The sequence below is a fragment of the Rhizobium oryzihabitans genome (assembly GCF_010669145.1).
In the GTDB taxonomy this organism is placed as follows: Bacteria; Pseudomonadota; Alphaproteobacteria; order Rhizobiales; family Rhizobiaceae; genus Agrobacterium; species Agrobacterium oryzihabitans.
The window spans coordinates 2,074,530-2,129,461 of the sequence record NZ_CP048632.1 but is presented as its reverse complement, the minus strand read 5'-3'; the positions used below and the strand labels follow the sequence as shown (position 1 = coordinate 2,129,461).

Genomic DNA, 54,932 nt, shown 5'->3' with positions numbered 1-54,932 from the left:
CAAATGGCAATCTACGGTTAATGCGTCTGCACGCATATGTTGCGAGCCGAGCGCCATCGCCGCCCGTGGCTGCGGATCGGATGTCATCAAGCCTTTGGAAAGGGTGAGTGGCCAGCCGGCGGTGAGATCATCGATACCGCTCGCCGTCCCAGGAAATCGGTCTGCCGGTGACCTGAAAAGTGGTCAGTTCCCCATCAATATATCAAGCAGGGTCGTCTGCTTCGGCCCGGATGTGGTAGGTGCCTGACCGCCGATATCGGCTGGCGGTACGGGTCCGTTTCCGGCCGAGAAGCCGGGTTCCATGTCGCGTGAGGGAATGTTTGTTGGCGGCATGGGCGCACCCGGCTGACCGGCGTTTGGCGAAACGGGTGCCTCGGGATAGGCGCGGCTATTTGTGGAGCCTCCGCCAAGCGCATTGGAAATGATGTCGCCGATAGAGGAGGGTGTATTTTCAGGTGCCGGCTGCTGCATTTCCCCAAGGGATGGTACATTGCCAGCACCAAGTCCGAAGAGGGGCGACGGAGAGAGCCCGGAATGGGCGGCGGTCATGAAATCCTTCCAGGCCTTTGCCGGCAACCCGCCGCCGGTGACCTTTTTCATCGACGTGCCATCGTCATTGCCGAACCAGACGCCCGTGGTCAGGTTGCTTGTATAACCGACAAAAAGTGCGTCGCGGAAAGACTGCGTCGTGCCGGATTTTCCGGCCGCCTGCCAGCCTTGCAGACGTGCGGCCTTTCCGGTTCCCTCGGTGATGACGCGCGACAACATGCCATTCATGGTCGCGGCGATCTCTTCGCTCAGTACGCGCGGCGGATTGTCGTATTTGTTTTCGTAGAGCACCTTGCCGTCTGCGTCGGTGACGCGCTTGACGATATGCGGCGTTGCCTTGTAGCCGCCATTCATAAAGGGGGCGTAGGAGGCCGTCAGCTCCATCAGCGACACTTCCGAAGTGCCGAGCGCGATGGAAGCATTGTTCTGCAGCTCCGATTCGATGCCCATGCGATGCGCCACCTGGGTCACCCGATCGGGGCCGACTTCCATCACCAGCTGCGCGGCAATGGTGTTCAGCGAATTGGCGAGTGCCGTGGCAAGCGTGACTTCGCCACGATATTTCTTCTCGTAGTTTTCCGGTGTCCAGTTTCCGATGCGGACCGGGCCGTCATTGCGAATGGTGTAAGGTGTAAGCCCCGATTCGAGCGCGGCGACGTAAACGAAAGGCTTGAATGCCGAGCCGGGTTGCCGTTTCGCCTTGGCGGCGCGGTTGAACTGGCTTTCGGCATAATCCGCCCCGCCCACAACGGCCCGGATCGCGCCGGTACCATCGATGGAAACGAGAGCCGCCTGCGAGGCGCCCTGCTTCTTGCCATCGCCCTGCAGAACATGGCTCAACGCTTTTTCCGCGTCGCGTTCGAGATTGGGGTCGATGGTCGTGTCGACGACGATGTCCTGCTTGACGTCGCCAATCAGGCCGCGAACTTCCTCCAGCACCATATCGGCGGCATAATGCTCGGCGCCGGACCAGAAACGTTTGGCCTTGGTCGGCGGCTGCGACATGGCGGTCTTGATCTCGTCATCGGTGATGAAGCCGACATCGCGCATGGATTGCAGCACGACCTGCGCCCGCTGTTCCGCTGCCTGCGGGTCACGCGCCGGTGAAAGGCGCGAGGGTGCTTTGAGAAGCCCGGCAAGTGTTGCGGCTTCACCAAGATTAACGTCGCGTGCGGATTTGTTGAAGTAGCGCCGGGAGGCGGCTTCAACACCATAGGCGTTGGATCCGAAATAGACGCGATTGAGATACATCGCGAGAATCTGATCCTTGGTGTATTTATGCTCCAGCCAGAAGGACAAAAGCACTTCCTGAACCTTGCGCTCCAGCGTCCGGTCCGGCGAAAGGAAGATGTTCTTCGCCAGCTGCTGCGTCAGCGTTGAGCCGCCCTGCACGGTTCGCCCCGTCAGCACATTGGTGACGATAGCGCGCCCCAGACCAAGGGGATCGACCCCGAAATGCGAATAAAACCGGCGGTCCTCGATCGCCATCACCGCTTGCGGAATGTAAGGCGACATGTCTTCGAGCGCGAGGGCCTCGCCACCCGTGGTGCCGCGATTGGCGAGCACGCTACCGTTCACCGACACGATCTTCACATTCGGCGGACGTTCAGGAATCGACCAGCTGCTGGCGCTCGGCATGCGCGCGCCATAATAAAAGACCAGACCGGCAATGCCGATCCCACCCCAGATACCAAGCACGATGCACCAGTAAACCAGGGAACGGATCATGCCCGTCGGGCCACGGCCGGAACTGCGGCTGCGCTTTTCCCTTTTTTGTGGTTTGGCACGGCCGCTCGCGGCCTTTGATTTCTTGGCGGGCTGCTTTGCTGTTCCGCTGATGCGCTCGCTGGCATCGAGGCGCAGGTCATCGCCGGACTCGTGGAAATCCCCGAAGGAAGGTTCTACCCGTTCGCGTGATTTGCCCTTGCCTGCCATCCAGCCGAAATCGCTCCTTATTCGCGAAACCGCGCGCATCCCACCATGGATTTGAGGCTTCTATGCCTGCGCGATCCTTAATCCAGGATGAAGAGTTTAAATGCGGCAATTTAAGGCGGGGTTAAGTCCTGGATGGATCAAATCGGCGTCATTGGCAGACGTCGACCCATTCCGCTCCCGTCAGTTGCGCCATCATAACAGGCGAAATCCGCACCGCCGCATTGGTGGCGCCCGCTGCCGGAACTACCTCGTCATAGTTTTTAAGAGATATGTCGCAAAATACCGGAAGCGGCGCGGGCAGTCCGAAGGGGCAAACGCCGCCGATGGGATGGCTGGTCACGACAACCACCTCTTCCGGTCCCAGCATGCGCGGCTTGGCCCCGAAATGATCGCGGAATTTGCGGTTATCAAGCCGTTTCGTGCCGGCGGCGACAACGAGAAGAATGGTGTCACCCGCTTTCAGGCAGATCGTCTTGGCGATCTGGTCGGGATCGACACCATGTGCTTCCGCAGCCAATGCAACCGTCGCCGAACTCGCTTCGGTTTCGATCACGGCCACTTCGGGCGAATTCTCGGTGAAAAAGGCTCTGACGGATTCTATGGTCATGCGTATTTATTAGGCGGTAAGCGGAGAGGCTTCAAGATGCCACCAGATAGCTATGCATTTTGTGCAATGCTGCGCTGCGATGAAGCGTCTGTTTTTTAAGCTGGTATCCTGTATGTTCAAAACATCGAAGCGACGCACTCCTCCTCCCAGCGTCGCCCGATTGGACTGACAATACTCCTCCTCCCAATTGTCAGTCAGTTTCAAGAACCCGGCGCACCTCCTCCCGCGCCGGGTTTTTGCTGTTTAAGGCCTTGTTTCCTGCAGCTTTTGTTTCCCGGCGGTTCACAAAGATCGCCCGTCTTTTTCAAAGAAACTTGACTTTTCGCCCTTGCCAACCTAGGTGTTCGCCCATCGATATTTGTTTGACGACCAGAGCTTCGGTACCTTTTTGAGGTGCGCACGACGATCTTTCCTTCAAATTCGACCCAAGACCGCACTGCGCGCAGTGCAAATACAATTGCCAACGGAAGGAAATCGTTATGGCGACTGGTACAGTAAAGTGGTTCAACGCAACCAAGGGCTACGGCTTCATTCAGCCTGACGACGGTTCGCAGGACGTATTCGTGCACATCTCTGCAGTTGAGCGCGCCGGTCTGACCGCCCTCAACGACGGTCAGAAGCTCTCCTACGAGCTGATGCAGGATCGCCGCTCGGGCAAGATGTCCGCAGGCAACCTCGTCGCTGCCTGATTAAGCGATCTGGCCTACGGGTCATTGATACCAAATGAAAAGGCCGGATTTTTTCCGGCCTTTTCATTTGGCGCGACGTCCATCGACCGGCCGGTCTTGAAAAACGCGGATCGCATACCAATATAGGGTTCAACGGTGCTCCGGACAGGAACCGTCAGGCTGGCATGTTTAAAAGTGCCGCTGTTGTTGCGTTAACCAAAGATTAACCGAAGCAGCCGATCCTGATGGTGAAAGCAGCGTCGATATCATCGACGCGCTCAGGAACATCAGACCGTTTGAACGCTTTGACCACGGATGTACTGGCACTGACGAAAAAACGGATGGAAAGGTCGGGCTTGCCCGGCCTTTTTGTTTTTGGCGATCAAAAACCGAAAAGAAGAGAGGCGTCGGGCAACCGGCGCCTCCTTTCTTTTGACTACTTCGTTGCGAGCGCGTCGAGAATACGAACCCACGAGCGGATGCCCTTGTGGAAGGACTGCAGGTCGTATTTTTCATTCGGCGAATGAATGCGGTCATCGGTCAAGCCGAAGCCGACGAGCAGCGAATCCATGCCCAGCATCTTCTGGAAATCGCCGACGATCGGGATCGAGCCACCCATGCCGATCACAACGGCGGGCTTGGGCCACTCTTCCGAAAGCGCATTCTTGGCCTTCGTCAGGACAGGTGAATCATAGGAAAGCTGGATGGCCGGCGATGCGCCGTGCTCATGAAATTCCACCGAGCAATCCGCCGGGATTTTCGAGCGGACATAGGCCCGGAAGCTCTCGCGGATGGCTGCCGGGTTCTGTTCTCCAACAAGGCGGAAGGAAACCTTGGCAGACGCCTTGGCGGCAATCACAGTCTTGAAGCCGTCGCCGGTATAGCCGCCGATAATGCCGTTGACTTCGGCGGTCGGCCGCGCCCAGGTCTGCTCCAGCACGGAGCGGCCCTTTTCGCCCGAAGGAACAGAAAGCCCGACCTCACCGAGGAAGGCCTCCGCACTGCGGCCCAGCGTTTCCCAGGAAGCCTTGATATTGGCGGGCGTTTCCTCGACGCCGTCGTAAAAGCCGGCAAGTGTCACGCGGCCGGTCTCGTCATGCAGACCGGCGAGAATATCGGTCAGGATGTGAATGGGATTTGCGGCAGCACCACCGAAAAGCCCGGAATGCAGATCGCGGTCGGCTGCGGTGATGACGATCTCCTCGCCGACCAGGCCACGGAGGGCAGCAGCGATGGCGGGCGTATCGCGGTCCCACATGCCCGTGTCGCATACCAGCGCATAATCGGCCTTCAGCTCATCGGCATTGGCTTCGAGGAACGGCTTCAGCGACGGCGAGCCGGATTCTTCTTCGCCTTCGAAAAGAATGGTAACGCGCACCGGCAGGCCGCCATTGACCGCCTTGTAGGCCCGGCAGGCTTCCACGAAGGTCATCAGCTGGCCCTTGTCATCAGCCGTTCCACGCCCGGTGATCACCTGCCTGCCTGCGCCGATATCTTTTACCGCAGGCTCAAACGGATCGTTTTCCCAAAGATTGAGCGGATCGACCGGCTGCACATCGTAGTGGCCATAAAAAAGCACATGCGGTGCGTCTTTCGTGGCTGCATCGTGATGCGCCACCACCATCGGATGGCCGGCCGTGTCGCGAACGGAGGCTTCAAAGCCCAGTGAGGAAAGTGTCCTGACCAGCCATTCCGCCGCCTTGCGGCACTCCGCCTTGTAGGCGGGGTCCGTGGAAATAGAGGGGATGCGAACAAGTTCGAACAGCCGCTCGAGGCTGGAGGTAAGGTTGTCGTCGGCCGTGGAAAGAATGGGGGAAACGTCTGTCATCGCTGATCCTGTCATGTCTGTCGTGACCCGGCGATGGGACGAAATATCCGGGCATCGCGCATCGCGTGGGAACAAGGGGCTGACGTGTCGTTGAATCGGCAACCGCGCAGCCGCGCGAACGATAGAGCAGTTCAGGAAAACTGCGAAGCGGTTTTCCACCCGAAACCGCGCAGAAACAAAAACTTGAGACGCTTTCGGCAATGAAGGGCGCCATAGCGAAGACAGAGCGGTTTAGAAAGGCAAAAGCTATTTGGCCTTTTTTGCGCTCTCGATTGCCCGGCGCATATATTCCAGCAGCAGCTGCCTTTCGAAACGCCGGAAATCCTTGAGCAGCGTGTCCTCGGTGGCCTCGGAAGCGGCAATCGCATTCGCCTCCAGATCCCGGCCGCGTTGCGTCAATTCGATGATCTGCGCGCGGCGGTCGCTTGGATGGGATTTGCGCAGGATCAGCCCGTCACGCTCCATGCGCGCAAGCGTGTTGGCAAGGGTTGCCTGTTCGATGTCAATTCTATCGAGCAATTGCCGCTGCGTCAGGCCTTCCTCATGCCAAAGCTCGATGAGAATCGGGAATTGCCCGGGAGAGAAACCCAGCGCGGCGGCTCGCTTCTGGAGCGCCATGGTGAATTCCCTTGCCATTCTCGCAGCGAGATAGATCGCCGATTCGTCCCGGGAAAACCCCATTCGTCCGTCCGTAAACTTCGTAGCCGGCGCATTCCGCGCGATTTCGATAGTGCGATATATATCGCATGATATGTTTAAGCCAGCCCGGAAAATGGCACAAAATAAAACCGCCATGGCCGGGAGGGGTCGGCCATGGCGGTCGTATTGGAGGACAAAGGCCCGGAGAGGGGGAAAGGCCTTTGTCCGGTCTGATGCGGCGGGGGACGAGCCTACAATCAGACTACGGCGTGATCAGGCGCCGTCCTCTATGAAATGTGTCTGCAAATGCGGCTTTTCAAGGGAAAATCCATTACAAATCGGTAACGTTCAGGTGAATTTAACGGGCCTTTCCAGACGCTTCGCTTCAAGCGCTTTGCGGTGCGTTGTGCGAAGTTTCTATGGACGTCAAAACAGCCCCGCGCTATCCATATCGCCATGAAAAAAGGCGATCATCTCTTCCTCGTTGACGGTTCCGGTTTCATTTTCCGGGCGTTCCATGCCATTCCGCCGCTGAACCGCAAGTCGGACGGGCTGCCGGTCAACGCCGTTTCCGGCTTCTGCAACATGTTGTGGAAGCTGTTGAGGGATGCGCGCAATACCGATGTCGGCGTCACGCCCACGCATTTCGCCGTGATTTTTGACTATTCGTCGAAAACCTTCCGCAATGAGCTTTACGATCTCTACAAGGCCAACCGCACCGCGCCGCCGGAAGATCTGGTTCCGCAATTCGGCCTGATCCGTGAGGCAACACGCGCCTTCAATCTTCCCTGTATCGAGACGGAAGGCTTCGAGGCGGACGATATCATCGCCACCTACGCCCGACAGGCGGAGGCGATCGGCGCCGACGTCACCATCATTTCTTCCGACAAGGATCTGATGCAGCTCGTCACGGCCAATGTGCATATGTACGACGCCATGAAGGACAAGCAGATCGGCGTTCCCGATGTCGTCGAGAAGTGGGGCGTCGGCCCCGAAAAGATGATCGACCTGCAGGCGATGACCGGCGATTCCACCGACAATGTTCCGGGCATTCCCGGCATCGGCCCGAAGACGGCCGCGCAATTGCTGGAGGAATACGGCGATCTCGATACTCTTCTGGCGCGCGCAGATGAAATCAAGCAGCAGAAGCGCCGGGAAAATATCATCGCCAATGCGGAGCTTGCCCGCCTTTCCAGGCAGCTCGTGGCGCTCAGAACCGATGTACCTTTGGACCAGTCCCTTGAGGCGCTGGTGCTCGAACCGCAGAACGGCCCGAAACTCATCGCCTTCCTGAAGGCGATGGAGTTTACGACGCTGACGCGCCGGGTTGCAGAAGCGACCGAAACCGACGCTTCTGCCATCGACCCCGCCAATGTGCCGGTGCAATGGGGGCTGATGCGCATGGTCCCGATCTCGATGCGCCGGCCGCCGCCGTGACGTCTGGTGAAACGGCCGCTGATGCGAGTTCACAGGCTTCACCGGCAGCGCCTGCAAGGCAGGCGACAGGGGAGGGCAGCGCGCCTGCCGATCTCGCCACGGCACGGCAGACGGTTTTCGCCGCCGCCAAGATCGACACGGCCGCCTATGTGACGATCAGGGATATGGCGGAGCTGGACCGTTGGGTTGCGGCGGCCCGCGAAACGGGCGTCGTCGCCTTCGATACGGAAACGACCTCGCTCGACCCCATGCAGGCCGAGCTCGTCGGTTTTTCGCTGGCGATTGCCGATAATGGCAAGGATGCCTCGGGCACCGATATCCGCGCCGCCTATGTTCCCTTGACGCACAAGACCGGCTCGGGTGGCGATCTTTTCAGCGATGGCATCAAGCTCGCCGAAGGGCAGGTGCCGTTTAGTGAGGCGCTGGAGCGTCTGAAGAGCCTTCTTGAGGACCCGGCCGTTCTGAAAATCGCCCAGAACCTCAAATATGATTACCTGCTGATGAAACGCCACGGCGTCGTCATGCAGAGTTTCGACGATACCATGCTGATTTCCTATGTTCTGGAGGCCGGCAAGGCCACGCATGGCATGGATTCGCTGTCCGAACGCTGGCTCGGTCACAAGCCGATCGCCTATAAGGACGTGACGGGATCGGGCAGGTCGAGCGTCACCTTCGATTTCGTCGATATCGACAAGGCGACGGCTTACGCGGCGGAAGATGCGGATGTCACTTTGCGCCTCTGGATGGTGCTGAAGCCCCGGCTTGCCGCCGAGCGCCTGACCAAGGTCTATGAGCGGCTGGAACGCCCCCTCGTGCCGGTTCTGGCGCATATGGAGGAGCGCGGCATCACCGTGGACCGGCAGATCCTGTCGCGTCTCTCCGGCGAGCTGGCCCAGAAGGCGGCTGCCTTCGAAGAGGAAGTTTATCAGCTGGCGGGCGAGCGTTTCAATATCGGATCGCCAAAGCAGCTCGGCGATATCCTGTTTGGCCGGATGGGCCTGCCGGGCGGCTCGAAAACAAAGACCGGTCAATGGTCGACATCGGCGCAGGTGCTGGAAGATCTGGCGGCGGAAGGTGCCGAACTGCCGCGCAAGATCGTCGACTGGCGGCAGCTGACCAAGCTGAAATCGACCTATACGGATGCGCTGCCCGGCTATATTCACCCGGAGACGAAGCGGGTGCATACGTCCTACGCGCTTGCCTCCACCACGACGGGGCGCCTGTCATCTTCGGAGCCGAACCTCCAGAACATCCCGGTGCGCACCGCCGAAGGCCGCAAGATCCGCACGGCCTTCATCTCCACGCCCGGCCACAAGCTGCTGTCGGCCGATTACAGCCAGATCGAATTGCGCGTGCTTGCCCATGTCGCGGATATTCCCCAACTTCGCAACGCTTTTGAAAATGGCATCGACATTCATGCGATGACCGCATCGGAAATGTTCGGTGTGCCGGTGGAAGGCATGCCGTCGGAGGTGCGCCGCCGCGCCAAGGCCATCAACTTCGGCATCATCTATGGCATTTCCGCTTTCGGGCTGGCCAACCAGCTCAGCATTGCCCGCTCTGAAGCGGGGGAATATATCAAGAAATATTTCGAGCGCTTTCCCGGCATTCGCGACTACATGGAAGCGACCAAGGCTTTCGCCCGCGAGAACGGTTATGTCGAAACGATTTTCGGCCGCCGCGCCCATTATCCGGATATCCGCTCGTCCAACCCTTCCGTGAAGGCCTTCAACGAACGCGCGGCCATCAATGCGCCGATCCAGGGCTCCGCTGCCGATATCATCCGCCGCGCGATGGTCCGTATCGAGGCGGCGCTGGAGGCGGAGAAGCTTTCCGCCCGCATGCTGCTGCAGGTGCACGACGAACTCATCTTCGAGGTCGAGGAAGCGGAAATCGAAAAGACCCTGCCCGTTGTCGTCTCCGTGATGGAAAATGCGGCCATGCCGGCGATTTCCATGAGGGTGCCGTTGCAGGTGGATGCGCGCGCCGCCGACAACTGGGATGAGGCACACTGACAAGGCCGTGCGACCCCGTGAAATCGACCGGTCGATGTCATTGATCTGTTGCGTATCGGGATTAGGGGAAACCTCTCAAAAGGAGTTTCCCCATGCACGCCCCGCTCGTCTCGAAAGACCTTGAATATATTTCCGCTGCCAACCACGATCACCCGCCGCGCCATCTCGGCAGCCGTTTTAACGCCGAGCGCGAATTCCTGCCCGAGCCGGGTAACACGGTCGTCTGCCACCTCGTTGAAGGCTCGCAGACCGAGAGCGCGATCATCAGGACACGCCAGCGCTTTCTGGACATGCCCGAGGCATCGCTGCTCGCCTTCACGCCGGTTTCCAGCCTGCACATGACGGTGTTTCAGGGCATCATCGAGTTCCGGCGCATGGCGCCCTATTGGCCCGAGGAAATGCCGCTCGATACGCCGATCGACACGATGACGGAATATTATCGTGACCGTCTTTCGGCCTTTCCGGTTCTGCCGGGCTTCAACATGCAGGTGACGGGTCTTACACCGACGGGACTGGTGATGAAGGGGGCGACCGCTGAGGACGACCGGATCGTCGCTCTGTGGCGCGATGCATTTGCCGAGGCCTTCGGTTATCGCCATCCCGATCATGAAAGCTATGAGTTTCATATCACGCTGTCCTACATCACGCGCTGGTTTGATCCCGAGAGCCTGCCGCGGTGGCAGACAATGCTGGACGAGGAGCTGGAAAAACTGCGCGCAGCAGCGCCGATCATCGAGATGCGCCCGCCTGCTTTCTGTGAATTCATGGATATGAACCACTTCAAGGAACTCATCGTTTTTGATAGAAGTGAGACCTGATTTGCGTGCACCGCCAGCCTGCTCGTCGTCCCTGTTCCGCTGAATCGGAAAAAATGCGCGTCAGGGCTGGTCAAAGCCCGTTTGGGCATGTATAAGCGCGCCAAATTTCCGATATCGAGACACCCGACATTCGGCCTTTGGTTCTGGCCGGTTCCGTTGTTTCGCCGCTAAAGTGGAGTAACAAAAATGGCTGTACCAAAAAGAAAAACAAGCCCGTCCAAGCGTGGCATGCGCCGCTCGGCTGACGGTCTCAAGTCTGCAACCTATGTTGAAGACAAGAACTCCGGCGAACTGCGCCGTCCGCACCATATCGATTTGAAGACCGGTATGTATCGCGGCCGTCAGGTTCTGACGCCGAAGGAAAGCGCATAAGCGTTTCCGACATTGTATGTGCAAAAAACCGGCCCTCGTGGCCGGTTTTTTGTTTTCAGGACCGTTTGGCTGTCTTTTCCACTCACTTGGAAAATTCAGCCACTCCTCCTACACTCTGCTCGGGAGAGCAGTTTGGCGCGCGTTAGGGGGAGTTTCGGTGAAATATCGCTGGATTTTGTTGATGCTTCTCAGCCTCGGTCTCGGCTACGGCGCCGTGACGAAGGGTGGCGGCATCATCGCGGAAAGCTATTTCGGCGAAGTATCCGATCAGGGCCGCACCACCCTCAGGCTGGCCGTCTCTGCCCTCGGCGGGCTTTTGAGCCGTTACGAACCGCTGCCGGCTCTGATAGCCGATCACGACGACATAGAGGAGCTTGTCGCGCATCCGAAGGATGAGGCGCTGCGCCAGCGCGCCAATGTCTATCTCAAATCCATCAACACCCTCTTGGAATCCTCCGATATTTACATCATCACGCTGGACGGAGAGACGATCGCCGCCAGCAATTACGATGGACCGACGAGCTTCGTCGGCGAGAATTTCAGCTACCGACCCTATTTTCAGGATGCCGCAAAGGGCTTCAAGTCACGTTTCTTCGCGCTTGGCACGACCTCTCACAAACGTGGCTATTATTTCTCCGCCCCCATCCTTTTCAACGAGGAGATCAAGGGCGTCATCGTCTTCAAGGTCGATATTGAAGGCATAGAGGCATCCTTCGGTGATGGCGAGAACCGCATCCTCGTCTCCGATCCGGAAGGTATCATCTTCATGACGGGAACGCCGCAATGGCTTTATTCCGGCCTGATGCCGCTGACACCCGAAAGGCTTGCGCGCACGGAGGCATCCCGCCGTTACGCGAACGCCACCCTGAAGGAACTGCCGCTGAAAAACGGCAGTTTCGGCTCCCATCAATTGATGACGATCACCCAGGATGACGGTGAGAGGGAATATCTCGTCCTGTCGCAGCCGATGCCGGATGCGGGCTGGACCGTCAGCGTGCTGATGGATACGGGCTCGCTCAGAACACAGGTCAAGACGGCGATGATTGCGATCATCCTGTGCCTGTGTCTTGCCGCCGCCTTGATCGCGGCCATGCTGCAAAGACGGCGGCGTCTGCGTGAGCGACTGACCCACCAGGCGGAGGCGCAGGCGGAACTGGAACGTCGGGTGGAGGAGCGCACCGCCGATCTCGCGCGGGTGAATCAGGAGATCGAGCACGAAATCGCCGAGCGCCGTCAGACGGAGAAACAATTGCGCAGAATGCAGAACGATCTGGTGCAGGCGGGCAAGCTTGCGGCACTTGGCCAGATGTCGGCGGCGCTGTCACATGAATTCAACCAGCCGCTTGCCGCCGCCAAGAACTATGCCGAAAACGCCTCGCTTCTGGTGGAGCGGGGGCGGCTGGAAGAGGTGACGGAGAACCTCAGGCGTATTTCAGGCCTCATCGACCGCATGGCGTCCATCAGCAAGCACCTCAGGAATTTCGCCCGCAAGCCCAACGAAAAAATGGCTGCGGTCAGTCTGGATACCGTGCTTCGTGACACGCTCGAAATCGTCGGCGCGCGGCTGAAGGCCGCCGATGCGGTGCTGGATGTTGATCTCGGTCCGGTACCGCTTGCGGTGAAAGCCGGGCCGGTGCGGCTGCAGCAGGTGCTGGTCAACATCATCTCCAATGCCGCCGATGCGGTGGAAGGGCGCGAAGACCGCAGCATTGCTCTAAAGGCTGTGCTGAACGGTCAGACGGTGTCGATTTTCATCCGCGACCGTGGCCCCGGTGTACCTCCGGCAATTTCGGAGCGCATCTTCGATCCCTTCTTCACCACAAAAGGCGTGGGGCGTGGCCTCGGTCTCGGCCTTTCCATCACCTATAACATCATCAAGGACTTTGGCGGCCAGCTGCGTGTCAGAAACCATGAAGACGGCGGGGCGGAATTCGAGATCGAATTGCCGGCAGCCGCCTATCGTATGGAGGCGGCGGCGGAATGACCATGTCGCGGGTTCTGTTGATCGATGACGAGGAGGAGCTGCGCTTTTCCACCGCGCAGGCGCTGGAGCTTTCCGGTTTTGCGGTGACCATGCTGGCGAGTGCCGAACATGCGCTCGAACTCATCGGCTACAGCTTCGATGGCGTCGTGGTCAGCGATATCAGGATGCCCGGCATGGATGGCATGACGCTGCTGCAGAAGGTGCGGGAGCTCGATCCGGAAATACCTGTCATCCTGATGACGGGTCATGGCGATGTGCAGCTGGCTGTCAACGCCATGCGCAACGGCGCCTATGACTTCATCGAAAAGCCCTTCACTCCGCAATATCTCGCCGGCATCATCAAAAGGGCCAATGACCGGCGGGCGCTGGTGCTGGAAAACCGCCGCCTGAAGGCGGTGGCGGGCAAGCATGACGATCTAGAGACGCGCCTGCCCGGCCGAACCCAGATCATGGTCGATCTGCGTTACCGCATCCGCGCCATCGGTGCGACGGATGCCGATACCCTCATCGTCGGCGATACCGGTGCCGGCAAGGAGGTGGTGGCACGGGCGCTTCACGATATCAGCGCCAGAGCCAACCGGCCCTTCGTGGCGATCAATTGTGCGGCCCTGCCGCAAACGCTGATCGAAAGCGAGCTGTTCGGACATGAGGCAGGCGCTTTTCCGGGTGCGCTGCGCCCACGCTACGGCAAGTTCGAGCATGCCCGTGGCGGCACCATCCTGCTGGACGAGATCGGCTCCATGCCCTTCGAACTGCAGGGCCGGTTCCTGCGTGTGTTGCAGGAAAGGGTTATTACCCGTCTTGGCTCCAATGAAACCGTCGAACTCGATGTCCGCTTCATCGCCACCAGCAAGGTGGATCTGGAGCAGGAGGTCGCAGCCGGCCGTTTCCGTGCAGACCTTCTCTATCGCCTGAACGTGGCGACGCTTCTCGTGCCGTCCCTGTCACAACGCAGCGCCGACATACCGCTGCTCTTCCTGCATCTGGTGCGGGAGGCCGCCGCCCGCTACGGGCGGGAAGACATGGAGGTTCCGCAACATCTGCTTTCGGTGATTTCCCTGCGTGAGTGGCCGGGCAATGTGCGGGAATTGCGCAATGCCGCGGACCGCTTCGTGCTCGGTCTGGAAAGCGATGTTTCCGAAACGTCACTGCCGTTTTCGGACGATGGCAGGGCAGCACTTGCCGCAAAGGTCGCCGCGTATGAAAAGAGCCTGATTGCGCGCGCGATCGCCGTCCATGGCGGCAATCTGAAATCCGTCTATGAAAGCCTCGGTATCTCGCGCAAAACGCTCTACGAAAAAATGCAGAAATACGAACTGCACCGGCATATGACCGAGGTGTAATGGGTGGAAATCCACCCATGGATGAGGCTTCATGGGTGGAAATCCACCCATTGCCATCAGTGATAGCGATAAAACAGGGCCTCAGTGCAAGACCGCCATTGCTGAACGCTGATCCCGGATCGCAAATAGCTCACCCCGGCCGCCATAGAGGAGTATGCGCGGCTGAAGTGGCGAACATTTTCATCCGGGAGGAATCGATGAAAATACTGAAGACAGTTACCGGCCTTGCTGCCGCCGCTGCCGTTTCCCTTTTTGCGCTTTCCGCATCCGCTCAGAACTATCCCGAGCGCAACATCACCATGGTCGTGCCCTTTGCCGCCGGTGGCCCGACGGATACGGTTGCGCGTCTTGTCGCTGAATCCATGTCGAAGGATCTCGGCCAGCAGATCATCGTTGAAAATGTCGGCGGCGCTGGCGGCACGCTGGGCGCCGGCCGCGTGGCGGCGGCGGATCCGGACGGCTACACCGTTCTCCTGCACCATATCGGCATGGCGACGAGCGCCACGCTCTATCGCAAGCTCGCTTACGATACGCTGAACGCATTCGAATATGTCGGTCTCGTCACGGAAGTGCCGATGACCATCCTGTCGCGCAAGAACCTCGAGACCAAGGATCTCAAGGGTCTGATTGAATATGCCAAGGCAAACAAGGACAAGGTCACCGTCGCCAATGCCGGCATCGGCGCCGCCTCGCACCTTTGCGGCATGCTGTTCATGAGCGCGATCGAGACACCGCTCGTCACCGTTCCCTATAAGGGCACCGGTCCGGCCATGACGGATCTGCTCGGTGGCCAGGTCGATATCATGTGCGACCAGACCACCAACACGACCAAGCAGATCCAGGGCGGAACCGTGAAAGCTTATGCCGTCACTTCGGCCAAGCGGCTCGATGTGTTGCCGAACGTACCCACGGTCGCCGAAGAGGGCCTGCCAAAGCTCGAGGTGGGTATCTGGCACGGTATCTACACGCCGAAGGGCACGCCTGCCGAAATCAATGAAAAGCTCTCCAAGTCGCTGCAGATCGCGCTGAAGGACAAGAACGTCGCGGCCCGCTTTGCCGAACTTGGCACCACGCCTTCCTCTGAAAGCGATGCGACGCCCGCCGCTCTGAAAGCCAAGCTTGAAAGCGAAATCGCGCGCTGGAAGCCGGTTATCGAGTCCGCTGGCCAATATGCCGACTGATGGTCAAGGAATGGCCGGCGGCACTCTGCCGCCGGCTTTTTGCCATCGATTTAAAGCGCGGATCGGTGTGTCACCGGCCGCAGTGGAGGGGCATCTTTCATGAAGTCGTTTTTCATTGACCCTGCCGAAGCAGCCTGCGGGGCAATTTTCATCGGTCTCGGCGTTTTTTTCGCCCTGCAGTCTTACGGGCTGGAGATCGGGACCGCCTTTCGCATGGGGCCGGGTTATTTTCCGCTTGTTCTGGCAATCGTGCTGATCCTGCTTGGCGGCGTCATCTTCCTGCGATCCACGCGCGTTCAGGGCGACGCCATCGGTGGCATCGCCTGGCGGGGGATCTTTTTCATCCTGCCCGCGCCGATCTTTTTCGGCTTCACGGTTCGCGGGCTCGGTTTCGTTCCGGCGCTGTTTTTCAGCGCGCTTATCGCGGCCTTTGCCTCGCACAAGATGAGCCCGGTCATGGCGGTCCTGCTCTCCGCAGCCATCACTGTCTTTTCAGTGGCGGTTTTCGAATATGGTCTCGGTCTACCGTTCCAGCAGTTCGGTCCCTGGCTTAAATTTTGAGGTCTTGCGATGGATTTGTTCAATAATCTCGCACTCGGTTTTGCCACGGCATCGTCCCTGGAAAACCTGTTCTTCTGCCTGATCGGCGTGCTGCTCGGGACATTGATTGGCGTGCTGCCGGGCATCGGCGCAACGGCGACCATCGCCATGCTCTTGCCGATTACCTTTCAGCTTGAGCCCGTCTCGTCGCTCATCATGCTCGCCGGCATTTATTACGGCGCGCAATATGGCGGCTCCACCACGGCGATCCTGATCAACATGCCGGGTGAATCCTCTTCTGCCGTCACCGCTATCGACGGTTACCAGATGGCCCGCAAGGGCAAGGCAGGAGCAGCACTTGCGATTGCGGCCATCGGCTCGTTTTTCGCCGGTACGGTTTCCACCTTCCTCGTGGCGATCTTTGCGCCGCCTTTGACGGCGATTGCGCTTGAATTCGGCGCGGCGGAATATTTCTCGCTGATGGTCGTCGGCCTCGTCTCCTCCATCGCGCTTGCCCACGGCTCCATCGTCAAGGCGCTTGCCATGGTGGTGCTCGGCCTGCTGCTCGGCCTGGTCGGCACGGATATCTATAGCGGCACACCCCGCTTCACCCTCGGTATCCGTGAATATGCCGATGGCCTGAACTTCGTGGCGGTGGCCGTCGGCGTATTCGGCATCGCCGAAATCCTGCGTAACCTCGAAAATGAGCGCACGCGCTCGGTGCTGATCGCCAAGGTCAGCGGCCTGATGCCGACGAAAGAGGATTTCAAGGCGATGATCGGGCCGGTACTGCGCGGCACGGCCATTGGTTCGGCGCTGGGCATCCTGCCGGGCGGCGGGGCAATTCTTGCTGCCTTCGCATCCTACACCGTGGAAAAACGCGTCTCCAAGAACCCGGAAGAATTCGGGCACGGCGCGGTTGCCGGTGTTGCCGGTCCGGAATCCGCCAACAATGCGGGTGCACAGACCTCCTTCATCCCGCTTCTGACGCTCGGCATTCCGGCCAACCCGGTCATGGCGCTGATGATCGGTGCGATGATCATTCAGGGCATCGTGCCGGGTCCGAACGTTGCAACCGAGCAGCCGGCGCTGTTCTGGGGCATCATCGCCTCCATGTGGATCGGCAATCTGATGCTCGTCATCCTCAACCTGCCGCTCATCGGTCTGTGGGTGAAGCTGCTGACGGTGCCCTATTACGTGCTTTTCCCCATCATCATGGCCTTCTGTGCCATAGGGGTCTACAGCGTCAATTCCAACGTCTATGATCTCTATGCCGTCGCCTTCTTCGGCTTCATCGGATACGTGCTGGTCAAATTGCGCTGCGAGCCGGCGCCTCTGTTGCTGGGCTTTGTTCTCGGTCCGCTGCTGGAGGAAAACCTGCGGCGCGCCATGATCCTGTCGCGTGGCGATCCAATGACTTTCGTCACCCGACCGATCAGCGCCACGCTGCTCTTCATTGCTCTGGCCGTACTGATCGTCGTCTTCCTGCCAAGCGTGAAGAAGAAACGCGAAGAGGTCTTCGTCGAAGAGGACTGAGAAAAATCAAGAAAAATTCAGACGCCGGTGATGGAAACGTCGCCGGCGTTTTTCGTTGAATGGATCATCGTGACGAATCCGCTTCACGAAAGCGGCGTATGGTTGACTTGGGAGCTTTTAGGGCCAAGGAAGGGCGGGAAAGAGAGGTCGATATGACGTCGGAAACCGAAAAACGGATCATCGCGCTTGAGGAAACGATCGCGCATCAGGCGAAGGCCATTGAGGAACTGTCCGATCAGCTGGCGGAACAGTGGAAGGTGGTGGAACAGACCCGCGCCAAGCTCGACCGCCTGACGGAAAGGTTCTTGAGCCTTGAGGAGCAATCGCTGGAAGCGCCATCCATCACCAGGCCGCCGCATTACTGACAGGGAAGACCCGATGAAAAAAGACACAGATGCACTTTCCACCGAAATCGTGGATTTCTGGAAGAAGGCCGGACCGGACAAATGGTTCGACAAGGACGCTGCCTTCGATAGCCACTTCCATGACCGCTTCCGCGATGCCCATTTCGCTGCCGCAAGGCGCGAACTGGATGACTGGCTGGAGAGCGCGGAAAGCAGCCTCGCGCTGATGCTTCTGCTGGATCAGTTCCCGCGCAACTGCTTTCGCGACACAGCGCATATGTATGCGACCGATCCGCTGGCACGGCTCTTCGCCGATGAGGCGATCCGCCGTGGCCATGATCAGGCGGTGGGTGAGGATTTGCGCGTTTTCTTCTATCTACCCTTTTCGCATGCGGAAGACCTCAGGGATCAAGAGCGTGCCTGCACCCTCAACCAGCCGCTTGGCGGGCTTTATCTCCACCATGCCGAAGAGCACCGCGATATCGTCAAGCGCTTCGGCCGTTTTCCCCATCGCAACGACATATTGCTGCGGGAAACGACGCCGGAGGAACGGCAATATCTTGAAGAGGGCGGTTTTTCCGGCTGATCTCCAAACAAAAAAACGCCGCCTGTCCAGAAAGACGGCGGCGTTTTCACAATGCGTAATGGCGGCGATCAGCCGTCGAAGAATTCCTTCATCCGGGCAAAGAAGCCGGTCGATTCCGGATTGTTCTCCTTGGAGGAGAGCTGCTCGAACTCCTGCAACAGCTCACGTTGACGCTTGCTGAGCTTCTGCGGCGTTTCGATCTGAATCTGGATATAAAGGTCGCCCGTCTGCGCCGAACGCAGCACCGGCATGCCCTTGCCCTTCAGGCGGAACTGCTTGCCCGGCTGGGTACCTTCCGGAACCGTGACGCGCGACTTCGTGCCGTCGAGCGTGGTCACATCGAAGGTGCCGCCGAGTGCCGCCGTCGTCATGGAGATCGGCACGGTGCAATAAAGATCAGCACCGTCACGCTGGAAGAACTCATGCGGACGCACGGACAGGAAGATGTAAAGATCGCCCGCCGGACCACCACGCATGCCGGCTTCGCCTTCGCCCTGCAGGCGAATGCGGGTGCCGTCCTCGATGCCCGAGGGAATGTTGACGGAGAGCGAACGCTCTTCCGTCACACGACCCTGACCGTGGCACTTGCCGCAGGGATCGGAAATCGTCTGGCCGCGACCATGGCAGGTCGGGCAGGTGCGCTCCACCGAGAAGAAACCCTGCGCGGCGCGCACGCGGCCGGAACCCTGACAGGTGGCGCAGGTCTTGGGTTGCGTGCCGGGTTTTGCGCCCGAGCCGGAACAGACGTCGCAGGTGATCGAGGTCGGAACCCTGATCTGCGCTGTCTTGCCGGTGAAGGCCTCTTCCAGCGTGATTTCCATGTTGTAGCGAAGGTCGGCACCGCGTTCACGCCCGCCCGAAGAGCGGCGTGCGCGTCCGCCGCCCATCATCTCGCCGAAGATGTCCTCGAAGATATCGGAGAAGCCGCCATTAGCGAAACCGCCGCCGCCAAAGCCACCACCGCCGCCGCCCATGCCGCCGTTTTCAAACGCGGCGTGGCCGAAACGGTCATAGGCCGCGCGCTTCTGCGGGTCCTTCAGCGTTTCATAGGCTTCGTTGATTTCTTTGAATTTCCGTTCGGAATCGGCATCATCAGGGTTTTTGTCCGGATGGTATTTCATCGCGAGTTTGCGGAAGGCGCTTTTCAGCTCTTTTTCGTCCGCGGTCTTGCTGACGCCAAGTGTTTCGTAAAAGTCTGCTTTCGCCATTAAGATAACAAGCCCCGCAAATGGATTTCCGGCTGCACGTCGGCAGCCGGATGTCTTGCATATATAAAGAAGAGACCGGAAGTCACGCGATTACGCGGACTTCTTGTCGTCCTTGATTTCCTCATAGTCGGCGTCAACGACGTCGTCCTTGCCGCCTTCTGCGGAAGCGTCGCCGGCCTCGGCCTGCTGCGCTTCGTAGATGGCCTGACCGAGCTTCATGGAAACTTCCATGAGGGTCTGGGTCTTCGCCTGAATGTCGTCTGCATCCGGTTCGGAAGCTTCAACGGCGGTCTTCAGGCTGGCAATGGCGTCTTCGATGGCCTTGCGGTCCGTCTCGGAAACCTTGTCGCCATATTCCTTCACCGACTTCTCGGTGGAGTGAATGAGGCTTTCGGCCTGGTTCTTCGCCTCGACACCGGCGCGACGCTTCTTGTCGGCCTCGGCATTGGCTTCGGCGTCCTTGACCATCTTTTCGATGTCGGCATCTGAAAGACCACCGGAGGCCTGGATGCGGATCTGCTGCTCCTTGCCGGTGCCCTTGTCCTTGGCCGAAACCTGCACGATGCCGTTGGCATCGATATCGAAGGTGACTTCGATCTGCGGAACACCGCGCGGCGACGGCGGCAGGCCGACGAGGTCGAACTGGCCGAGCAGCTTGTTGTCCTGCGCCATTTCGCGCTCGCCCTGCGAAACGCGGATGGTCACGGCCGACTGGTTGTCTTCGGCGGTCGAGAAGGTCTGGCTCTTCTTGGTCGGGATCGTCGTGTTGCGATCGATCAGACGGGTGAAGACGCCACCCAGTGTTTCGATGCCGAGCGACAGCGGGGTCACGTCGAGCAGCAGAACGTCCTTGACGTCGCCCTGCAGAACGCCAGCCTGAATGGCGGCGCCCATGGCAACCACTTCGTCAGGGTTCACGCCCTTGTGCGGCTCCTTGCCGAACAGCTGCTTAACGACTTCCTGTACCTTCGGCATGCGGCTCATGCCACCGACGAGAACAACTTCATCGATCTCGGCAGCGGTAACGCCGGCATCCTTGAGGGCTGCCTTGCAGGGAGCGACGGTGCGCTGCACCAGATCGTCCACCAGGCTTTCGAACTTGGCGCGGGTCAGCTTCAGCGTCAGGTGCTTCGGACCGGAAGCGTCCGCCGTGATGAACGGCAGGTTGATTTCGGTCTGCTGCGAGGACGAAAGTTCGATCTTCGCCTTTTCGGCAGCTTCCTTGAGGCGCTGCAGGGCGAGCTTGTCGTTCTTCAGGTCGATGCCCTGATCCTTCTTGAACTCGCCGGCCAGATATTCGACCAGACGCATGTCGAAGTCTTCACCGCCAAGGAAGGTATCACCATTGGTGGACTTCACTTCGAAGACGCCGTCGCCGATTTCCAGAACGGAAATATCGAAGGTACCGCCGCCAAGGTCGTAAACGGCGATGGTCTTGCCGTCCTTCTTGTCTAGGCCGTAAGCGAGGGCTGCCGCGGTCGGCTCGTTGATGATGCGCAGAACATCCAGACCGGCAATGCGGCCGGCATCCTTGGTTGCCTGACGCTGGGCGTCGTTGAAGTAGGCCGGAACGGTGATGACGGCCTTCTCGACCTTTTCACCGAGATAGGATTCAGCAGTTTCCTTCATCTTCTGAAGGATCATCGCGGAAATCTGCGAAGGGGAATAATTCTTGTCCTGCGCCTTCACCCATGCGTCGCCATTGTCGCCCTTGACGATTTCAAAGGGGACGAGGGCCTTGTCCTTTTCAACGGTCGGGTCTTCGTAACGGCGGCCGATGAGGCGCTTGACCGCAAACAGGGTGTTGGTCGGGTTGGTGACCGCCTGGCGCTTGGCCGGCTGGCCGACAAGGCGTTCGCCATCGTCGGAAAATGCCACCATGGACGGCGTGGTGCGCGCGCCTTCCGCGTTTTCAATGACTTTCGTGTCCTTGCCGTCCATCACTGCGACGCAGGAATTGGTCGTGCCAAGGTCGATACCGATTACTTTTGCCATGCTCTTCTCTCCTTGAAGCGAGCTGTCGGAACCCCGTGAGGCATTCCATGGACAGCTCCTTGACTTGGATTTGCAGTATTCGCTGCAGTTATGCGGCGTATATAAGGAGCGATTTTTCCTGCTGCAAGGCGCAAGAGCGGGCGAACCGCAGCAAAAAAGCGGATGAATCCCTTTCTTTGCAGAAGCATAGCCATCAACGCTTGCGGAAGCGGCAAAACGCGACTTTGGCGGTATGCCGTGCCGTCGTTCTGTGCCGCCGGGTTGAGCGCTGGCGAATCTTGGTTCTGGCGCTGATGGAGATGGCGTGAAATGGCGGACGGGCAACGACGTCCACCCCATAACCCTCTAAAATCGTTTTCACTGGACCGGCGCACTACCGCGAATCTTGTACATGCTTGATCAGTGCTCGCATCTTTGGTGCCATGTTGCGACGCTGGGGAAAGTACACGAAAAAGCCGGGAAAGGGCGGCAGGAAGTCTTCGAGCAGGGGGACGAGTTTCCCGTTTTCCACAAATGGCAGAAAGGTTTCCTCCAACGCAAAGGTGATCCCGCCCCCGGCAAGTGCGGCGCGCAGCATCAGACGCAGATCATTGGTGGTAATCTGTGGCTCGACAGCCACGTCGAAGGGCACGCCGTTCTCCTCGAACTCCCAGCGGTAGGGCGCGACGTTCGGTGCCGGGCGCCAGCCGATGCACCGATGATGGACCAGATCACGTGGATGCGCCGGTGCGCCGTGGGCAGCGAGATATGCGGGGGATGCGACGACCATTTCCCTTTGTTCGCGAGTGAGGGGGATCGCGATCATGTCCTGCTCGATCACCTCGCCCAGCCTGATGCCTGCATCGTAACCGGCGGCAACGATGTCGAACTCTTCGTCCGTGACAGTGACGTCGATGGTCACGCCGGGATAGGCCGCTGCGAACGAAGCGATGAACGGACCTGACAAAAACGTCTCTGCGATTGAGGTTGCTGCAATCCTGAGGAGACCACGTGGTGCGTTTTCCGTCGCTATATCCTCAAGCGCCGTGCCGAGATCGCAGAGCGGTCGCGATACGGCTTCAAAAAGCTGCTCGCCCGCTTCCGTCAAGCGCACGGAACGCGTGGTGCGCATCACCAATGCCGTTCCCAAAGCATCCTCAAGCCGTCGCATCCCCTGGCTGACGGCCGACCGCGTCACACCGAGACGATCAGCGGCAGCGCGGAAATTGTGCTCCTCCGCGACAGCGAGGAAGAGCGGCAGGAGATTGAGGTCGATCTTCATTGTCAAGCCTGGCTAACCATCCAGTAAAGCAGTCGATAGCTACCGGAACCGTCGGTAATCGTCCATCTTCTTTGCAGGAAAAACGGCATGAAAGATCATCGTCGCCGGCGCCCCCATCGAAACGCTGCCGGTTGAGCCGACGAGGGGCGGTCCACTGCGCCACCGACGCGCCGCTGAAAGTGGTCACCACGAAATCACCACCCGGCCGAGCGCATCGGGCAATTGATGCCCGGCCGAGAAGCCGATCCGCAGCAACCTTAACAGAACGGAGTCATCCCATGAGTTTTGTGTCACTTGCCGAAAGCACCATAACGGGTGCGCGCAGTCTGATGATTGCCCTTGCCCTGACGGCTATCACTGTACCGGCACAGGCCAGCACCACCACGGCACCAGCCGCGGAAACCCAAACCCGAAACGAAGCCGCCGTTCGCGACGCCTTTGATGGATGGGCGGCCGGACGCGGCAATGTCTTCGATCTGTTGGCACCCAACGTCCGCTGGACGATCCATGGTTCCGGCCCGGTCGCCGACACCTACAACGGAGTCGAGGATTTCCTGCAACGGGGCTCCGTCCCCCTTGTCAGCCGTCTAGCAGGCCCGCTGAAACCGCAAGTGCATCATATTTGGGCCGTCGGGGACAGGGTCATCATTCGCTTCGACGCCTCGGCCACCACGACGTCGGGAGCACCCTATCGCAACCAGTTTGTCTGGATATTTCGGATGGAGGGCGGCTCGGTCGTTGAGGCCGAGGCCTTCCTGGACCTCGTCGCCTATCAGCAGGTCGTCGACAACAACGAGCCGCGCCAGCCCTAAGCCGTCATGGCCCACCGAGGACGGCCGTAACGGCGGTCGTCCTCTTAACTGTCACCACCAACATATGAAACGAGGAGTTCGACCATGCGCAGCTTTGCAGCCCTTATCGCAGCAACGCTTCTGGCCCAACCCGCGATAGCCGAGGAAAAAGAATTGCAGGCCAACCACCCCTATGTCGGCCTCTGGGTCACTGAGGACAACCGTATCCGACACGAGCTTCTCCCCAATGGCCGCTACGTCGAAGCGCGTGGGACACGCGAGCGCGCCTATGAAGGACGCTACGAAGTTACTGGCACGCACATCGAATATTGGGACGACACCGGCTTTACCGCGGATGGCGATTTCATCGGCGACGTCCTGCATCACGCCGGCATGATCTTATATCGTCAATGAGGAGAGGCGGCACGCCTCTGGCGTGACGAGGGTTCGGTCCATTGTCTCGCGGCTGGCGTGAAATGGCGGGCCGCGACCGATAGTGATGATCACTACGCTTACGCTATAGCCCTACAAAATGACGCCTGAAAGTGGTTTGAGCGTAAGCGCTGTTCCGGCGGCACCTTTCGCGCGTGGTCGTGAGCGACGATGTTCGGAGCCTTTGAGGGCTTCGACACATGACGATTTCAGAGTTTACGCTTAAATCCAGCGATCCTGAGCCCGCGCGGCGGTTCGAGGTTTTCACGGGTTCCGGCCGGAGGCGCGAATGGTTGCCGGAGGAGAAGGCTCGGATCGTGGCGGAAAGCTACGATGCCGGCGAGACCGTGAGCGCAGTGGCCCGGCGATATGCATTGTCCCCGCAGCAGTTGTTCGCCTGGCGTCGGGCCGCGCGTCAGCCATTGGCGGGAGCGCCGGCACCGGAGCCATTGTTTGTTCCGGCGGTGATTGCGGCGCCGGAGCCTGAACCGTCGGGGAAGCGCGCGAGATCGACGCGGAAGCGGAAGGCCGCGCCAGACGCCGGCGTGATCGAGCTGGAGATCGACGGCGTTGCGATGCGGGTCGGCCGTGGCGCCGACGCCAGGACGGTTGCGACGGTGATCCGTGCGTTGAAGGCAACGTCGTGATCGGGCCGACTGGCGCCGTCAAGGTCATGGTGGCGACAAAGCCGGTGGACTTCCGCAAAGGCGCGGAGGGGCTGGCCGCGCTGGTGCGCGAGACGATGGGCGCCGATCCGTTCAGCGGTGCGGTCTATGTCTTCCGTGCCAAGCGCACGGACCGGATCAAGCTGATCTTCTGGGACGGCACCGGCGTCTGCCTCTATGCGAACGATCTGCATTCATACTGCATCTCTCTTTCGCACTCAGTTGAAGGTTTTGGCTTGGCTGGCATTTTCCTTATGAGCGGCGAGGCGATCGACGAGCTGGTTCCATCGACTGGATTGCTTTTGCGGTAAATCTGTCTTCGGAAGCTCGTACAGGTAGTAGTGTCCGTTGTAGGCATGGCTGGTGACGAGGCCATGTTCAGCCCATCTGGCGAGGGTATGCTCATGGATATTGAGGTGTGCAGCCGCCTCCTTCTTTGTCAACATCCCACGATCCCGGAGCCGGTCATAGCGTGATCTCAGCTTGTATTCGCGAACAAGATAGGTGACGCGTTTGGTTGTGAAGCGGGCGTTGCGCTGGTCACGGCGCGTCACCGAGCCCGGACGGTATCCCTGATTGTTGAGAATGTCGGCGATCTCGGAAAAAATATGATCGTCGAGGAGCTTATCGATCAGTGCAATGATGTCGGGGTTCGTCTTGACCTGCTGGCTGGGCGATTTTGGGCTGATGGTGACGAGTGTCTGGGTTTTGCCGCCTTTGAAGCGAATATGAGCCTTGGTTGTGCCTCTCTTCGGTAGTTTGAGGAGGGTGACGTCCTCAATGATGTGGGCAAGCAAGCGCTTTCGTTCGCGGTTCGGGGTCTCTGGGTTGGTCCAGAGTTTTTTGAAGTCCGCCGTCATTGCGACCAACCGCTCGTAGACGGCCTTATCGAGGATGAATTGATCGTGCTCCCAGCCGCGCTCGCGCTCTTCGCGGGCATTAGCCAAGATGCGGAGCTTCTCGTTCCATTCGCCTTCGAGCGTGTCGGCGACGAGGCGGTTATTGGGATCGACGAGCATGAAACGGCGCTGGGCGAGATCGGCTTCCGTTTGCGCGCGCTCGATTGCGCGACAGCGCAGCCGGTCCGCCTCTTCATGTCGCGCTTCGATCTCTTTGCGGACTTCAATCGCCAGTTCGATGGCTGCCGGCGTCATCTGCTCGGCGATCAGCATGCCGATGGCTTCGTCAACAGGAGGTGCAGCGATCGCCTGGCAGAGGGGTTCACCGCGATTGGTACGGGCGCGATCACAAACGTACCAGGCTTCCTGCCGACCGCGTCGGGCAGCGTAGCGCATGTGAAAATGCCTGCCGCATTGCCCACACACGGCGCGCCCCTGCAGCAGCGCCGGGCCTTCCCGCGGAGGTGATGCGACCGCCGCGTTCCATTTATGGCAGATGTTCGACTTCAGAATCCTCAGGTTCTCCTGATGTTGCTCCCAACTGATGTAGCCGGGATGGGCATCTGGAATGCATGCTGTCCAATCGTCACTACCTTGTTTGCGCACGAGCTTTTTGCCATCGATGGTTCGTCGATAGCGACGGCGGCCATAGGCATAGGCTCCGGCGTAACGTGGATTGTGCAGCACGCGCATCGCCGTCGAAGGCGTCAGTGGCCGGAAAACCGTCTGGCTGTCGTGCAAGCGAGAGGGAAAGAGAATGCCTTCCTGCCGAAAGGCCTTGACGGTCTGGGAGGCGGATCCGACGCGAGAGAACGTCTCGAAGAAATGGGCGATCGTCTCTCTGACTTGCATGTCCGGATCAAGCGTTACATTGCCGGAGTGGTCATAGACCAGCCCGGTTGGCAGCGGGCAACGGAACTCGCCACGCCGGGCCTTATTGAGGATGCCGCCGCGCAGCCGCGCCTTGATCACATGCAGTTCGGCCTCACTCATTGTTCCCTTCAAGCCGAGCAGGAGCCGGTCGTTGAAACTTGCCGGGTCATAGACACCGTCCTCGTCGAGGATCAGGGTGTCAGCAAGGGCGCAGATCTCGAGTAGACGCTGCCAGTCGGCATTGTTGCGCGCCAGACGGGAGACCTCCAGGCCCATGACGATCCCGGCATGTCCCATGCCGACATCGCTGACCAGCCGCTGAAATCCCTCACGCCAGACCGCCGATGCGCCGGATTCACCTTGATCGCTATCGATGACGATAATCTGCTCCTCGCGCCAACCAAGGGCGATAGCGCGCCCGCGAAGCGCATATTGCCGCATGGCGCTCTCGGTATTGTCGATGACTTGCCGCATCGAAGATTGGCGGATGTAGAGGTAGGCGCTGCGTTCGAGGTGATGAGGCTGGACTTTGAGATGTACATTCATCGTGATCTCCGATCGTTGATGCTCATGGCGATTGTCGCAAGGACGTGAACGACGGCGCTGTGTCCGCGGTGCAGCGGCCAAGCAATTGACGATGGGTAATTCTGCTCTCGCGGGGTGCTTGCTGTTGCGGTCAGCGTCTGAGCCCATCCCCACATGCCCCGGCGCAAAAAGAGCATCAGGCCACTACGGGCCATAAGTGGCAGCGCTGCGCCGAGAGCAGCCTTGCGCAAGACCTCGTACTGGGACGCGATGGTCGACGGTAGGATCGGGCATGCCGCCGTCGCGGCAAGGTTTACCTGCCGCTTTTTTTTAGAACCCGCTCGATCGATCTGGGATGAAGCTCGATATCGAGTTCCTGGCGGAGCAGCTTGGCAAGTTCCCGGGCGCGAACGGGTTCTCCTGGAGCGAGCTGCGCCCGCAGAAATGCCACGACCTTGTCGTCGATCTTGTGGGGACCGCGGGGCCCCGGCTTTGTCGGCACTAGTCCGGCAATCCCGGCCATATCGAAGTTCACCTTGGCCTGGTAGTAGGTCGGCCTGGAAACACCGTACTCGTCGGAGGCCTCCGTCACCGACACCTTGTCGATGGAGACGCGCCGCAGCATCTCGTATTTGACCTGCACGGCGTCGTGCGGATCGAAGAACTCGCTGCCCCGGAACTTTGGATCGCGCACCTTCTCGGGGGTGGGATTGAACGTGCCCTCTTCGATGAGGACATCCGTCTTTGTGCGCTTGCTGTCGTACTTCGCAGACATCGATGGCTCCGAGGACATGAAGCGGCGTTATCGTAATGCTAATTATGACGCATTTTACTGCCTCGTCAAGGCAACCCTCATGATTTAGCATTAGATAAGCCCTGTAATTGCGGGATAAATTCCACGAAAATAAGACCCATGCGGCATAATCAGCTTTACAGATGCGGCATATTTATCTTTACAGCTCTGCCCATCATCGTGTTCTGGAAAGGCGCTCTACCAGGGCGGCCAATTCCATTAAGTCGGCGACCCGCAAGAGCGACCGTCCGTTACCCATGACAACTTCAGGATCTGGGCTCATAAGGTCAGTCCATTGCGGGGGAACGGACCAAACGGTGGCATCCTCGGTCTGCAACAGCAAACGTTTGCCCTGCGAGTTAGCTCGCTCGCCGACGCAAGGAAGCTGTTGTCCAAAAAGGGGATGAAACGGGTGCATGACCCGCACTAACTGCTGACCTGCGCTGGTCGGGGCTGCATTCTCAGATGAGGTACAAGCGGCTGGAGGATGGCGAGTTCCGCTGGCCGAAGGTGCAGGACGGGATCATGCGGCTGACCGCCGCGCAGCTGTCGGCGCTGCTCGAAGGTCTCGACTGGCGACGGGTCCATGAAGCCCGCCCGACGCGCGTTCCGGCGCAGGCGGGTTGATCCGCGACCAAGTGAATCAGCCCGGATTCCACGGTCGCCCGGTGCCGGCGAATATGGTCTGATCCGCTCATGGCGATGACGGCGGACCAGCTTCCCGACGATCCGGATGCGCTGAAGGCGATGGTCCTGGCGCGCGACGTCGAGAATGCGCGGCTGATCCAGATCATCAGGGAACTGCAGCGTCACCGCTTCGGCCGGCGCGCCGAGACGCTGCCGGAAGACCAGTTGCTGCTGGGCCTCGAAGAGGCCGAGCAGATCGAGGCCGCCGGCGAGGAAGAGGCCGAACGTGTCGACCCGCGCGAACGCAATGAGCGCGCCACAAAGCGGCGAGCCAACCGTGGCGCGCTGCCGGCGCATCTGCCTCGCATCGAAACGATCGTCGACATCGACAATCACGTCTGTCCGTGCTGTCGCAATGGCCTGCACCGGATCGGCGAGGATGTGAGCGAGCGGCTCGACATCGTTCCGGCGCAGCTGCGCGTGATCGTGGTGCGCCGGCCCAAATACGCCTGCCGCGCCTGCGACGATGTGGTCGTTCAGGCTCCGGCTCCCGGCCGGCTGATCGAAGGCGGCCTGCCGACCGATGCGACCGTCGCCCAGGTGCTGGTCTCCAAATACGCCGATCACCTGCCGCTCTATCGCCAGGCGCAGATCTACGCCCGGCAGGGCATCAATCTCGACCGCTCGACGCTCGCCGACTGGGTCGGCCGCGCCGCCTGGCACCTGCGTCCGGTGCACGAGCGACTGCTGGCGAAGTTGAAGGCTTCGCCAAAACTGTTCGCCGACGAGACGACGGCGCCGGTGCTCGATCCCGGCCGTGGCAAGACCAGGACCGGGCAACTCTGGGCCTATGCCCGCGATGATCGGCCGTGGCAAGGAGCCGACCCGCCGGGCGTCGCCTATGTCTATGCGCCGGACCGAAAGGCCGAACGTCCGATCACTCATCTGGCGGGCTTTACTGGCATCCTGCAGGTCGACGGCTATGGTGGCTATCGCGTGCTCGCCGACAAGAGCGGTGCCACGCTCGCCTTCTGCTGGGCACATGTGCGCCGCCGCTTCTACGAACTTGCCGCAGCCGGTCCCGCGCCGATCGCCAGCGAGGCGCTCCGGCGGATCGCGGAGCTCTACAGAATCGAAGATGACATTCGTGGACGATCGGCGGAGCAGCGTCGTGCCGTGCGCCAGGAAAAGAGCCTCCCGATCGTCGCCGATCTCGTACCCTGGCTGCGCGAGAAGCTCGAGCTGATCAGCCAGAAGACAAAGCTCGCCGAGGCGATCCGCTACACGCTCTCGCGCCGGGATGGCCTCTCGCGCTTCCTCGACGACGGTCGCATCGAGATCGACAGCAACACCGTCGAACGCTCGATCCGCCCGATCGCGCTGAACCGCAAGAATGCACTCTTCGCTGGATCGGATGGCGGCGCCGAGCACTGGGCCGTCGTCGCTTCGCTGATCGAAACCTGCAAGCTCAACGGCGTCGAGCCGCTCGGCTACCTCGCCGACGTGCTCACCAGGATCGTCAACGGCCACCCCAACAGCCAGATCGACGATCTCCTCCCCTGGGCCTACATTCAGGCTCCCGAGTTCAGGGCCGTGGCCTGACAACAGCGCTTACGAATAAGAACCGTACCGAGGGTTAGCAATCGATCAGGCGGACGGTTGAGGTCGCTAGAGAATCGTAGTCATCGCCCGGATAGTCCGGTTGACTATAGTAGCTCACGCAGCGTTCCGTTTCGGCAGCCTCGTCGGAAAGGCAGACCTGGTATCCATCCTCGTCAAGATAGAGACTCACGCATACCTCTCCCCGACCGCCATCCGGCGTGATGCAAAAAAATTCCAACGGCTCTTCCTCGAATTCGCTGCCGTCCATTCCGGCAAGTGCCAGTTCAAACGGACCAGCACCAGCCAGAAACAACGTCAATAAAAGCAGCGTCCATCGCACGCGGTGAGACGACATGGGCAGTCTCCTTTACCAACGGAAATGCCCTGCGCCGCTTCGCGTGCCGCCATTCGGACCGACGGCGCGATAGCCGCCGACACAACCATAGGGACCGCATCTACGGGCGCCCTGGACACTACCCCCATTGGGGCCGATGATTGTGCCAGCGCCAGCACAGCCGCGGGGACCGCATCCACGGGCTCCGGAGGCGGTGCCGCCATAGGGGCCTGTTACCGTGCCGGAGCAGCCGTTTGGTCCGCAGCTGCGAGCCGCCTGGCCGTAATAGGCGGGGCCGCGATAGTACCAGGGATAGCTGGCGTAGTGGTTGTCCCAATAGGCCTTGTTGAAGGCAACAACGGCGACCCCGACACTTGCGGCAACGGCCGGCGACAGGACGACCGGGGCACCATTGTAGACCACCTGAACATAGCGTGCCGACACCCAGCCCCGGTAGCTGCCGAAACCGATATCGCACCAGGTGTAGCCCGGCAGACAGCCATGGGTGACGATGCGTGCGCCGACCGGAACGACGACAACGACAGGATATCCCGTCGAGGGTCCGGCCCTTAGATTGACGTTGCCGGTGGCAACTGCAACGGTCGCCGCCGCAGCCATGGATGCCATGGCAAATACCATGACGATCGCGATGCATAATCTCTTGATCATATCCCTATCCCTTATGATCCGACATTCCCCAAGTGGCCTGCCGCTTGACTTCAAGATCGCCTGATTTTGCTCGCTGGGCAAGCGTTTTTCGCCCCGAGCGGTGTCTGTCGTCGCGCAAACGGCCGAAGTCGGGTGGATCAAGCCTCGAACCCGCAGCATTCTGGCCCGGCAGAGCCGCTTTTCCGCGCGGCAGACGGACCTGTCCTGCCGCTTTCGTTCAGCTTGGGCATGGATCGTGGTCATGCGCATGACGGAGGCGTTCGAAGACGGCGGATGGCGGCAAGGACGGCCCGCACCATCGGGCCGGTGACGGCGACCTCGGCCAACTGGAAGGTAATGGCGCGGGCGTGGCGGACGACGCGGGCGCCGATCTTGATCAGCTTGAGTTGCAGGCTGGTCAACGACCAGTCCGCCATGGCCTCGGGCAGTTCGATGCAGCGCAGGAAGGTTGCCAGGTTGTAGGCCAGCGCGTGCAGTTGCAGCCGCACCTCGTTGTGCCGGAACTTCCGGCATGACAGCCGCGTCCAGCGAAAGGCATATTTGCCTTCCTTGATGTGCTGCTCTGCGGTGCCGCGCTGGTTGTAGAACCTCACCACCCAGTCTGGCTCCATCGGCAGGTTGGTGACGATGAAGCCGACTTTGGGGAACAGCTCGCCCGGATGCCATTCGATCTTGGCGATGACGCGGCGCGGCTTGTCCCAGGACGCCGCCTGATACTCGAAGTCCTCGAAGAACCGTTTGACCTTGGTCAGCGAAGGCCGTCCCACGGGCCGTGTCAGCCGATGCGCGATCTTCTCGCGCAAGACGGCGTTGGCGGGCAGACGGATGGCGTAGAAGAACCTGGCTTCTTCCAGCCGCATATAGATCGCGGGGATCGCGTAGGCAGCGTCGGCCCGGAAGAAGCGTCCACCAAGGTCGCGGCCAGCATATCGGGCAATGACGGGATCAAGGACATCCCGCCAGCCATCGGCGCTGTGGACATTGCCGTTACGCAGGGCGCAGCGCTCCAGCATGCCAAACTGGTTGAACAAGAAGATGGGGTGATAGCAGGTGCAGTCGAAATGCCCGTTCCAGGCAGCACCTTCCTGATCGCCGTGGGTGGGGCTGACCGAGCTGTCCATGTCCAGCACGATGTATTTCAACCCGTTGCGGTCATGAAACCGGTCGATCCATTGGCCGTTCAGATCGGCCAGCGCCGCCCGGTTCGCGGCCAGAGCCAGCGTCTCGGTCTCGAACCGTCCCATCTGCGATGCCGAAGCAGCTTGCGCCTCGACGGCCCTGCCGCCAACGACCTGACGCATCACGGGATCGAGGGCCAAGCGGTCGGCATCGTTCACATCCTCGTATCCGGCCAGTCGTCCGAACACCGATTGCCGGAACAATCCGTCAAGCCGATGGAGCGTGTTCTTCCCGGTGCGGCTGTCTCGCAGCGCCTCCGACGCCAGATTGGACAGGCCGAGCACGTCATCAAGCTCGCGCATCACCAGCAGGCCACCGTCTGAACTGATCTGCGCACCACGGAACTCCAGACGCACACGGCGGTCGAAATCAACCCGATCTCCCCGCGCCAAGCCCGCACCCTCCAGGTGATCCATGAAACGCGCCCCTCGCAGCCGTCAACGCCATGATTTATATGCGAAATATCACGATTACGACAGCGAAATCAGCGACTTACTTGGAGAATGTGGGATGATGGACCGCGACTGCGGAGCCTTCCAACCGCGAGGCTAGGCCCCGAACATCGCTCGCCCATCTCGCGGACGTAGAAATTTGTAGCTTTTTGTTGCATGGCCGGACTCAGAGAACCTGCAGGCGGTCCGGCCCCGCTCGTTCGCCGACGACGCGACCATCGGTCAGCTCGATCGTCCGGTCAAAGAGATCGAGCGACCGGGGATCATGTGTCACAACCACGATCCCGGCTCCCCTCGTGTCGGCAATCTGACGGAAGAGTTCGATCACCTGACGCCCGCGAACACCGTCGAGCGCTGCGGTCGGCTCGTCCGCCAGGATGAGGGTGGGATCGTTGGCGAGAGCGCGGGCAATCGCCACGCGTTGCTGTTCGCCGCCGGAAAGCCGCGATGGGCGATTGCCGATGCGATGTCCGAGACCGAGCCCTGCCAGCAGCCGCTCGGCGTGGCGGCGGGCATCGCGGGCAGGCACGTCATCGATTTCCATTGCCAGCGCCACATTTTCCGAAGCCGTCAGGAAGGGAATGAGGTTGGCCTTTTGAAACACGAAACCGATATTACGTCGTCGGAAGTCGCGCAGCCTGTCGAGCTCTTCTCCTGCCTTCGAAACGAGGGCGCCGCGAATTCTCACCTCGCCTTCGGTTGGCGGCTCCAGCAGGCCGGCGATCAGAAGCAGCGTGCTTTTTCCCGATCCGCTCGGTCCGAGGATCGCAACCAGCTCGCCGGCATTGATATCCAGCGAGACCCCGTCGAGCGCCTTGACGATGCTGTCGCCGCTGCGGTAATGCCGGGTGGCATCGCGCACCGACAGGATCGGCTCGGCCGTCACGACAGCACCTCCTGCGCCCTGACTTTCAGCGCCCTCCAGATCCCGAGCAGGCTCGCAAAGGCGCAAACGGCTCCTACGGCGAGCGCAAGACCCGCGAAATCCCATGGATCGATGACAACCCTTCGCGGAAAGAACGGGAAAACCAGTTTCGACATCGCCAATCCGAGAACAAGCGCACCAGCGCCGATCAGGAAGGACTGCTGGGCGATCATCGCGACGATGACGCTGTTTCGCGCACCGATGAGCTTCAGCATGGCGATCTGATGAAGCTTTTCCATCGTCAGCATATAGATGATGAGGGAGATGACGATCGCCATCACCACCAGCAGGACGCCGGTAAAAGCCAGAATCTGCAGTCTGAGGCGCCAGAGGCGCTGGTTCAGCAAAAGGTCCCGCTGGTCCGCACGCGACAGGATGTTGGCATCGCCCCATGCAAGGACATCGGCTCGGACCCGATCCTCGTTCGCCCCCTTGTCGAGGCTGACGAGAACGGCGGCGATCTTGCTGTCCTGCGGCACGGAACTTTCGGAGGCATCCGCAGCTCCCGTCCTGCCCGCCGCGTTGCGCGCCAGCAAGACCTCTTCGCTGGTGCGCCGCTTTGCGATCGCCATCGCGTCGTTGACGGTAACGAACATCAGTCCATCGCCGCTGGCGTCGACCATGCCGCGCGTCAGACCGACGATCAGGTAGTCATCCTGACCCAGGCGCACCCGGTCCTCCAGCGAGAGCCCGATACTTTCGTCGGCGATCGCCTCGAAGTGCCCGGCAGTCAGATACCGTCCTCGCTGCAGCTCAACCCACTCTCCTCGATCCTTTGGAAAATCGAGGCCGGTGATGGAGGCGCGCAAATCACGTCCTTCGAAGCTGAATTGCTGACTGATCTGAACAAAGCGCCGGACCACAGATACGCCGGCGATACCCTCGACGCGCCGGTCCATGTTTGCTGAAACGGCAGAGCTTTCGGAGAAGGGCCCGGCCCGGCCCCTTGGACCACCCAGAGATCCGCGCCGATCTTATCCACCACGAGAAGCGCATCTCCGACGATACCCCGGTAAAGACCGACCATTCCGGTCGAGGCCATGATCAGGAAGCCGACGCCTGCCGTCGTGAGCAGAAAGCGCAGGAAATTGTATTTGACGTCCTTGAAGGCAAGATTCATCGCCTTGTTCCACCTTCGGCTATCTTCATGCCGTAATAGGCATCGCGCGGCTCGCTCAGAATGACATCGTCCGGTTGAAGTCCATGCACGACCTCCACGAACGGCCCGCCGGTGTCTCCGAGCGTCACCACGATCCAGTAGGCCCGACCGCTCTCGATGATCCAGACGCCCGATTTTCCCTGTCGCCTTTCGATCGCGCCGACCGGCACGGCAAGGACACCTTTCCTGGTGCCGACTTCGATCGTCGTCATCGCACGCTGACCCAAGGCCCAGTTTGGCGGCAGTGTTCCAGGGTGCATATCGACGGAAAATTCGCGCGTTTCGGTGTCGACTTGCCGGCTGACGCGCAGCACGGTCGCCGTCACCGAATGTCCCTTGCCGGCGCCGTTGAACCGGATGACGGCCTTTTGGTCTGGCGAAAGGCGGTAAATCGCGCTCTCGTCGAAGCGCGCCGACAGGATGACCGAAGCCGGATCAACGAGCCGGACAATCTCGGCGCCGGGTGTGATCGTGTCGCCGACATAGTGATCGCGTGAGACGACAACGCCGTCGAAGGGTGCGCGAATGGTTCCTTCAGCGAGTTTAACCCCCTGGGCCTCCGCAGTCGCGGCGGCCGAGGTTTCCTGAGCCTTGGCCTGCTCTATCGCCGCCCGTGACCGCTTGAGATCGGCTTCGGCCTGCCGGAGCGTGGCCACCGCGGTATCATAGGATTCCTGGCTTGCGATGGTTTTTTCGAGTAGCCTTTTCTTGCGATCGAAATTCTGCTGGGCATTGGCGAGTACCGCTTCGGCGTGCTCACGGTCGGCGTTGGCCAGATCGACGGCCTTGCGGGCGGCGTCGACCGAGGCCAGCGATGCGCCAAGCTCACTCTTCAGATCGTCGGTGACGATCTCGGCAATGACATCCCCCTGGCTGACCTGGTCGTTGCGATCGACCCGCATCGTCGCGATCACCCCTGCAGTCGGGAGCTGACCGCGCTTATGCGCGTCGCGTCCAGCGTGCCGGGGCCGGTCAATTCGATAGTCAGGTCGACAGGTTTCACGGTGAATTGGTCGACGGCGTGCGAGACCAGATAGCGGTTGCCCAGCCATACGACGCAAAGGACCGCGAGCGCCATGGTGACGGCGCTAACACGTCTGAACCGCCCGCCGGGGCGCGAGGGCGGCCGGGAACCGATGACCTTGGCATCATTGGAAGCGAAACCGTCCGGCGGGGCGCCGGCATTTCTGCCGGCGTCCTTGTCCTTGGCCGTTCGCTTGTGCCGAGCGCGCGCATCTTCAACCGTCTGATCCATGAGCCGTCACTTCGGAAGAGCCTCAGCGAGCGCGGCCTGGCAGCTCGGCGTGAGGTTCGCCCGATTTGCCTGAAGGCAAGCGGCAATCCGGCCGCCACCCGGCTGAATGCCCTGGCAATACTGCTTGAGATCAGCCTTGCAAGCCTGGACGACTTTCCTCGCCAGCGCCTGCATTTCGGGGGTCATCTGGCTTTGAGCCATAGCGGCTGCGGGCGCTGCGCAAGCAGCGGCGAGCAGCGCAATGCTCAGCCAACGGGTCGGGGTCAGGCGATTGATGGCACTCATAATATTTCCTTCCATTGATCTGTCTGTTGGGGAGCATCAGCCTTCGCTCGCCCGGTTGTGGGCGATTTAGGTTTGGCTGCCGACGCCTTTTTGCGCGTGACGGGGCCGAAGAGAACGGCGATTTTTTGCTTGAGCGTGGAAGCTGCGCGCACATCTCGTATCATTGCGCTCCATTCGGAAAACGCGATGCGCAGCGGATGATGCGATGCCGAGCCGCCACGCAGACCGTAGGTCAGCGGCTTGCCGTCCGGCGCTTCGGCAAAGGTGCCGAACAGCCGGTCGAAGACGATCAGTATGCCGCCGAAGTTCCTGTCGAGGTACTCGGCGTCCGAAGCATGGTGCACCCGATGATGGGAAGGCGTGTTGAATATCCATTCGAACGAGCCGAAGCCGGGTGAGAGCTCGGTATGAAGGAAGAACTGATAGGCAAGGTTTGCCGCGAGCGTCGCGACGATGGCGAACGGATGAAAGCCAAGAAAGGCCAGCGGCAATACAAAGGGACGAAGGACTGCATGGCCGAGCCTCGATATCGCGCGAGATGATCATGAAATTGCAAGCCGGCGGCTTCCTGGGGTTCGGCGTGCCGCCGGCTCGTCACGGTGCGGACTGGCTATGGTCGACTACCAGTTGACGCTCCCCTGACGGGTGACGGTATTGCCGTTCGGGCCTGTCGTGGCCGCCGATCCGCTGCAGGAGCCACCCTCCTGGCAGGTTACCGTTCGTGACCGGGAATAGGTCTGGCCGTCCGGACCGCTTCGGGTCACATCGCGCGAGCAGGAGCCGCCCGAGCAGCCGCCGCTTGCGTGCATCGAGGCTGTGCCGTTGGCGCCGCTCACCGAACGATCGCGGCTCCACGCATTTGCGTCAGCGGCTGCCGTCAATGCAAATGTGCCGGCCAGAACCGCGGCGGTGATGGTCTTCATCATGATCTTGTCCTCTCTGTCATCAGACTTTGCAGGAATGAGACTTTGCAGGAATGCCGAAAGCCGGGTGCATTCGACATACGGACAAGATTCGACGCTTTCGGTATCACGCCGATAAACAGCCTGTGTCGAGATGTTCGGTTTTGTTGCTGACGTGTAGAGAATTGTAGCAGCGGCCTCCGCATTCTTGATCGCACTCTGGTTTCGGTTCATTTTCCGGCCATGGAAGACTTGGTACGCACAATCCTCGTCGTGGACGATGATCCGGAGATAAGGCGACTCGTCGCAGCCTTGCTGTCACGCGAAGGCTTCGACGTCCGAACCGCCGAAAACGGCCTGGAACTGGACGATGTTCTGCGCAGGGTTCGGCCGGATCTGATCATCCTCGACCTGATGCTGCCGGGAGAGGACGGGCTTTCGATCTGTCGTCGCATGCGCTCCGAGGGCGCTTTTCCCATACTGATGCTGACCGCCAAGAACGACGAAATGGATCGGGTGGTGGGACTGGAGGTCGGTGCCGACGACTATGTTTCGAAACCGTTCGGACCGCGCGAACTCCTTGCGCGCGTGCGCGCCCTTCTTCGCCGCAGCCAGTCCCAGCCTCTCCAGGCCGCGAGCCGGCGGTACGGTTTCGATCGCTTCATCATCGATCTCGATGCTCGCCAATTGACTGACGAGGACGGCGAACCGGCAACACTGACGAGCGCGGAATTCGACCTTCTGACGTGCTTCGTGCTGCGCCCTCGCCGCGTTCTCTCTCGCGATCAGATTCTCGACTGGACGCATGGCCGCAATGCCGATCCGCTCGACCGGACGGTCGACATCCTGGTGTCGCGGCTGCGCAAGAAACTGGAGAGTCTCAGCCCCGGCAACACCCTGATCAGTACGGTCCGCAACGGCGGCTATCTGCTGACGGTGCCGGTGCGGCAGGTACTATGATGTTCCGTCTTGGGCTGTCCGCTCGGATCCTCGGCGTAGGCGTAACGTTCCTTTTGACCGCCTGGATCGCGCTCGTGGCGTTTTACTACTGGTCGAACGGCCTCAGTCGCATCTCCACCTATCCCCCACCACCCAGATTCTCATGGTGGCAGATGTATTGTCGGAGGCCGGACCGCAAGCGCGCAGAAAACTTGCTGCGGCGATCGGTTCGTCCGTCCTGACCGTGGAGATCGATCCGCCCGGCGTGACGGCGCCGGAACCGGTCACGCGCGAGCATATGGAAGATCTGCCGGAGTTTGCCGGCTACCGCGATGCGCTGGGAGAGAGGCTTGTTTCGATCAGTAGACTTGGCGCTGCCGAATCCGGTGCCAGGCGGCCGCGTTTGTTGGCAGGAGCGATAGACCCCATCGAGTTCCGGGTGCGGCTGAACGATGGCGCCATCGCGCGGCTGCAAACAAAGACGCCGTTTATCGTCACACTGTTCGGTCTTCCGGCCGGCATGGGTGCCGGCTTGGTGGGAACGCTTTTCGCGCTGGCTGCCTTCATTCTTCTTCACCGGGAAATACGACCGTTGACCCAGCTTGCAGCCGCGGTGGACAGGATGGATCCCTCCGTGGAGCCGGTGCAGTTGACCAAAATCCCTTTCCGGACGCCGGAAACCGTTGCTCTCGTGAAGGCATTCGAGCGGCTGCAGAACCGGCTTCAGTCCATAATCAGCAGCCGGTTCGCGCTCATCAGCGGCGTTCAACATGACGTGCGATCTTTTGCGACGCGTCTGCGGCTGAAAATCGACCACATCTGCGATCCGACAGAGCGGGAGAAGGCGATCCGCGATATCGCCGATATGGTTGACCTTCTCGACAACGCTCTGCTGACCGCCCGGGCCGGCGTCGGCGCACTCGATGAAGAGCTTCTGGATCTCGTCGCCCTTGTCGAGCAGGAGACCGCCGATCTGAAGGCATCGGGCTGGAATGTGGCCCTGAAATCCCCGCCACAATATCGAGAGATACTCGTTATAGTCGATCGCCTCGCAGTCAGGCGAATCCTCGCGAACCTCGTCGACAACGCCATGAAGTATGGGCAGATCGCAAATGTTACGCTAAAGGAGCGCGACAACACAGCGGTCATCCTGGTCGAAGACAATGGTCCGGGCATTGCTGAAGGCGAAATCGATCTTCTTTTGGAACCGTTTGTTCGCGCGGAGCCCTCGCGTGCCCGCAAAACCGGTGGGGCCGGGCTTGGCCTTGCTGTGGTTAGAAACCTTGTAGAAGCCCAAGGCGGGACGATAGTTCTAGGCAACCGTCCCGAAGGCGGAGCCCGTGTAGAAATCCGCTTCCCACTATTCGAATCTCAAAAGGCATAGCCTTGGGTCAACGACTCTTATCACATCTGCGCCCGAGACGACGCCAATCGCCTTCAATCGCAAGGGCGCTGATCCGGGACAACGCGGAAGATCGCGATCGCATCTTCAACCATCTCTTCAGTCGGACCTTACGCGAGGTATGCGAAACTCCGACTTCCTGATCCACATCAATTTTGCGCGGCAAGCCGCGCGATAGCGGGCGGCGCTGCGATATGTGGGGTCTCCGCACCGCCCGCTATCGCTCACGCCCTGTCGTGCTGGTCGCAACCGAAGTGAGATTCATGCCGTCACGTTCCGCCTCGAACGCCTCTTTCCCCTTTCCGGCCCACAGCGCCCGCGCCCGTTCGCTGTCCTCGCTCTGCAACTTGTCCGCCATCCAGATCATCGCGCCGTAGATCATGGCGCGATCGTCGCCGGTCAGGTCCACGATCCCGGCTTTGACGACGAGACCACCCAGCTCAATCAGATGCCGCGTGCGCTTGCGGCGCTCGACCTGCCAGCTTCGCATGTCATGCCGCGCCCGTGCCGCCTGATGGCGGTTGCGCGCCGCCCGATTGCGCCGGAGCGCCGCCGTTGTCGCGCTCAGATGCCGGAGCAGATCGCCGCGATCGGCCCTGAAAAAACGCGGCCCCGCGCTTCGCCCACGCCTCCCTCTTTCCGGCTTCCTTGGTTTCGGCCAGCACGATCAGCGCGCCCGCCAGTTCCTCGGCGCTGAGGGCGTCGGCGCCAGTCGAGATGACCAGCTCGCCAAGCTGTTGCACTTTGCGGGCTTTCAGGTCTCGCGCCTTGTCTTCCAGCGACTTCAGTTCCGCATCGAAGTCCCGTGGCTTGCGCATCGCCATCTCCATAAGCTGTTGCTGGAGCGATGATAGTTGAGCGTCTGCCGCAATGCTGTAAGGTTGCCGAGACAAGCTGAAACGGCGCGGGATGTCCCGAGAAATTCATTTCGAGGGCGCGCTTATACGTCGTTCCGACGTGCGCTCAGAGGTGTAGATGATTTGATCGCGATGGCGATCTATCATCTTCACGTCAAGGTCATTGGCCGTAAGGCCGGAAGCAGCGCGGTGGCCTCCGCCGCCTACCGCTCGGCCTCGCGAATGCGCGACGAGCGCATCGACCGCGTGCAGGATTTTTCCAACAAACGCGGCGTCGTCCATTCCGAGGTGCTATTGCCGGACGGTGCGCCCGAAGTCTGGTCCGACCGCGAACGCCTCTGGAACGATGTGGAGGCATTCGAGGTGCGCAAGGATGCGCAGCTTGCGCGCGAGGTCGAATTCGCCATTCCGCGCGAGATGAGCGAGGAACAAGGGATTTCCCTTGCCCGCGACTTCGCACAGTCGGAATTCGTCGATCAGGGCATGATCGCCGATCTGAATGTGCATTGGGATTTTGCCGAGGACGGCAACCCCAAGCCCCATGCCCATGTGATGCTCACCATGCGCAGCGTGGATGAAAACGGTTTCGGCCAGAAGGTGCGCGACTGGAACCGGACGGAGATGGTCGAGCGCTGGCGGGAACGCTGGGCCGATCATGTCAACGAGCGGCTTGCCGAACTCGACATTGACGCGCGCATCGATCACCGCAGCCTAGAAGCACAGGGCATCGGCCTTGAGCCGCAAAGCCAGATTGGCGCACCGGCGCAGCGCATCGAGGGCGAAGGCGTTGAAGCCGCCGACCGCACGGACATGCACCGCGAGATTGCCCGCAACAATGGCGAGCGGATCATTGCCGATCCTTCCATTGCACTGGACGCGATCACGCAGCAGCAATCAACCTTCACGCGGCGCGACATGGCGAAGTTCGCCCATCGCCACAGCGACGGGTTGGACCAGTTCAACGAGGTCATGGGCGCGATGGGAAACGCCCCTGACCTGATCGAACTCGGCAAGGATTCTCGTGGCGAGGATCGGTTCACCACGCGCGACATGATCGAGGCCGAACAGCGCCTGCACCGCGCGGCGGAAATGATGGCCGAGAAGCAGTTGCACGAAGTCAGCGACCGGGACCGCGAAGCCGCATTGGTCCGCGCCGAACAGCGCGGCCTTGTCCTGTCCGGCGAGCAGGCCGACGCGCTGGCGCATGTCACGGACGGGCGCGACCTTGGTATTGTCGTCGGCTACGCCGGAACGGGAAAGAGCGCCATGCTCGGTGTGGCGCGCGAGGCATGGGAGGCGGCAGGCTACGAGGTGCGCGGCGTGGCCCTGTCGGGTATCGCCGCCGAGAATCTGGAAAGCGGTTCTGGCATTGCGTCCCGCACCATCGCCAGCATGGAACACGGCTGGAAAAACGGTCGCGACATGCTGACTTCGCGCGACGTGCTGGTGATCGACGAGGCGGGCATGGTCGGCACGCGGCAGATGGAGCGCGTCCTGTCCTATGCGGCCGAAGCCGGGGCCAAGGTGGTGCTGGTCGGCGATCCGCAGCAGTTGCAATCCATTGAGGCAGGCGCGGCATTCCGGTCGATCCATGAGCGCCACGGCGGCGCGGAAATCGGCGAGGTGCGCCGCCAGCGCGAGGATTGGCAGCGCGACGCCACCCGCGATCTGGCGAGCGACAGGACCGGCAAAGCGATCAACGCTTATGATAGTCACGACATGGTGCATTCCGCTGAAACCCGCGAACAGGCACGCGGCGATCTGATCGACCGCTGGGACCGCGACCGGCAGGCTAACCCCGACGCAAGCCGCATCATCCTCACCCACACCAATGCCGAGGTGCGAGAACTCAACGAGGCCGCCCGTGACCGGATGCGGGAGGCTGGCGATCTGGGCGAGGATGTGCGCGTCAAGGTCGAGCGCGGAGACAGAAATTTCGCCAGTGGCGAGCGCGTGATGTTCCTGCAAAACGAACGCGGGCTTGGCGTGAAGAATGGCACGCTCGGCACAATCGAACAAGTCAGCACCCAGAGCATGACGGTTCGCACCGATGACGGGCGCAACGTCTCGTTCGAATTGAAGGACTATGACCGGATCGACCACGGCTATGCCGCGACCATCCACAAGGCGCAGGGCATGACCGTGGACCGGACGCATGTGCTGGCAACGCCCGGCATGGACGCCCACGGCAGCTATGTCGCCCTGTCTCGGCACCGTGACGGCATGGACCTGCATTATGGCCGCGACGACTTCGCCAGTCAGGACAAGCTCATCAGCACCCTGTCGCGCGACCGGGCCAAGGACATGGCGTCGGACTACGAGCGCGCCGACCCGGCCCAAAGCTTTGCCGAGCGGCGCGGCATCACTTTCCGCGAGCGGATGGAGCGGGTTGTCAAGATCGTCAAGCGGGTTCCCGAAAAGGTGCGCGGCATGTTTGATGGCCTGCACCTGGCCGCAGACGGTGCAGCCGTTTCGGACGCGGTTAGGCAGCCGGAAAGGAAGGATGAGGAAGACCCGGAAGCCGCCTTGCGCCGCGCCCGCAGGCAGGCGCTTGTCCGCCATGCCCGCGCCTCCGATGCGATCCTTGACGCCAAGCAACAGGGTCTCACGCCTTCCGACGAGCAGCGGCGTGAGTTGGGCGCGGCACGGCGGGCCTTCGAGGAAGTCCGCCCGCACGGCTGGCAGGATGCGGAGGCGGCTTACAGCAAGGACAACAGCCTTGCCCGCGAGGCGGGCGGCGGCAGGATCGACCGCGCCATCCGCGCCCTCCAGCTCGAAACAGAAATCCGCACCGATCCGGCCCGTGATCCGAACTGGCGCGCGGATCGTTTCGTGGAGCGCTTTCAGGAACTCGGGCAGGCGGGCGAACACAGATATGCGGCTGGCGACTATTCCGGCCACAGAGCCGCGCGGGCGGAGATGGGCAACATGGCGATGAGCCTCGAACGCGATCCGCAGATGGAATCCCTGCTCGAAGGCCGCAAGAAGCAACTCGGCATCAGCATGGATTTCGACTCAGGCATGAGGCTTGGTCGGCAACTCGCCCTCAGTCACGGTCTCGGCAGGGCCGGGGCATCGGTTTGTAGATCGTAGAACCTACCTTTTTGCCGCCCTTTGTACGCCGCAGCACTACGACGGCTAAATACTTCTTGCACAACGACAAATCGTTGCTCTGTCTGGTCTCTGTAATCGCCAGAAACAGCCAGCAGGAGGCAGCGCAGCCATGCGTCAACCAGACCGCATCATCCGCTTCAACACCGTCCGCGCCCGCACCGGCCTGTCGCGGTCCACCATCTACCGCAAGATCGCAGAGGGCACGTTCCCGGCCCAACTCAAGATCAGCACCAACGGCGCGGGATGGCGGGAATCCGACATCAACCGATGGATTGCCGATCCCGCCGGGTGGCGGCAGCGTCCGCGCAACGAGTTCGACTTCCTCGATGACTATTGATCGCAGGAACGACGACAAGCCCGAGACAGCATCCCGTTCCCGGCACGCCGAACGCCCGCCCACGGCATCGGAACAGCTTGAGGAACTGCTGGGCTATCCGTGGCCGTTCCCCGGCAGGCCGCCCAAACACGACCTCAGCACATGGACAGTCACCGACGACTGGCCCGACCCCGTTCCGGTTACGGAGGCCGAAATCGAGGTGTTCGAGCGATGGTTCGGCGACCTGTTCGATGAACTGTTCGGCCCCGACATTGCCTTGCCTGACGCCGGGACCGAAATCGACCTTGAAAACGGTACTAGAAAATGATACTGGATGCTCCATGAAAAAGCGTCACAGAGCCACGCTGGAACTGATCTTCGCCCGCCCGGTCAACGGTTCGATCCGCTGGGCCGACATAGAGGCGCTGTTTTTAAGCCTCGGGCGGAAGTCAGTGAGCGGGAAGGTTCGCGCGTCGGCGTGTTCCTGTTCGGCGAAGTGCGCGTCTTTCATCGCCCGCATCCGTCACCGGATACGGACAAAGGTGCGGTTGCCAGCATCCGTAAATGGCTGGACGAACACGGAGTAAAGCCATGAACAATGTCGTTGAAATCAATGGCGAGAAGGCGGTTATCGCTTTCGATCCCGAGATTCAGATGCTGCGCGGCGAGTTTGTCGGCCTCAATGGCGGGGCCGACTTCTATGCCGAAAGCGTCCACGATCTGATCGAGGAAGGCCGCAAGTCGCTGGCCGTCTATCTTGAAATGTGCCGGGAAAAGGGGATTGAGCCGCGCCGGAAGTTCTCCGGCAAGTTCAATGTCCGCCTCACGCCTGACGACCATGCCGCCGCAGTCATTGCCGCCGCAGCATCGGGCAAGAGCCTGAATGAATGGATCGTCGGGACGATCCGGGAGGCCGCTGAGTAGCGGCCTCGTTCGTTCGACCGGGTTTGAAAGGGGACTGATTATGACCGCTTCTTCCGTGCCGCTACGCGCCGCCCTCTATCTGCGTGTTTCGACGGCGCGGCAGGCCGAGCATGACGTGTCGATTCCCGACCAGAAGCGGCAGGGTGAAGCCTATTGCGAGTCACGCGGGCTGCAACTGGTCGAAACCTTCATCGAACCCGGCGCATCGGCCACCAACGACCGCCGCCCCGAGTTTCAGCGCATGATCGAGGCCGGAACGTCGAAGCCCGCGCCATTTGATGTTGTTGTAGTCCACTCGTTCAGCCGGTTCTTCCGCGATCACTTCGAGCTTGAGTTCTATGTCCGCAAGCTGGCGAAGAATGGCGTCAAGCTGGTTTCGATAACACAGGAAATGGGGATGACCCCATGCACGTCATGATGCGGCAGATCATGGCGCTGTTCGATGAATACCAGTCCAAGGAGAACGCCAAGCACGTCATGCGAGCCTTGAAGGAGAATGCCCGGCAAGGCTTCTGGAACGGCTCGCTTCCTCCTATCGGCTATCGCACCGTCGCCGCCGAGCAGCGCGGAGCCAAGGTCAAGAAGAAGCTGGAAATCGACCCGCTCCACGCCGACACGGTGCGCCTGATCTATCGCCTCGCGCTGGAAGGCGACGGCACGACCGGCCAAATGGGCGTCAAGAATATCGTTTCTTACCTCAACAGCCGACGCATCTTTACCCGCGACGGCGGGCGTTGGGGCATCGGTCAGGTTCACCGCATCCTCACCCGCCGCACCTATATGGGCGAGCATGAGTTCAACAAGCGTAGCAAGACCAAGGAATTGAAGCCGACGAGCGAGATCGTCACCGTCCCTGTTCCGCCGATCATCGACAAAGAGACGTTCGACGCGGTTCAGAAACTGCTCAAGGCGCGCAATCCCAAGGTCATGCCAGCCCGCGTCATCAGCGGCCCGACCATGCTGACCGGCCTGATCCATTGCGCCAAGTGCGGCGGGGCCATGACCATCCGCACCGGCAAGGGCGGGCGCTATCGCTACTATGCTTGTTCGATGAAGGCGCGGCAGGGGCCGACCGCGTGCAGCGGCATGGCCGTGCCGATGGACAAGCTGGACGATCTGGTCGCCGACCACCTTGAGGGCCAGCTTCTCCAACCCGAGCGGCTGGAAACCGTCCTTGCCGCCGCGCTGGACCGCAGGGAAGAACACGCCGAGCGCCGCCGCGAGCATATCGCCGAGTTGAACAAGCGCTCAGCCGAATCGGAATTGCGCCTCAAGCGGCTTTACGACGCCATCGAGGCGGGCATTGCCGATCTGGACGACCCGGCGCTGAAAGACCGCATCGAGGGACTCAAGGCCATCCGCGATCAGGCCAAGGCGGACGCAGAGCGTGCGCAGGCGATGCTCCAGAACACAGGACAGAAGGCGGTGACGCCGCAGATGCTGCGGAAGTTCGCCGCAACCGCCCGCGACCGTATCCGGCTGGAAAGTGGCGGCTATCGCCGCGACCACCTGCGCGCGCTTGCACAGCGTGTCGAGGTCGCGGAGGGCGAGGTTCGCATCATGGGATCGAAGTCCCGGCTGCTACAGACGCTTGTGGCGGGAAGTGGTGTAAACTCAGTGCCCACTCAGGGACTGAAGTGGCGGACAGGGTGGGATTCGAACCCACGGTACGCTTTCACGCACACACGCGTTCCAGGCGTGCGCCTTAAACCACTCGGCCACCTGTCCTTTTTGAAATCTGCATGTTTGGAAGAATGCAAATCACTGGAACGGCGCGATATATACCGATGAATTCGCAGGGATCAACACGAATCTGACAGTTTTTTGAATTGTCGGCAATTTCCTGCGTTCGGATGCGATTGCAAACCGGTTTTCCGGCCTTTATCGATGCAATGTATCTGTCAAAATGTGGCTGTCGAAACGACGGGCCGTAACCGAGGTGTCCCTGATGAAAGCTTTTTTGCGGTTTTTGAGCTTTCTGTTCCTCGTTGCGGCGGTTTTCATGGGTGTACTGGATTCGATCCGCTCGGTTTCCACATCCTCGGTCAACATTACCGGCATCCTGTCCGTCTGGGACTATCTTCTTCCTGCCTCACGCACCATGGTGGAAGCGGCCCTGGCGCACTATATTCACCCTGAAGCGTGGCGCTTCATTGAAAATGCCCTGTCGGCATTGCCCGCATTCGCTTTTTTCCTCGCGTTGTCCCTGCTTTGCTGGATGGCCGGTTACAGGAGATACAAGGCGATGAGGCGTTTGCCGGCCTGACTTTGTCGGCCTGCCTCTGGAGGCCTGGAGGGTTGGCGCCCGCGGATGTGAACCACGAGACGCGGCGGAGCTTGCCGCACGGAGGACCGAATGTTCCTGTTCGATACGCTTTCAAAAAAGACGACGATGCCGACCGAAGAGACGGCTTTGCCCGGCCGCGAAGAGGCGCTTGCGGTGCCGGAATCCCATTTCGTCAATGGTCGACCTCTGAAGGGACCTTATCCCGATGGTTTTGAAACCATCTATCTCGGCATGGGTTGCTTCTGGGGTGCCGAGCGGCTGTTCTGGAAAACGCCGGGCGTATGGGTAACGGCGGTCGGTTATGCCGGCGGTTTCACTCCCAATCCCACCTATCAGGAGACGACGACCGGCCAGACGGGCCATGCTGAAGTGGTCAAGGTCGTCTACGATCCGGCCGTAATCTCGCTGTCAGGTCTGCTCAAGATATTCTTCGAGGAGCACGATCCGACACAAGGGATGCGACAGGGCAACGATGTCGGCACGACCTATCGTTCCGCCATTTATGCCAACACGGAAGGCCAGCTGCAGCAGGCGCAGAAGGCGCGTGATACTTTTCAGGAGGCCCTGGAGGCGGCGGGTCACGGCAGCGCCATCACCACCGAAATCGGACCGCTTGAAACGTTTTATTACGCGGAAGACTATCATCAGCAATATCTTGCCAAGAACCCGGGTGGCTACTGCGGCCTCAGGGGAACGGGCGTAAGCTGCAATATCGACTAGATTTTTTGCACGTCGCACCGGTGGAAAGACTAAAAAAACGCCAGATTAAAGTTTTTCCACCGGGTCAAAAAAACCGGATGAATTTTTCATTGAGCCATGCAAGGATATGAGCCAAGCACAGCCGGGGAAACGGCTGGCGGTTCCGCAGACATTCCCGGTCAACGGGTTTGCGGGAGGACCCTTAAAATATCAATTGCAACAACAGGGCTGCACAATGAAAAAATCCCTTCTGACACTTTTTGCGCTTGCCGCAATGTCGGCTTCCGCGCTCGCGGCAGATATCAAGCCGGCGCTGGTCTATGGCACGGGTGGCAAGTTCGACAAGTCGTTCAATGAAGCCGCTGCGGCCGGCGCTGAAAAGTTCAAGGCGGAAACGGGCATCGAGTACCGTGACTTTGAACCGACCAGCGACACGCAGGGCGAACAGGCCATCCGCAACTTCGCCAGCAAGGGCTTCAATCCGGTCGTCGCCGTGTCCTTCGCCTGGACCTCGGCCATGGAAAAGGTCGCAGCCGAATTCCCCGATACCAAGTTCGTCATCGTCGATTCCGTCGTCGAACTGCCGAATGTCCGCTCCGTCGTCTACAAGGAGCACGAAGGCTCCTATCTCGTCGGTCTTCTGGCCGGCATGGCCTCCAAGACCGGCAAGGTCGGCTTCATCGGCGGCATGGATATTCCGCTGATCCGTAAGTTCGCCTGTGGTTATGCGCAGGGCGCGAAGGCTGCAAACGACAAGATCGAAGTCTTCCAGAACATGACCGGCACCACGGGTGCTGCCTGGAACGATCCGGTGCGCGGTGGTGAACTCACCAAGAACCAGATCGACCAGGGCGCTGACGTGATCTACGCGGCAGCCGGTGCGACCGGTATCGGCGTGCTGCAGACCGCGGCCGACAACAAGAAGTTCTCGATCGGCGTCGATTCCAACCAGAACCACCTGCATCCGGGCTCGGTTCTGACCTCCATGGTCAAGCGCGTCGATCTGGCCGTCTACAATGCCTACAAGGATGCCAAGGAAGACAAGTTCACCCCCGGCATCGTTGCGCTCGGCGTCAAGGAAGACGGCGTCGCCTACGCCCTCGACGACAACAACAAGGCCCTGATCACGCCGGAAATGACCGCCGCCGTGGATAAGGCCAAGGCCGACATCATTGCCGGCACCGTCAAGGTTCATGACTATATGGCGGACAATTCCTGCCCGAAATGATATGATATGTGACTGGGGCGCATGATGATTTTTCATCTTGCGCCCTTTTCATATCCAGCCTTCGGAGAGGTTTCGGTTTGAATATGGACCCAGCAATCGAACTCGTGGGCATCGATAAGAAATTCGGTGCCGTTCACGCCAACAAGAATATCAATCTGACCGTTGCCAAGGGCACGATCCACGGCATCATCGGGGAAAACGGCGCCGGAAAATCGACGCTGATGTCGATCCTCTACGGTTTTTACCAGGCCGACGCCGGCGAAATCCGGGTGAATGGCGCGCCGATCGTCATCCGTGACAGCCAGGCGGCAATCAATGCGGGCATCGGCATGGTGCATCAGCATTTCATGCTGGTGGAAAATTTCACCGTGCTGGAAAACGTCATGCTCGGCGCGGAAGGCGGTGCATCGCTCGCAAAGGGCCGGGCGGCGGCGCGTAAGGAGCTGAAGCGTCTCGAGGACGATTACGGGCTGGAAGTCGATCCCGATGCGGTGATCGAGGAATTGCCGGTCGGTCTGCAGCAGCGCGTCGAAATCCTCAAAGCCATGTATCGTGGCGCGGAAATTCTTATCCTCGATGAGCCGACCGGTGTTCTCACACCCGCGGAGGCCGATCACCTTTTCAAGATCCTCGGCGTCCTGCGCGACCAGGGCAAGACCGTCATCCTCATCACCCACAAGCTGCGCGAGATCATGGCGATCACGGATTCCGTCTCCGTCATGCGCCGCGGCGAAATGGTGGCGACCCGCAAGACCTCCGAAACCAGCGTCGAGGAACTGGCCGAACTGATGGTCGGCCGTCGCGTGCTGCTCAGGGTGGAAAAGGGCGAAACGACCCCGGGCGAGGTTCTCCTCTCCATCCGCAATCTGACCGTCAAGGACAGCCGCGGCGTCACCATGGTGGATGATGTCTCTCTCGATGTCCGCGCCGGTGAAATCGTCGGCATCGCCGGTGTGGCGGGTAATGGTCAGTCCGAACTTCTCGAAGCGATTGCGGGCATCCGCAAGCCCTATTCGGGAGAGATATGGGTTGCCGGGCAGAAGGTCGACCGTCCCGATCCGGCCATTCTGCGCGAGCTCGGTCTCGCGCATATCCCCGAAGACCGGCACCATATGGGTCTGGTGCTGAAATTCGAAGAATATGAAAACTCCATCCTCGGCTATCACCATGACGAGCGTTACGGCAAAGGGCCTTTCCTAAACCCCGAGGCGATCCGCAAGGATGCGGTCGAAAAAATCGAGAAATACGATATCCGTCCGCCGAACCCGCAGCTGAAGACCGCCAATTTTTCCGGCGGCAACCAGCAGAAGATCGTCGTGGCCCGCGAAATCGAACGCGACCCCAAGATGCTGATCATCGGCCAGCCGACCCGCGGCGTGGATATCGGCGCCATCGAATTCATCCATCGCCGCATCATTGAAATGCGCGATGCCGGTAAGGCGATTTTGCTGGTCTCGGTCGAGCTCGATGAAATCCGTTCCCTTTCGGACCGGATCATGGTCATGTTCGCCGGGCGTGTCGTTGGAGAGAAAACGGCGGAAGCCGAAGAACAGACGCTGGGCCTGATGATGGCCGGCATCGCCGCATGAGGCATGAATGAGTACCGCTTCCGTACCCCTACCAAACTGGATCAGCTACGGCCTGTTGCCGTTGCTGAACGTCGTCACCGCCTTTCTGATTTCCGGCCTCGTCGTCTGGTCCATCGGTGAAAACCCGCTGGCAGCACTTCGTCTGCTCATTGAAGGCGCGCTCGGCCGTGGTGACGCCATCGGCTTCACGCTGTTTTACACGACGAGCTTCATCTTCACCGGCCTTTCCGTCGCAGTCGCCTTTCATGCCGGCCTGTTCAACATCGGCTCCGAAGGTCAGGCCTATATTGGCGGTCTGGGTGCCGCGCTGGTGGCGCTGGCGCTCGACCGTTACGTGCCATGGTATGTGACGATGCCTTTCGCCGTCATCGGTGCCGCGCTTTTCGGCGCGGCCTGGGCCTTCATTCCAGCCTGGCTGCAGGCCAAGCGCGGCAGCCACGTCGTCATCACCACCATCATGTTCAACTTCATTGCAGCGGCCTTGATGGTCTATCTGCTGGTGAATGTATTGATCGTGCCCGGCAAGATGGCGCCGGAAACGCGCACCTTTCTGTCAGGTGGGCAATTGCCGAAGCTGGACTGGCTGATGGCGCTGTTCGGCCTCAAGCTCGGGCCGGCACCGTTCAACGTGTCCTTCCTCATCGCGCTGGTCATGTGTTTTCTCGTCTGGGTGCTGATCTGGCGCACCAAGCTCGGTTACGAGATGCGCACGCTCGGCGTCAGCCCATCGGCAGCCGTTTATGCCGGCATTCCCTATGCGCGCACCGTCATCATCGCCATGCTCATTTCCGGCGGTCTGGCGGGCATGATGGCGCTGAACCCGGTCATGGGTGCTTCCGCCCGCCTGCAGGTGGAATTCGTCGGTGGTGCGGGCTTCGTCGGCATCGCCGTGTCGCTGATGGGGCGAAGCCACCCGCTCGGCATCATCTTCTCGGCGTTGCTGTTCGGCATTCTTTATCAGGGCGGCGCTGACCTTTCCTTTGAGATGCCGAACATTACCCGCGAGATGATCGTGGTGATCCAGGGTCTGGTGATCCTGTTCGCCGGTGCTCTCGAATATATGTATCGGCCGGCGGTCGTCCGCATCTACCAGCGTTTGGCAAAGGGGTGAGCTGATATGGATTTTTTCGATATGCTGGTCAGCATCCTCGGCTCGACCGTCCGCCTGACCATCCCGCTTCTGTTCACGGCTCTTGCCGGGCTTTTTTCCGAACGCGCGGGCGTGTTCGATATCGGTCTTGAAGGCAAGATGCTGGCGGCGGCCTTCGCATCCGCCTGCGTCGCCTATCTCACGGCAGATCCATGGGCGGGTCTGCTGGCGGGCATTACCGTTTCCATCCTGTTTTCGCTGATCCACGGTTTTGCCGTCATCACCAATCGTGGCAACCAGATCGTGTCGGGCGTGGCGCTCAACTTCATCGCCGCCGGTCTGACGGTGGTTCTTGGGCAGGCATGGTTCGGGCAGGGCGGCCGCACGCCGCAATTGCCGTCCGAAGGCCGCTTTGCGCCGATCATCCTGCCCGGTGCGGATGCGATGCGCGAAGTGCCTTTCATCGGCCCGCTCTACGCCAATGTCATTTCCGGCAACAACATCCTTACCTATCTCGCCTTTCTGGCGGTTCCGCTGTCCTGGTGGGTGCTTTATCGCACCCGCTTCGGCCTTCGCCTGCGCGCGGTGGGTGAAAACCCGGGCGCGGTCGATACGGCAGGCATTTCGGTCACATGGATGCGTTTCCGCGCGGTCATCGTCGCCGGTTTCCTTTGCGGTTTCTCAGGCGCCTATCTCGCGGTGGCGCAATCGGCGGCCTTCATCGCCAACATGTCGGCCGGCAAGGGCTATATCGCGCTGGCGGCATTGATCTTTGCGAAATGGAAGCCGGTGCCGGTCATGTTCGCCTGCCTGCTCTTCGGTTTTCTGGATGCTTTCGCCAACTTCATGCAGGGCAAATCCGTGCCTGGCATCGGTGAAGTGCCGGTGCAGATCTTCCAGGCCATGCCCTATATTCTGACCTGCATCCTGCTTGCCGGTTTCATCGGCGTTGCCAAGCCCCCCAAGGCCGGTGGCGTTGCCTATGCGAAGGAGCGTTAAGCTTATGTCCTCCGACTCCAAATCCGCCCACCCTGAATCCCATGCCCTGTTCGAGGCGGCGGTGGAGGCCATGGCCTTTGCCTACGCGCCCTATTCGAAATTTCCGGTCGGCGCAGCGATCCGTGCTGATGACGGCAAAATCTACAAGGGCGCGAATATCGAAAACATCTCCTTCCCGCAGGGCTGGTGCGCGGAACCATCAGCCATCAGCGCCATGATCATGGGCGGGGCAAAGAAGATCAGCGAAGTCGCCGTCATCGCCGAAAAGCTGCCGCTCTGCACGCCCTGTGGCGGCTGCCGCCAGAAGATCGCCGAATTCGCCTCGCCGGAGACGAGGATCTATCTCTGTGATGAAACCGGCGTCCAGAAGGTCATGACCATGGAAGAGCTTTTGCCATCCGTCTTCAAGACCGAGCTGCCCTGATGACGGATGGTTTGATCGATATTCTGGTGGAACGCCTGAACGGCCTGATGCCGCGTGTCGCCATTGTCCTTGGTTCCGGCCTGGGATCGCTGGTGGAGGAAGTCAGCGATCCGATCCGTGTGCCCTACGCCGATCTCCCTGGCTTTCCCGCCGGTGGCGTTTCCGGCCATGCGGGCGAACTGGTTGCGGGTTATCTCGGCGGCGAGCCTGTCATGATGCTGTCCGGCCGGGTGCATTTCTACGAAAAGGGCGATCCGGCCGCCATGCGTCCGGTCATCGAGGCGCTCGCAGGGCTCGGCGTGCAGTCGCTCATCCTCACCAATTCGGCAGGTTCGGTCAGGCAGGATATGCCGCCCGGCTCGGTCATGCAGATCACCGATCACATCAATTATTCCGGCATGAACCCGCTGATCGGCGAAGAAAGCGACCGCCGCTTTGTCGGCATGACCACGGCTTACGATCCGGATTTGATGCTCGCCATGCGCAATGCCGCCATCCGCGCGACGGTGCCTCTGTTCGGCGGCGTTTATATGTGGTTTTCCGGCCCGAGCTTCGAAACACCAGCGGAAATCCGCATGGCGCGGCTTTTGGGGGCCGATGCCGTCGGCATGTCCACCGTGCCGGAAGTCATCCTCGCCCGCTTTTTCGGGATGCGCGTTGCCGCCGCATCGGTTATTACCAATTACGGTGCCGGCATGACCGGCGCGGAGCTGAGCCATGAAGAAACCAAGGATATGGCTCCCATAGGCGGCAAGAGGCTTGCCGCTATCTTAAAGGAAATGATCGCAGGAGGAGCGTGACCATGGAACTCCAGCGTCCGCGCGAAGCGGCTGCCCTCACATTGTCCTTGCTGGACCTGACCAACCTCAAGGAAGATTGCACGCCCGAGCAGATTGCTGCTTTGTGCCAGAGAGCGCACACCGAATATGGCAACACCGCCGCAATCTGCATCTGGCCGCGTTTCGTCGCGCAGGCACGTGCCGCTTTCGGAAAAGACCATGCGATCCGTATCGCCACGGTCGTTAATTTCCCATCGGGCGATCTGCATGTTGCGACCGTGGTTGCGGAAACCGAAGCGGCGATCCGCGACGGTGCCGATGAAATCGATCTGGTCATTCCCTATCGTAAATTCATAGCAGGCGATGAATCGGCTGTTTCCGAGATGGTGGCCGCCGTGCGCAGGGTCTGCGTCGCGCCGGTGCTTCTCAAGGTCATTCTCGAAACCGGCGAGCTGAAGGACAAGGCGCTGATCCGTCGCGCATCCGAACTCGCCATTGCCGAAGGGGCCGATTTCATAAAGACCTCGACCGGCAAGGTTGCCATCAATGCCACGCTGGAAGCAGCCGACATCATGTTGCAGGCGATCCGCGACAGCCGGCAGAAGGTGGGCTTCAAGCCCGCTGGCGGCATCGGCACGGTGGAAGACGCCACGCTTTACCTCAGGCTGGCGGAAACCATCATGGCGCCCAACTGGGCCATGCCGTCCACCTTCCGGTTCGGCGCTTCGGGCGTTCTCGATGATGTGCTGAACGTGCTGGCCGGCGGTGAGCCCGCCAAGGCCGCCAGCGGGTATTGAGCTTGATTCCGCAGGAAATCATCCGCCGCAAACGCGATGGCCTGTCCCTTGAGCCACAGGAGATTGCCGCTTTCATAGAGGCGCTCTCTAAGGATGGCATATCGGAAGGCCAGGCTGCCGCCTTTGCCATGGCGGTGTTTTTTCGTGGCATGAGCCGTGACGAGATGGTGGCGCTGACGCTCGCCATGCGCGACAGCGGCGACGTCCTGTCCTGGAGCGATATTGGCAGGCCGGTGGCGGACAAGCACTCGACCGGCGGCGTCGGCGACAATGTC

At 60.5% G+C, this 54,932-nt stretch carries 57 protein-coding genes, 1 tRNA gene and 2 pseudogenes (1 of these 60 only partly in view); 35 read left to right on the top strand and 25 right to left on the bottom strand.

Annotated features, from left to right (window positions below; genetic code table 11):
* Window positions 1-183: 183 nt before the first annotated feature.
* Both G3A56_RS11115 and G3A56_RS11110 read right to left on the bottom strand, forming a co-directional pair.
* Complete coding sequence (locus tag G3A56_RS11115; RefSeq protein ID WP_082184555.1) at window positions 184-2,484, bottom strand: transglycosylase domain-containing protein; 2,301 nt, start codon at window positions 2,482-2,484, stop codon at window positions 184-186.
* A gap of 148 nt (window positions 2,485-2,632) precedes the next feature.
* A complete protein-coding gene (locus G3A56_RS11110) occupies window positions 2,633-3,091 on the bottom strand; it encodes a YbaK/EbsC family protein (protein WP_082183398.1) in 459 nt (152 codons plus the stop codon).
* Between the two features lie 479 nt (window positions 3,092-3,570).
* Here G3A56_RS11110 and G3A56_RS11105 point away from each other — a divergent pair, with 479 nt between their 5' ends.
* On the top strand, window positions 3,571-3,780 hold the full coding sequence (locus G3A56_RS11105; protein WP_003492998.1) for a cold-shock protein: 210 nt from the start codon (window positions 3,571-3,573) through the stop codon (window positions 3,778-3,780).
* Between the two features lie 415 nt (window positions 3,781-4,195).
* On the opposite strand, the gene G3A56_RS11100 is transcribed toward G3A56_RS11105, so the two are convergent.
* The gene (locus G3A56_RS11100; protein WP_082183401.1) at window positions 4,196-5,587 is read right to left on the bottom strand and encodes a dipeptidase; all 1,392 of its coding nucleotides are present in this window, start codon (window positions 5,585-5,587) and stop codon (window positions 4,196-4,198) included.
* 246 nt (window positions 5,588-5,833) lie between these two features.
* Window positions 5,834-6,268, bottom strand: a complete 435-nt coding sequence (locus G3A56_RS11095) for a MarR family winged helix-turn-helix transcriptional regulator (RefSeq protein WP_003493003.1) — start codon at window positions 6,266-6,268, stop codon at window positions 5,834-5,836.
* A 414-nt stretch (window positions 6,269-6,682) separates the two neighbouring features.
* On the opposite strand from G3A56_RS11095, the pseudogene polA reads away from it, so the two are divergent.
* From polA to G3A56_RS11045, 10 genes and pseudogenes are all read left to right on the top strand, one after another.
* Window positions 6,683-9,678: pseudogene (polA, locus tag G3A56_RS11090) on the top strand (DNA polymerase I).
* 92 nt (window positions 9,679-9,770) lie between these two features.
* A complete protein-coding gene (locus G3A56_RS11085; protein ID WP_082183403.1) occupies window positions 9,771-10,496 on the top strand; it encodes a DUF1868 domain-containing protein in 726 nt (241 codons plus the stop codon).
* Between the two features lie 186 nt (window positions 10,497-10,682).
* Window positions 10,683-10,868, top strand: coding sequence for a 50S ribosomal protein L32 (gene rpmF, locus G3A56_RS11080; RefSeq protein WP_003507205.1), 186 nt, complete (start codon window positions 10,683-10,685; stop codon window positions 10,866-10,868).
* A 181-nt stretch (window positions 10,869-11,049) separates the two neighbouring features.
* Window positions 11,050-12,852, top strand: a complete 1,803-nt coding sequence (locus G3A56_RS11075) for a sensor histidine kinase (RefSeq protein ID WP_164056375.1) — start codon at window positions 11,050-11,052, stop codon at window positions 12,850-12,852.
* A complete protein-coding gene (locus G3A56_RS11070; protein ID WP_003493012.1) occupies window positions 12,849-14,195 on the top strand; it encodes a sigma-54-dependent transcriptional regulator in 1,347 nt (448 codons plus the stop codon). The genes G3A56_RS11075 and G3A56_RS11070 overlap by 4 nt, the downstream gene beginning before the upstream one ends.
* Window positions 14,196-14,392: 197 nt before the next feature.
* Window positions 14,393-15,376, top strand: coding sequence for a tripartite tricarboxylate transporter substrate-binding protein (locus tag G3A56_RS11065; RefSeq protein ID WP_035241945.1), 984 nt, complete (start codon window positions 14,393-14,395; stop codon window positions 15,374-15,376).
* Between the two features lie 99 nt (window positions 15,377-15,475).
* A complete protein-coding gene (locus G3A56_RS11060) occupies window positions 15,476-15,937 on the top strand; it encodes a tripartite tricarboxylate transporter TctB family protein (RefSeq protein WP_082183407.1) in 462 nt (153 codons plus the stop codon).
* A gap of 9 nt (window positions 15,938-15,946) precedes the next feature.
* The gene (locus G3A56_RS11055; RefSeq protein WP_003493017.1) at window positions 15,947-17,452 is read left to right on the top strand and encodes a tripartite tricarboxylate transporter permease; all 1,506 of its coding nucleotides are present in this window, start codon (window positions 15,947-15,949) and stop codon (window positions 17,450-17,452) included.
* Between the two features lie 152 nt (window positions 17,453-17,604).
* The gene (locus G3A56_RS11050; protein ID WP_003493020.1) at window positions 17,605-17,817 is read left to right on the top strand and encodes a SlyX family protein; all 213 of its coding nucleotides are present in this window, start codon (window positions 17,605-17,607) and stop codon (window positions 17,815-17,817) included.
* A gap of 13 nt (window positions 17,818-17,830) precedes the next feature.
* A complete protein-coding gene (locus G3A56_RS11045; protein WP_082183410.1) occupies window positions 17,831-18,382 on the top strand; it encodes a DUF924 family protein in 552 nt (183 codons plus the stop codon).
* A gap of 68 nt (window positions 18,383-18,450) precedes the next feature.
* On the opposite strand, the gene dnaJ is transcribed toward G3A56_RS11045, so the two are convergent.
* Window positions 18,451-19,590: a molecular chaperone DnaJ gene (gene dnaJ, locus G3A56_RS11040; protein ID WP_003493025.1), complete on the bottom strand. Its 1,140-nt coding sequence runs from the start codon at window positions 19,588-19,590 to the stop codon at window positions 18,451-18,453.
* Window positions 19,591-19,680: 90 nt separating this feature from the next.
* Complete coding sequence (dnaK, locus tag G3A56_RS11035; RefSeq protein ID WP_003493032.1) at window positions 19,681-21,585, bottom strand: molecular chaperone DnaK; 1,905 nt, start codon at window positions 21,583-21,585, stop codon at window positions 19,681-19,683.
* A gap of 47 nt (window positions 21,586-21,632) precedes the next feature.
* Between dnaK and G3A56_RS11030 the strand changes: the two genes are divergently transcribed.
* On the top strand, window positions 21,633-21,893 hold the full coding sequence (locus G3A56_RS11030) for a hypothetical protein (RefSeq protein WP_137067564.1): 261 nt from the start codon (window positions 21,633-21,635) through the stop codon (window positions 21,891-21,893).
* 65 nt (window positions 21,894-21,958) lie between these two features.
* On the opposite strand, the gene G3A56_RS11025 is transcribed toward G3A56_RS11030, so the two are convergent.
* A complete protein-coding gene (locus G3A56_RS11025; protein WP_003493036.1) occupies window positions 21,959-22,846 on the bottom strand; it encodes a LysR family transcriptional regulator in 888 nt (295 codons plus the stop codon).
* Between the two features lie 278 nt (window positions 22,847-23,124).
* Here G3A56_RS11025 and G3A56_RS11020 point away from each other — a divergent pair, with 278 nt between their 5' ends.
* The 4 genes from G3A56_RS11020 to tnpB (G3A56_RS29330) all read left to right on the top strand — a co-directional run bounded on the left by G3A56_RS11020 (window position 23,125) and on the right by tnpB (G3A56_RS29330) (window position 25,045).
* Complete coding sequence (locus G3A56_RS11020) at window positions 23,125-23,658, top strand: nuclear transport factor 2 family protein (RefSeq protein WP_035241375.1); 534 nt, start codon at window positions 23,125-23,127, stop codon at window positions 23,656-23,658.
* Between the two features lie 84 nt (window positions 23,659-23,742).
* A complete protein-coding gene (locus G3A56_RS11015) occupies window positions 23,743-24,051 on the top strand; it encodes an Atu4866 domain-containing protein (protein ID WP_003493042.1) in 309 nt (102 codons plus the stop codon).
* Between the two features lie 218 nt (window positions 24,052-24,269).
* Entirely contained in the window at window positions 24,270-24,716 is a 447-nt protein-coding gene (gene tnpA / locus G3A56_RS11010; RefSeq protein ID WP_050746558.1) for an IS66-like element accessory protein TnpA, read from the top strand.
* A 26-nt stretch (window positions 24,717-24,742) separates the two neighbouring features.
* Entirely contained in the window at window positions 24,743-25,045 is a 303-nt protein-coding gene (tnpB, locus tag G3A56_RS29330; RefSeq protein ID WP_279481382.1) for an IS66 family insertion sequence element accessory protein TnpB, read from the top strand.
* Here tnpB (G3A56_RS29330) and G3A56_RS11000 read toward each other — a convergent pair.
* The 3 genes from G3A56_RS11000 to G3A56_RS29605 all read right to left on the bottom strand — a co-directional run bounded on the left by G3A56_RS11000 (window position 24,953) and on the right by G3A56_RS29605 (window position 28,242).
* On the bottom strand, window positions 24,953-27,052 hold the full coding sequence (locus G3A56_RS11000; protein WP_050747113.1) for a recombinase family protein: 2,100 nt from the start codon (window positions 27,050-27,052) through the stop codon (window positions 24,953-24,955). The two genes, tnpB (G3A56_RS29330) and G3A56_RS11000, sit on opposite strands and share 93 nt — an antisense overlap.
* Before the next feature lie 292 nt (window positions 27,053-27,344).
* Entirely contained in the window at window positions 27,345-27,806 is a 462-nt protein-coding gene (locus G3A56_RS10995; protein WP_050747112.1) for a helix-turn-helix domain-containing protein, read from the bottom strand.
* Between the two features lie 193 nt (window positions 27,807-27,999).
* Window positions 28,000-28,242: a DUF5372 family protein gene (locus G3A56_RS29605; protein ID WP_164056374.1), complete on the bottom strand. Its 243-nt coding sequence runs from the start codon at window positions 28,240-28,242 to the stop codon at window positions 28,000-28,002.
* Between the two features lie 20 nt (window positions 28,243-28,262).
* Between G3A56_RS29605 and tnpB (G3A56_RS10985) the strand changes: the two genes are divergently transcribed.
* Entirely contained in the window at window positions 28,263-28,451 is a 189-nt protein-coding gene (gene tnpB / locus G3A56_RS10985; RefSeq protein ID WP_256364416.1) for a transposase, read from the top strand.
* A 69-nt stretch (window positions 28,452-28,520) separates the two neighbouring features.
* Window positions 28,521-30,053: an IS66 family transposase gene (gene tnpC, locus G3A56_RS10980; RefSeq protein ID WP_050742833.1), complete on the top strand. Its 1,533-nt coding sequence runs from the start codon at window positions 28,521-28,523 to the stop codon at window positions 30,051-30,053.
* Between the two features lie 34 nt (window positions 30,054-30,087).
* On the opposite strand, the gene G3A56_RS10975 is transcribed toward tnpC, so the two are convergent.
* The 11 genes from G3A56_RS10975 to G3A56_RS10935 form a co-directional block, all read right to left on the bottom strand.
* Window positions 30,088-30,408, bottom strand: a complete 321-nt coding sequence (locus G3A56_RS10975) for a hypothetical protein (RefSeq protein ID WP_050742834.1) — start codon at window positions 30,406-30,408, stop codon at window positions 30,088-30,090.
* A gap of 12 nt (window positions 30,409-30,420) precedes the next feature.
* Window positions 30,421-31,056 carry an SH3 domain-containing protein gene (locus G3A56_RS10970; protein ID WP_078706666.1) on the bottom strand — a complete coding sequence of 212 codons (636 nt, stop codon included), beginning with the start codon at window positions 31,054-31,056 and terminating at the stop codon, window positions 30,421-30,423.
* 239 nt (window positions 31,057-31,295) lie between these two features.
* Window positions 31,296-32,651, bottom strand: coding sequence for an IS1380-like element ISPme1 family transposase (locus G3A56_RS10965; RefSeq protein ID WP_012112698.1), 1,356 nt, complete (start codon window positions 32,649-32,651; stop codon window positions 31,296-31,298).
* 202 nt (window positions 32,652-32,853) lie between these two features.
* Window positions 32,854-33,573: an ABC transporter ATP-binding protein gene (locus G3A56_RS10960; protein WP_050742835.1), complete on the bottom strand. Its 720-nt coding sequence runs from the start codon at window positions 33,571-33,573 to the stop codon at window positions 32,854-32,856.
* Window positions 33,570-34,421: an ABC transporter permease gene (locus tag G3A56_RS10955; protein ID WP_246230988.1), complete on the bottom strand. Its 852-nt coding sequence runs from the start codon at window positions 34,419-34,421 to the stop codon at window positions 33,570-33,572. The genes G3A56_RS10960 and G3A56_RS10955 overlap by 4 nt, the downstream gene beginning before the upstream one ends.
* Window positions 34,343-34,732, bottom strand: a complete 390-nt coding sequence (locus G3A56_RS28895; RefSeq protein WP_246230986.1) for a hypothetical protein — start codon at window positions 34,730-34,732, stop codon at window positions 34,343-34,345. Before G3A56_RS28895 ends, G3A56_RS10955 begins: the two co-directional genes overlap by 79 nt.
* A complete protein-coding gene (locus tag G3A56_RS10950) occupies window positions 34,729-35,673 on the bottom strand; it encodes an efflux RND transporter periplasmic adaptor subunit (RefSeq protein ID WP_246230984.1) in 945 nt (314 codons plus the stop codon). The genes G3A56_RS28895 and G3A56_RS10950 overlap by 4 nt, the downstream gene beginning before the upstream one ends.
* A gap of 8 nt (window positions 35,674-35,681) precedes the next feature.
* Entirely contained in the window at window positions 35,682-36,026 is a 345-nt protein-coding gene (locus tag G3A56_RS28890; RefSeq protein ID WP_246230982.1) for a hypothetical protein, read from the bottom strand.
* 6 nt (window positions 36,027-36,032) lie between these two features.
* Window positions 36,033-36,311 (bottom strand): cysteine rich repeat-containing protein, encoded by a 279-nt coding sequence (locus G3A56_RS10945; RefSeq protein ID WP_245290093.1) that lies wholly within the window; start codon window positions 36,309-36,311, stop codon window positions 36,033-36,035.
* The gene (locus G3A56_RS10940; protein WP_245290094.1) at window positions 36,308-36,802 is read right to left on the bottom strand and encodes a sterol desaturase family protein; all 495 of its coding nucleotides are present in this window, start codon (window positions 36,800-36,802) and stop codon (window positions 36,308-36,310) included. Before G3A56_RS10940 ends, G3A56_RS10945 begins: the two co-directional genes overlap by 4 nt.
* A 129-nt stretch (window positions 36,803-36,931) precedes the next feature.
* Window positions 36,932-37,237: a hypothetical protein gene (locus G3A56_RS10935; RefSeq protein ID WP_050742839.1), complete on the bottom strand. Its 306-nt coding sequence runs from the start codon at window positions 37,235-37,237 to the stop codon at window positions 36,932-36,934.
* A gap of 219 nt (window positions 37,238-37,456) precedes the next feature.
* Between G3A56_RS10935 and G3A56_RS10930 the strand changes: the two genes are divergently transcribed.
* Together G3A56_RS10930 and G3A56_RS10925 are read left to right on the top strand one after the other, a co-directional pair.
* Window positions 37,457-38,173: a response regulator gene (locus G3A56_RS10930; RefSeq protein WP_050742840.1), complete on the top strand. Its 717-nt coding sequence runs from the start codon at window positions 37,457-37,459 to the stop codon at window positions 38,171-38,173.
* 223 nt (window positions 38,174-38,396) lie between these two features.
* Window positions 38,397-39,536 carry a sensor histidine kinase gene (locus G3A56_RS10925; protein ID WP_246230979.1) on the top strand — a complete coding sequence of 380 codons (1,140 nt, stop codon included), beginning with the start codon at window positions 38,397-38,399 and terminating at the stop codon, window positions 39,534-39,536.
* 235 nt (window positions 39,537-39,771) lie between these two features.
* Here G3A56_RS10925 and G3A56_RS10920 read toward each other — a convergent pair whose 3' ends face one another.
* Both G3A56_RS10920 and G3A56_RS10915 read right to left on the bottom strand, forming a co-directional pair.
* On the bottom strand, window positions 39,772-40,044 hold the full coding sequence (locus tag G3A56_RS10920) for a conjugal transfer protein TraD (RefSeq protein WP_050742841.1): 273 nt from the start codon (window positions 40,042-40,044) through the stop codon (window positions 39,772-39,774).
* 1 nt (window position 40,045) lies between these two features.
* Window positions 40,046-40,372 (bottom strand): conjugal transfer protein TraD, encoded by a 327-nt coding sequence (locus tag G3A56_RS10915; RefSeq protein ID WP_197283953.1) that lies wholly within the window; start codon window positions 40,370-40,372, stop codon window positions 40,046-40,048.
* 171 nt (window positions 40,373-40,543) lie between these two features.
* Between G3A56_RS10915 and traA the strand changes: the two genes are divergently transcribed.
* The 3 genes from traA (at window position 40,544) to G3A56_RS10900 (ending at window position 44,169) form a co-directional block, all read left to right on the top strand.
* A complete protein-coding gene (gene traA / locus G3A56_RS10910; RefSeq protein ID WP_164056373.1) occupies window positions 40,544-43,504 on the top strand; it encodes a Ti-type conjugative transfer relaxase TraA in 2,961 nt (986 codons plus the stop codon).
* Window positions 43,505-43,634: 130 nt separating this feature from the next.
* Window positions 43,635-43,862, top strand: coding sequence for a helix-turn-helix transcriptional regulator (locus G3A56_RS10905; protein WP_050742843.1), 228 nt, complete (start codon window positions 43,635-43,637; stop codon window positions 43,860-43,862).
* Window positions 43,852-44,169 (top strand): hypothetical protein, encoded by a 318-nt coding sequence (locus tag G3A56_RS10900; RefSeq protein ID WP_050742844.1) that lies wholly within the window; start codon window positions 43,852-43,854, stop codon window positions 44,167-44,169. The genes G3A56_RS10905 and G3A56_RS10900 overlap by 11 nt, the downstream gene beginning before the upstream one ends.
* A 24-nt stretch (window positions 44,170-44,193) precedes the next feature.
* Here the strand turns inward: G3A56_RS10900 and G3A56_RS29460 are convergent, their stop codons facing one another.
* Entirely contained in the window at window positions 44,194-44,352 is a 159-nt protein-coding gene (locus G3A56_RS29460; RefSeq protein WP_210255063.1) for a hypothetical protein, read from the bottom strand.
* 80 nt (window positions 44,353-44,432) lie between these two features.
* Between G3A56_RS29460 and G3A56_RS28880 the strand changes: the two genes are divergently transcribed.
* Window positions 44,433-44,765, top strand: a complete 333-nt coding sequence (locus tag G3A56_RS28880) for a type II toxin-antitoxin system HicB family antitoxin (protein WP_012090880.1) — start codon at window positions 44,433-44,435, stop codon at window positions 44,763-44,765.
* Window positions 44,766-44,805: 40 nt separating this feature from the next.
* Window positions 44,806-46,433 (top strand): annotated as a pseudogene (locus G3A56_RS10885) (recombinase family protein); the annotation flags it as partial.
* On the opposite strand, the gene G3A56_RS10880 reads toward G3A56_RS10885, so the two are convergent.
* Window positions 46,404-46,493, bottom strand: a tRNA-Ser gene (locus tag G3A56_RS10880). The pseudogene G3A56_RS10885 and the gene G3A56_RS10880 overlap by 30 nt on opposite strands.
* Before the next feature lie 220 nt (window positions 46,494-46,713).
* On the opposite strand from G3A56_RS10880, the gene G3A56_RS10875 reads away from it, so the two are divergent.
* From G3A56_RS10875 to deoA, 10 genes are all read left to right on the top strand, one after another.
* The gene (locus G3A56_RS10875; protein WP_035241954.1) at window positions 46,714-47,031 is read left to right on the top strand and encodes a hypothetical protein; all 318 of its coding nucleotides are present in this window, start codon (window positions 46,714-46,716) and stop codon (window positions 47,029-47,031) included.
* Window positions 47,032-47,121: 90 nt separating this feature from the next.
* Window positions 47,122-47,772 (top strand): peptide-methionine (S)-S-oxide reductase MsrA, encoded by a 651-nt coding sequence (gene msrA / locus G3A56_RS10870; protein WP_003493072.1) that lies wholly within the window; start codon window positions 47,122-47,124, stop codon window positions 47,770-47,772.
* Window positions 47,773-47,986: 214 nt separating this feature from the next.
* Window positions 47,987-48,979 (top strand): BMP family lipoprotein, encoded by a 993-nt coding sequence (locus tag G3A56_RS10865; protein WP_035241384.1) that lies wholly within the window; start codon window positions 47,987-47,989, stop codon window positions 48,977-48,979.
* Window positions 48,980-49,062: 83 nt separating this feature from the next.
* A complete protein-coding gene (locus tag G3A56_RS10860) occupies window positions 49,063-50,568 on the top strand; it encodes an ABC transporter ATP-binding protein (RefSeq protein ID WP_051032419.1) in 1,506 nt (501 codons plus the stop codon).
* Window positions 50,569-50,575: 7 nt separating this feature from the next.
* Entirely contained in the window at window positions 50,576-51,679 is a 1,104-nt protein-coding gene (locus tag G3A56_RS10855; protein ID WP_082183412.1) for an ABC transporter permease, read from the top strand.
* A gap of 6 nt (window positions 51,680-51,685) precedes the next feature.
* Window positions 51,686-52,657 (top strand): ABC transporter permease, encoded by a 972-nt coding sequence (locus G3A56_RS10850; protein WP_003493080.1) that lies wholly within the window; start codon window positions 51,686-51,688, stop codon window positions 52,655-52,657.
* A gap of 4 nt (window positions 52,658-52,661) precedes the next feature.
* Window positions 52,662-53,081 carry a cytidine deaminase gene (locus G3A56_RS10845; RefSeq protein WP_082183414.1) on the top strand — a complete coding sequence of 140 codons (420 nt, stop codon included), beginning with the start codon at window positions 52,662-52,664 and terminating at the stop codon, window positions 53,079-53,081.
* Window positions 53,081-53,881 (top strand): purine-nucleoside phosphorylase, encoded by an 801-nt coding sequence (locus G3A56_RS10840; RefSeq protein ID WP_003493084.1) that lies wholly within the window; start codon window positions 53,081-53,083, stop codon window positions 53,879-53,881. Before G3A56_RS10845 ends, G3A56_RS10840 begins: the two co-directional genes overlap by 1 nt.
* A 2-nt stretch (window positions 53,882-53,883) precedes the next feature.
* Window positions 53,884-54,657, top strand: coding sequence for a deoxyribose-phosphate aldolase (deoC, locus tag G3A56_RS10835; protein WP_082183416.1), 774 nt, complete (start codon window positions 53,884-53,886; stop codon window positions 54,655-54,657).
* A protein-coding gene (deoA, locus tag G3A56_RS10830; RefSeq protein ID WP_082183417.1) for a thymidine phosphorylase crosses the window boundary here: on the top strand, window positions 54,654-54,932 show its beginning. The gene runs 1,038 nt beyond the window's last position; only the first 279 of its 1,317 coding nucleotides appear in the window; its start codon is at window positions 54,654-54,656; its stop codon lies off the right edge, out of view. The genes deoC and deoA overlap by 4 nt, the downstream gene beginning before the upstream one ends.

Coding starts and splice junctions, on each gene's coding strand:
- G3A56_RS10930 (WP_050742840.1), top strand. CDS start 37,457: ATGGAAGACTTGGTACGCACAATCCTCGTCGTGGACGATGATCCGGAG.
- G3A56_RS11065 (WP_035241945.1), top strand. CDS start 14,393: ATGAAAATACTGAAGACAGTTACCGGCCTTGCTGCCGCCGCTGCCGTT.
- G3A56_RS29605 (WP_164056374.1), bottom strand. CDS start 28,242: ATGCACCCGTTTCATCCCCTTTTTGGACAACAGCTTCCTTGCGTCGGC.
- deoC (WP_082183416.1), top strand. CDS start 53,884: ATGGAACTCCAGCGTCCGCGCGAAGCGGCTGCCCTCACATTGTCCTTG.
- G3A56_RS11045 (WP_082183410.1), top strand. CDS start 17,831: ATGAAAAAAGACACAGATGCACTTTCCACCGAAATCGTGGATTTCTGG.
- G3A56_RS11015 (WP_003493042.1), top strand. CDS start 23,743: ATGCGCAGCTTTGCAGCCCTTATCGCAGCAACGCTTCTGGCCCAACCC.
- G3A56_RS10875 (WP_035241954.1), top strand. CDS start 46,714: ATGAAAGCTTTTTTGCGGTTTTTGAGCTTTCTGTTCCTCGTTGCGGCG.
- G3A56_RS11055 (WP_003493017.1), top strand. CDS start 15,947: ATGGATTTGTTCAATAATCTCGCACTCGGTTTTGCCACGGCATCGTCC.
- G3A56_RS10845 (WP_082183414.1), top strand. CDS start 52,662: ATGTCCTCCGACTCCAAATCCGCCCACCCTGAATCCCATGCCCTGTTC.
- rpmF (WP_003507205.1), top strand. CDS start 10,683: ATGGCTGTACCAAAAAGAAAAACAAGCCCGTCCAAGCGTGGCATGCGC.
- G3A56_RS29460 (WP_210255063.1), bottom strand. CDS start 44,352: ATGAAAGACGCGCACTTCGCCGAACAGGAACACGCCGACGCGCGAACC.
- G3A56_RS10995 (WP_050747112.1), bottom strand. CDS start 27,806: ATGTCTGCGAAGTACGACAGCAAGCGCACAAAGACGGATGTCCTCATC.
- G3A56_RS10850 (WP_003493080.1), top strand. CDS start 51,686: ATGGATTTTTTCGATATGCTGGTCAGCATCCTCGGCTCGACCGTCCGC.
- G3A56_RS11100 (WP_082183401.1), bottom strand. CDS start 5,587: ATGACAGACGTTTCCCCCATTCTTTCCACGGCCGACGACAACCTTACC.
- G3A56_RS28890 (WP_246230982.1), bottom strand. CDS start 36,026: ATGGATCAGACGGTTGAAGATGCGCGCGCTCGGCACAAGCGAACGGCC.
- G3A56_RS28895 (WP_246230986.1), bottom strand. CDS start 34,732: ATGAATCTTGCCTTCAAGGACGTCAAATACAATTTCCTGCGCTTTCTG.
- G3A56_RS10915 (WP_197283953.1), bottom strand. CDS start 40,372: ATGCGCAAGCCACGGGACTTCGATGCGGAACTGAAGTCGCTGGAAGAC.
- G3A56_RS10905 (WP_050742843.1), top strand. CDS start 43,635: ATGCGTCAACCAGACCGCATCATCCGCTTCAACACCGTCCGCGCCCGC.
- G3A56_RS10975 (WP_050742834.1), bottom strand. CDS start 30,408: ATGTCGTCTCACCGCGTGCGATGGACGCTGCTTTTATTGACGTTGTTT.
- G3A56_RS10865 (WP_035241384.1), top strand. CDS start 47,987: ATGAAAAAATCCCTTCTGACACTTTTTGCGCTTGCCGCAATGTCGGCT.
- msrA (WP_003493072.1), top strand. CDS start 47,122: ATGTTCCTGTTCGATACGCTTTCAAAAAAGACGACGATGCCGACCGAA.
- G3A56_RS11050 (WP_003493020.1), top strand. CDS start 17,605: ATGACGTCGGAAACCGAAAAACGGATCATCGCGCTTGAGGAAACGATC.
- G3A56_RS11110 (WP_082183398.1), bottom strand. CDS start 3,091: ATGACCATAGAATCCGTCAGAGCCTTTTTCACCGAGAATTCGCCCGAA.
- G3A56_RS10935 (WP_050742839.1), bottom strand. CDS start 37,237: ATGATGAAGACCATCACCGCCGCGGTTCTGGCCGGCACATTTGCATTG.
- G3A56_RS10950 (WP_246230984.1), bottom strand. CDS start 35,673: ATGCGGGTCGATCGCAACGACCAGGTCAGCCAGGGGGATGTCATTGCC.
- G3A56_RS10920 (WP_050742841.1), bottom strand. CDS start 40,044: ATGCGAAGCTGGCAGGTCGAGCGCCGCAAGCGCACGCGGCATCTGATT.
- G3A56_RS10970 (WP_078706666.1), bottom strand. CDS start 31,056: ATGATCAAGAGATTATGCATCGCGATCGTCATGGTATTTGCCATGGCA.
- G3A56_RS11060 (WP_082183407.1), top strand. CDS start 15,476: ATGAAGTCGTTTTTCATTGACCCTGCCGAAGCAGCCTGCGGGGCAATT.
- G3A56_RS11000 (WP_050747113.1), bottom strand. CDS start 27,052: ATGAATGTACATCTCAAAGTCCAGCCTCATCACCTCGAACGCAGCGCC.
- G3A56_RS11025 (WP_003493036.1), bottom strand. CDS start 22,846: ATGAAGATCGACCTCAATCTCCTGCCGCTCTTCCTCGCTGTCGCGGAG.
- G3A56_RS11085 (WP_082183403.1), top strand. CDS start 9,771: ATGCACGCCCCGCTCGTCTCGAAAGACCTTGAATATATTTCCGCTGCC.
- dnaK (WP_003493032.1), bottom strand. CDS start 21,585: ATGGCAAAAGTAATCGGTATCGACCTTGGCACGACCAATTCCTGCGTC.
- G3A56_RS28880 (WP_012090880.1), top strand. CDS start 44,433: ATGAACAATGTCGTTGAAATCAATGGCGAGAAGGCGGTTATCGCTTTC.
- G3A56_RS10860 (WP_051032419.1), top strand. CDS start 49,063: ATGGACCCAGCAATCGAACTCGTGGGCATCGATAAGAAATTCGGTGCC.
- tnpA (WP_050746558.1), top strand. CDS start 24,270: ATGACGATTTCAGAGTTTACGCTTAAATCCAGCGATCCTGAGCCCGCG.
- G3A56_RS10965 (WP_012112698.1), bottom strand. CDS start 32,651: ATGGATCACCTGGAGGGTGCGGGCTTGGCGCGGGGAGATCGGGTTGAT.
- G3A56_RS11095 (WP_003493003.1), bottom strand. CDS start 6,268: ATGGGGTTTTCCCGGGACGAATCGGCGATCTATCTCGCTGCGAGAATG.
- tnpC (WP_050742833.1), top strand. CDS start 28,521: ATGGCGATGACGGCGGACCAGCTTCCCGACGATCCGGATGCGCTGAAG.
- G3A56_RS11070 (WP_003493012.1), top strand. CDS start 12,849: ATGACCATGTCGCGGGTTCTGTTGATCGATGACGAGGAGGAGCTGCGC.
- G3A56_RS10945 (WP_245290093.1), bottom strand. CDS start 36,311: ATGAGTGCCATCAATCGCCTGACCCCGACCCGTTGGCTGAGCATTGCG.
- G3A56_RS11105 (WP_003492998.1), top strand. CDS start 3,571: ATGGCGACTGGTACAGTAAAGTGGTTCAACGCAACCAAGGGCTACGGC.
- traA (WP_164056373.1), top strand. CDS start 40,544: ATGGCGATCTATCATCTTCACGTCAAGGTCATTGGCCGTAAGGCCGGA.
- G3A56_RS10855 (WP_082183412.1), top strand. CDS start 50,576: ATGAGTACCGCTTCCGTACCCCTACCAAACTGGATCAGCTACGGCCTG.
- G3A56_RS10900 (WP_050742844.1), top strand. CDS start 43,852: ATGACTATTGATCGCAGGAACGACGACAAGCCCGAGACAGCATCCCGT.
- tnpB (WP_279481382.1), top strand. CDS start 24,743: ATGGTGGCGACAAAGCCGGTGGACTTCCGCAAAGGCGCGGAGGGGCTG.
- dnaJ (WP_003493025.1), bottom strand. CDS start 19,590: ATGGCGAAAGCAGACTTTTACGAAACACTTGGCGTCAGCAAGACCGCG.
- G3A56_RS11030 (WP_137067564.1), top strand. CDS start 21,633: ATGGACAGCTCCTTGACTTGGATTTGCAGTATTCGCTGCAGTTATGCG.
- G3A56_RS11115 (WP_082184555.1), bottom strand. CDS start 2,484: ATGGCAGGCAAGGGCAAATCACGCGAACGGGTAGAACCTTCCTTCGGG.
- G3A56_RS10840 (WP_003493084.1), top strand. CDS start 53,081: ATGACGGATGGTTTGATCGATATTCTGGTGGAACGCCTGAACGGCCTG.
- G3A56_RS11020 (WP_035241375.1), top strand. CDS start 23,125: ATGAGTTTTGTGTCACTTGCCGAAAGCACCATAACGGGTGCGCGCAGT.
- G3A56_RS11075 (WP_164056375.1), top strand. CDS start 11,050: ATGCTTCTCAGCCTCGGTCTCGGCTACGGCGCCGTGACGAAGGGTGGC.